The sequence below is a fragment of the Pseudomonas brassicacearum genome (assembly GCF_000585995.1).
GTDB classification, from domain to species: domain Bacteria; phylum Pseudomonadota; class Gammaproteobacteria; order Pseudomonadales; family Pseudomonadaceae; genus Aquipseudomonas; species Aquipseudomonas brassicacearum_A.
Window position 1 is genome coordinate 6,610,890 of the sequence record NZ_CP007410.1, and the last position, 41,507, is coordinate 6,652,396.

Consider the following 41,507-nt stretch of genomic DNA (forward strand, 5'->3'; position numbering starts at 1 on the left):
CACCCTGGACCTGCCACGCCACGTACGCCTGGACGATGATTCGCAGGCCATCGCGGGTACCGACGTCCTGCAAACCGCTGGACGTAGTGCGCAACCGCAAGTCCACCGGAATGGCCGCTTCGAACGGTGCCGGCCAGCGCCAGCCCAGGCCCGGTTGCAGCAGTACCCGGGCCGGGTTGCCGAAACGCGTGATCACCGTGGCCTCCCCCGAACGCACCTGCACGAGGCTGGCAGCCGCGACAGCGAACCCCACCAGCAGCACGGCCCAGCCCATCCGCCGCCAAGGAAACGGACCGGCTTGCAGCGAATCGCCGTGATGGTGGTGATGATGATGCCCATGGTGATGACCGGCATGACCGTGATCGTGACCGACGTGGTCGTGGTGATCGTGTGAAGAAGACTGGCTCAATGGGCAGCTCCTGGCTGGACAGGGTTACGCGGCGAGGCGGGATCCGCCGGCAGCGTGAAGGTACGAAGGTCAATGGTCGGCGCGTTGCCACTGCCGCCCAGGCGATGATCGAGAATCAGCAGCCTGGCATTGCCAAGGCCCTGGCTCAGTTGGCTGAGGTATTGCTCCAACACAAACGCGTGGCCGGCCGTTGCGTAGGCTTTGCGTTCAGCGTTGAAGCGCAAGTCGGCGGCCTGGGCAGTCGCGTTTATTTCCCGGGCGGTGGCTTGAGCCTGGTCATGGGCGATGCTGGCTTGCAGTTGCGCCTGGTTGCTTTGCTCCGCCGCTGCGCCGCGCTCCCGGGCGATGAGTGCCTGCGCACCAATCTGCGCCGCTTGCACGCCGTGATAGGCATTGGCCGCGCCGGCCGGTGGGTGAATCGCTTCGACCACCGTCGCCAGAATTTCCACGCCGCTGTCGAGCGACTGCAAGTCAGCTTGTACGGCACGACCGATTTCATCGGCCAGGCTGACACGGTCCACGCCCAGCAAACCATCCAGCGTACGCGAGGCGAACTCATGCACCAGGATGCGGCTCGCGGTGCTGCGGATCAGCGTCGGTACATCGGCGCTGTTGTAGGTCGCCGCCAACGCTGCGGCGTCCGTAAGGCCGATGCGATAGACGAAGCGCACGTCCATATTGACGATCTGGAAGCTCTGTTGGTCTGCGCGACGACTGGCAATCACTTGGGACTTGTCGTTCACGTGGCTGGCGTCCCATAACCGATTGGCTATCGCAGGGGCCGGCCCCTCGGCTGGATCGGCGTCCGTGGACGGCCGTTTATCGCCGACGCTGGTGGCCAACTCATGGACAACACCATTTTCAACGCTCAGCACCCTGCCCAGCGGCCAGGGCAACCCAACCTGCAAACCGGGGCCGAACACCTCCACCGGCTTACCAAATCGCTCATAAATGCCGCGCCCTTGCAGCGGCACTTCATGCACGCCCGTCAACAACCACCCCACCAGCGCAACCAGAGTCAGCACCGGCAAAAAGGCTCGACGCATGTAACTGAAGGCCCAGATCTGCCGCAGATCGATGCCGAAGCGGTTGTGCAGTTCGTGTTGCAAGGCCATGAGCGGTCGAGGCGGCCAGCGCAGCAGATCGGCGATAACACTGCGACCTAACAGTGTCGGCTCCAAGGAATCCCGGCGGGGGCTGAACAACGACAGCACTGCACGCAACAGCAACTCCGCGGCCACCAGCCCTGGCAACACCCCCATCAGCACCGCCAGCCGCACCGGCCAGATGGACGCTTCTGCGGCAAACAACAAGCACAAGGCCCCGAGCACCAGCACAATGATCGCCACCCGCGTCAATTGCGCCAGCGACGCTGCTTCCGGCCACTCCACCGCCGGCTGCTGGGCCAATTGACGTTCGAACACCAGCAACCCAAACGCTAACAACAATGAAAGCACCGCCCCCACGCTGGCCGAAACGCCGAGCGCGGCAGCAGGCAATTGCAGATTCCAGGTTTGCTCCAGGCTCAGCAATACCAACACGGAGCCACCGGCCAGCCACAAGGTGGGGGCACCGATTTGCCTCAGCAAGCCGATCCAGCGGGCACTGATTCGCTCAAGCAAACGTTCATACCAGCCCAAGTTATCAACAGGCTCTTCTTCGGCAGCCGAGATATCCACAGCCGGCATCAGCGCCCTGCCCCGCCACTGCGTCACCCACCAGGCCGATTGCAAACCCATCGCCAGCACCAGCAAGCCGGCACTCTGGGCGACCAGCAGCGCCGGCCACAGCGATTGCGGCGAAAACAGTCCGACAAAAAACGCCAACACCCATCCCGCAGCAGCCAGGCCACCCAGTCCAAAAGCGATCCGTTTCAAACGGCGCCCATGAAACGGCGCCTGCTGAAAGCGCGGCCATTCGGCAACCTGTGCCCCCTCGACATCAAGATCGACTTGCATACCACTCCAGCGCCGCTGATGGATCTAAATCCGGGACCGTGGACAGACGCCACCGCCGCTCCGTTATATGCCGTTACCTTATAACGATTGCTGTGAAATTTCCGTTTTGAATTTTTCATCACACGGCCCATGACGGGCCCTTGACTTAAGCCTTGACCGAAATCTCTGGAAACGCTCATATTACGAGCATAATTTTCTATCAGACCAAGCGAGAGAACAGCGATGAGCAACTACGACGTGGTCATTCTGGGCGGCGGACCCGGTGGGTACAACGCGGCGATTCGTGCCGGACAATTGGGGTTGAAGGCCGCCTGTGTCGAAGGTCGCGCCACCTTGGGCGGCACCTGCCTGAACGTCGGCTGCATGCCCTCCAAAGCCCTGCTCCATGCCTCGGAACTGTACGAAGCGGCCATGGGGGCGGAGTTCGCCAACCTCGGCATCGACGTCAAACCCACGCTTAACCTTGCGCAAATGATGAAACAGAAAGAGGAAAGCGTGACGGGCCTGACCAAGGGCATCGAGTTTCTATTTCGCAAGAACAAGGTCGACTGGATCAAGGGCTGGGGCCACATCGACGGGCCCGGCAAGGTGACCGTCACCGACGAACAGGGTGGCAAGACCGAGCTGAGCGCCAAGGACATCGTCATCGCCACGGGCTCCGAGCCCACGCCGTTGCCGGGGGTGGACATCGATCACCAGCGCATCCTGGACTCCACCGGTGCGTTGTCCCTGAGTGAAGTGCCCCGGCACCTCGTGGTGATCGGCGCCGGTGTCATCGGCCTTGAGCTGGGTTCGGTCTGGCGGCGCCTGGGTGCCCAGGTGACGGTGGTGGAATACCTTGATCGCATTTGCCCCGGCGTCGATGGCGAGGCGGGCAAAGCGCTGCAACGGGCCCTGGGCAAACAGGGCATCGCGTTCAAGCTGAGTTCCAAAGTCACTGGCGCCGTTTCCTCGGCGAGTGGCGTGCAGCTGCAGGTTGAACCTGCGGCGGGCGGCGAAGCGCAGACCCTCGACGCCGATTACGTGTTGGTCGCCATCGGCCGTCGGCCTTATACCCAAGGGCTGGGCCTGGAGAACGTCGGGCTGAGCACCGACAAACGCGGCATGCTCGCCAACCAGCACCACCGCACCGAAGCGCCCGGTGTTTGGGTAATCGGCGACGTGACCTCCGGCCCCATGCTCGCCCACAAGGCCGAAGACGAAGCCATGGCCTGCATCGAACAGATCGTCGGCAAGGCCGCCGAGGTCAACTACGGGCTGATCCCCAGCGTCATCTACACCCGCCCGGAACTGGCCAGCGTCGGCATGACCGAAGAACAACTCAAGGCTGAAGGCCGCGCCTACAAGGTCGGCAAGTTTCCGTTCACGGCCAATAGCCGGGCGAAGATCAACCACGAGACCGAGGGTTTCGCCAAAGTCCTGGCCGATGAACGTACCGACGAAATCCTTGGCGTACACCTGGTCGGCCCGAGTGTCAGCGAAATGATTGGCGAATACTGCGTGGCCATGGAATTCAGCGCCTCGGCCGAAGACATCGCCCTCACCTGCCATCCACACCCGACGCGTTCGGAAGCGTTGCGCCAGGCGGCCATGGATGTCGAGGGGATGGCGACGCAGATGTAGGGACAACGCAAAGCTTTAGTGAACGCGGTTGTGTGGCGAGGGAGCTTGCTCCCGCTCGGCTGCGAAGCAGTCGTCATTTTGCGGGCGGCCTACCTGACCTGGGAGCCCATGGGGACCGCTTCGCGGTCCAGCGGGAGCAAGCTCCCTCGCCACAATCCGGGTCCGGCCGCTGACCATTCAACTGGCTGCGATCCGGGCCTTGCGCCGCCGCCGACTGATCAATCCCAACGCCACTGCCACCACCAGCACCAAACCACCCACTTCCAGCAAGCCCTTATAAGGTCGCAGTGACGAGCGAATCGGATCGAGGGCCTGGGTGACGTAGCGTTTGTCAGCCTTGAGGAAATCAGGCTCCTGGCATTGATGACCGAAATCCCCGGCCCAATCCACATAAGGGCCTTCCTTGACGTAACGCTGATACAACGCGCTTTGCTCCTCCAGGCTGGAGTTGTAACCCACCGCTTTGCACAACACCGCCGCAAACGCCTGGCTGGTATGGGGCAGCTGATCCGCCGCCTGGCTTGCCAGCGCCGTGGCGACAAACCGATAGTGGTAACGCATGTCCGGTTGTGCGGCGCTGGCCTGTTGGCGTTGTACCTCACCCTCGGCCACCAGCGGCCCGACCTTCAGCTCAACGGGCTCCAGGCTGTAGTTGCCGCCCAGGCTGGCGTAATCGGGTGCCATCTCGTAGCCAAGCAGCTCCATACCCCATTTACGCGCCATCCAAGACGCACGGAAATACGCCTCGGCCCGCCGGGTGGGCCACCACTTGGACTCTGCATCCTGTCGCAACTGCCCATAGAGCCGGGCCTTGCCTTGCAGCTCGGCATTGTCGAAATAAGCCGGCGCTTCGTCATAGCGCCCTTCGCGCAACAGACGACGACCCAGCAGATTGCGCAAGCTCGCAGCCACCGGCAACGGCACATAGTTATCGCGATCTTGTTGGCTCAACGCCGGTGGCGCCGGGACTTGGGCGTCGACGTATTGCTTGAGCTCATCCACCGTCAGCACCCGTTCTGCAACCAAGGCAGCGTCGTACCAATAGTTGCCCTGGCCGCGATAGAGCTGATCGAAGGCTTGCAGGTAATCACCCCGTTGCAAGGCCAGGATCGCGCTTTCGCCTTCGACCCGGCACTTGGGCTGCACTGACTCAAAGTCCCAATCCGGTGTACGCCGGCTGCCCCAGGACTCATCGCTCGGAAAGGCCTGGGCCGCTTTCGCGTAAGCCGCAGCCGCGGCGGCCTTGTCACCGTCGCGCAACGCCAGCTTGGCGCGCACCCACCAGGCCAGGCCCGTGTCGGAGGCCTTTTGCACAAAGGCCTTGGCACTGGCGTAATCGCCGTGCTGATAACTCACCGCCGCCAGGCGATCGGCATCGTCCAGGCTGTCCCGGGTATTGGCCTGCAACAGTGTGAAGAGTCGTTTCTCGCCCGACGGTTCCTCACCGTCCCACCAACCGACGCGGCTGAGCAAATACGCGGTGATCAAACGCTGCACCGCTTTGGCCTTGAGCAATTCGCCCAGGCGTTCATCCGACTGGGCGCTCAGGTCACCGGCCAATTGCAGCAACGAGCTGTAGCCGACCTGGGAACCTTGCAGGGACTGGGTCGCATAGAGTCCGACGGCGCTGTCCCAGTCGTCAGCCGTGTACGCCACTCGGGCTTCCTCGCCGAGGCTGGCAACGCCCAGTTCCAGTGGATCGCTGAAGCCGGCAATACTCAGCTCACGGGCCTGACGGAACGCTGCCCGAGCCTGATCCTGCAACGCCGCAGGCTCGCCGCCGCCGGCCTCGGTACTCAGGGCAAACAAGGCCCGGCCCAGGGAGTACGCCGCCCAAGTACTGCGCAGTTGGCGCTGCTCGGCCGGCAACGCCAGCAACTGTTGGAACGATTCGGCGGCCCGTTGATGCTCACCGGCACCAAAAGCAGCCGCCCCCATGGCGTACAAGCGCAATTCGGCCGGCAGGTTTGCCGCTTCGGTGGCGATCTGTTCGACATCGGTCAGCGCCCGCAAACGCTCGACCACCGCTTGTTGCGGCGGGGTCAAGCCAAGCTGTTCGGCCTTGCTGCGTTGTTCGACATAGGCGGACATATCGTCATAGCTGTAATCCGGGTTGCGAGTCGCATCGGTGACAGGCTTGAGCCCGGCGATTGCCTGACCGAGACGGCTGACCTCGAAACGAAAACTGCCTTCGGGCAATTCGGCCAGTGATTGCGCACGGTTATCCAGCAGGCGCATCGGGAATTCCGGCCCACAGGCCAGCACCTGGCCCAACGGCAAGCAGAGGCTCAAACACAGCAGGTGACGAGGCCACTTACGGGTAAACATTGAAACCTCCTTGGTCGATTTTTGTACAACGCGCCCAACCGATCGCCCGTTGAGCGCCGGCGGCCAGGCGGCCTTCCTGAATGCGGGTGAAGGTAAGCAGTCCGGGGGTTTGTTGCAACGTGTAACCGGCCAAGGCATCGACACCGTCACACCCGCCGACGGCAAGCGTCAGCCGCTGGGGCCAGGGGCTGTCGAGATTGCCCCGGTTGACCAGCCGGATGTCGTACAAACCGTCCTGCTCCTGCAGATGCACACCAAGGCGACTGTCCAGGCTATCCCCCCGCGCGACTGCGCCGAGGGTGGTCAGGCTCCAGGCCCGCCGGTCGCCCGCCAGCGGCAGGCGAAACCAGATCAGCCCAGCCAGGTGTTTCGGCGGTTCAGCGCGCAAGGCTGCCGTAAGCCCGGCCACTTGCTGCGGGTCGGCCAGCAGCTCCCGACGCTCGCCGCCCCGATCGATCGGCACTTCGCTTTCAACCACCGGCCCGCCGCTCTCCGGCGTCAGCAGCGCCACGCCGTAGGCCGGCAGGGCCAGGTAGAACGGTCGTGTGGTGATGTCGCTCCAGCGTTCAGCCCAGCGCTGGGCCTGTTTCGGATCGAACAGCCCCTGTCGCGGATCGCTTACCGCGTGAACCTGCAGCACGCTGCTGTCCACCGTCTCCAGCAGCCCAGGCAACGCGGGGCTGTCGAGCCAGGCCGGCAGTGCAGTAATGCTTAACCCCAGCGTGGCTGGCAAGGTCTGCCGCAGCCGGGTCAGGAATGTCCCGTAGGCCGGCAACCGGGCGTTACCGGCGTCATGGTCGATCTCCACCCCTACCGGGGTCAGGCCCTGGGCTTGCCACTCACTCAATACCTGCTGGACCTGCGCGAGCACCTCGTCCTGGTCCAGGGATTTGAGCTGACCATCAAGGCGAATCACAGCAATCAGCGGACGGCCATCCGCCTTGAGCATCGCCGGATCGATCCGCGCACGGCTCCAGCCAGCCCCGGGGAAAGCCTGCAACGCCAACACCCGCAGACTGGAAAAGTCGCCATGGCTCTGGCGCAACGCCGCTTCATGGGCCGGCGTCCATTGGCGTTGCCAGATATAGAGCTGTTGATCGAGGGACGGGGCTGGAGGCTGTTCGCAGCCGCTCAACAGCAAGCCAGCGAGGGCCAGCGATAGCCGGAAAAGAAACGTCATGAAACCTCACCACCCCATGGAAGCCTCGCAGATTAACGCTTTGCACATGACAGTGGGAGCAGGCTTGTTCGCGATAGCTTTGTGTCGGCAACCTAAACGCTGCTGATCCAAAGCTATCGCGAGCAAGCTCGCTCCCACAGGTTTGAGAACAACATCAGGTTATTCGGCTTCTCAGGCGGTTTTTTGCAAACCGACCGCGGTACGCGGCATGCCCACGAATCCGCGCAAGGCTTCGATTCGCGCCAGCCAGGCCCGCACATGGGCATAGTCCTGCAACGACACATTGCCTTCCGGTGCGTGGGCGATGTAGCTGTAGCCGGCGATATCAGCAATGGTCGGCGTATCACCGACCAGGTAAGGACGGTCGCTCAATTCCTGATCGATGACTTTCAACACGTTGTGGGAACGGGCAATCACATCCTCGGCGTTGTAAGGCGCGCCAAACACCGTGATCAACCGCGCCGTGGCCGGGCCCGCATGGATCGGCCCAGCCGCCGCCGACAACCAGCGCTGCACCCGGGCGGCGCCAATCGGGTCGGTGGGCAACCAGCGACCCTGGCCATATTTTTGCGCCAGGTACACCAGGATGGCATTGGAGTCCGCCAGCACCACGCCGCTATCGTCAATGACCGGCACTTGGCCAAATGCATTGATGGCGAGGAAATCCGCCTGTTTGTGCGCCCCCTTGGCCAGGTCGACGAAGACCTCCTCGACGGGCAGCTCGAGCAACGACAACATCAATTGAACGCGATGGGAATGGCCGGAAAGTGGGAAGTGGTAGTGCTTGATGGGGTTCATGGTCGACTCCGCTGGAAGTGACGCCATCAGCACAACGGCGTCGATGGGCCCATCTTCCACTCAAGATAAAAACAAGAGAATCACCCAGAAATGCAATCCATTGTTTCAGCCCAAGAAACAATGCTTCAGTCGTTCAAGGCAGGGTGTTCGCGCAAGGTGCTGACAGTGAAATCGACAAAACTGCGGACTCGCGCCGGCGCATTACGCCCGCCTTGATACACCACATGGATCGGTAGGGGCGGCAGTTCGAATTCGGCCAGGACAATTTCCAACTCACCGGCGGCCACATTGCTCGCCACTTGATAAGACAGGATCCGCGTCATCCCCAATCCCAGGCAGGCGGCGGTGATCGCCGCCTGGTTGGCCGTCACCACCAGCCGCGGTACAGGCCGGACGGCCAACGGCTCACCTGCCTCGGCGAAGGTCCAGCTTTTGATCTGGCCAATGGCCGATGACGCCACGACGGGCATCCGTTCCAGGTCTGCCGGATGTCGGGGCCGCCCATGACTCGCGAAGAAATCAGGGGAGCCGCACACCACCCGCCGCACTTCACCGACACGGACGGCGTGCAGGTTGCTGTCCGGCAACTCGCCAATGCGCACAGCCACGTCGATCCCCTCCTCGACCAGGCTGACCGTACGATCCAACAACAACGCATTGATGCAGACCTCGGGATACCGGTGCAGGTAATCAACCAGCGCCGGCGTGACGAACAACTGGCCAAACAGCACCGGCGCCGTGATCGTCAGTTGTCCACGGGGCTGGACGTGACTGCCGGCTGCCGAATCCTCGGCTTCCTGCAAATCGCTGAGGATCCGGCGACAGTCCTCGAGAAAACGCTGGCCCGCTTCGCTCAGGTACACGTTACGGGTGGTGCGCACCAGCAGGGGCGTGCCGATGCGCTGCTCCAGCGCCGCCACCGCCCGCGTGACGCTGGCCGCCGACAAACCCAGGCGCCGCGCCGCCGCCGAAAATCCTGAGTCCTGGGCCACGGCGAGAAAAACCTGCATTTCCTGGAACCTGTCCATCCATCCCCCGATGAGAAATCCTGATACAAGTTTTCTGCGCCCCCAAAGCAGCGCTACGCGGCCATTGTAGAGGCCCCGGTCAGTGAACCACAGCGTAGCGCAGCCAGACACCGGGATATTGAGCCGGCCATGGATGGCGACCCTTGGTACCATCCCGTCCTATGACAATTTTATGACTAGAAAACGACGAGGCCCTTGTGGGAGCGGGCTTGCTCGCGAAAGCGGTGTGTCAGTCAACATCATCGGCGGCTGATACAACGCTTTCGCGAGCAAGCCCGCTCCCACAGAGTTGCCTGGCATGCATCCATCGAAAGGCCCGTTTTTTGTGAAAGCTCTCTACCGCTGCTCAACCCACCCCCTCGCCTCGCTCATCGCCCTGATGGGCTGCGTACTGCTCGTCCCAATAGGCCTGCGCCTGGCGTTGGACTGGTCCGACCCACTGGGCTATCTCTCGGACCTGGGCATCGGCGGGTTGCTGATCGCGTTGCTTTACCGCCGTCCCTGGTGGCTGGCACTCCCGGTATTGCTAGCCTGGAGTGCGTTGACGCTGGCCAGCATCGAGTTGGTCAGCGCCGTGGGACGGATGCCCACCCCTTCGGACGTGCTTTACCTGATCGACCCGCAATTCGTCGAAAACTCCACCAGCGGCGGCTTCGCCCATCCCTGGCTGGCCGCGTTCCAATTGGCAGCGCTGGCGTCCTGGCTGATGATCCAATGGACCAGCCGACGCCAGCTGACGCCACGCTTGCCGCGCCACACCTGGGCAGTGCCGGTATTGCTGTTGCTGGCCCACGGCGCGCTGCAATCCTGGCGCCCCAGTGAGGCGGACCAATGGAATGTGTTCAACCTGCCCCACCAACTCGTCACGGCGGGTATCGTCGCTGGACAGGAACGGGCCCAGCAATGGCTCGAAGGCGATACTGTGGACCCGCTCCCGCCGATGGAAGGGCTTACCCGACTGGACCTCAATGGCGCGAAACTGTTGGCCGAACCGGGACAAGCGCGCAACGTCCTGGTCATCGCCTTGGAAGGCATTCCCGGCGCGTACGTAAGCGCCAACCGCCAAGCGTTGAACAGTCGCTATCAAGAGAACCTGATGCCGCACCTGAGTCGCTGGGCCGAGCGCGGCATGAACACGCCCGATTACGTCCTGCACAGCCACCAGACCATTCGTGGCCTGTACGCGATGCTGTGTGGCGACTACGACAAACTCAACGACGGCACGCCCAAGGGTGTCGAGATGCTCAACCAGGCCCAGCGCAACCAGGCCTGCCTGCCGGCCCAGTTGCGCCAGAATGGCTTTTCCACGCATTTCCTCCAGGGCGCGGGCCTGCGCTTCATGGCCAAGGATCGGATCATGCCGCACATCGGCTTCGACACGACCCTGGGCATGGACTGGTTCACCCGCCCCGCCTACCTGGAATTCCCCTGGGGCAAGGACGACAAGACCTTCTTCGAAGGCGCGCTGGACTACGTCGGGCAGCTGCAACAGACAGACAAGCCCTGGATGCTCACCCTGCTGACCGTAGGCACCCACCAGCCGTACTCCGCGCCGGAGGACTATCTGCAACGCTACGACTCTGCCAAGCAGGCCGCCGTGGGTTACCTGGACGATGCGCTGGACAGTTTCCTGGCGGGCCTGGAGCGTCAAGGCATCCTGGAAAACACCCTGGTGGTCATCACCTCGGACGAATCCCATGGCATTGATGATGTGCGTCTGGCGTCGTCCTGGGGGTTCAACCTGACGTTGGCTCCGGAGCCGTTGCCCAGGCTCAAGTCAGGGACCTACGGCCATGTGGACCTGACCGCGTCGATTCTCGATTACTTCGGTTTCACGGTGCCCACGTCGCTGTCCGGTCGCTCGCTGTTCAGGGATTACGCAACGGGCCGGGAAATCATGTCGTTCACCAATGGCAAGCTGCGTTATCACGACGGCAAGGGCACGTTCACCGAGTGTGATTTCCTGCAGCATTGCCGTTACTACACCAGCGCAGGCTTCATCGCCGACCGCGCCATCTATGGCGGGCAATACAGCGGCCAGCGCGCCAGGCTGATCAGCGCCCGGGCCACGGCCTTGGACCAGACCCTGCTACCCACGCCCCTTAACCAGCATTATCAGTTTGGCAGCGCGGATAAAATCCCGCTGCCGGCCCAGGTCACCAACGATTGGACCGACAACCTGATCGGAGCCCAATACCTGGAAATGCCCAAGGGTTCACAGACCCGCGTCAGCCTGACCATCCGTGCCGTAGAGGCAGACCACGCCGCCTACATTTCCCTCAAGGCCAAGGAGTTCGAACAGGATGTGCCGATGGACCTGCCGACAGACGTGGCGGTGACCGCCGACCAGCCGCTGGTGATGAACATCCGTTTCGATAACCCGCAACAGCGCAAGGCGTTTTCCTTCCATTTACTCGGTCATGGCATGGGTGCCATCGAGATCAGCGACTTCAGCGTCGTGACCGAACTGCAGGAGCAGACGGACCAGCCGGAGTACCTGGACGACATGCAGGACGACAGCGAGGCCCAATCCAGCTAAGCGGCATCAGCGTCGAGCCACAGGCTAATCCAGCAACCGATGCAGCTTGGCGTACTGCAACAACATGATGGTCTTGCCGTCGCAAATGTCCCCGCTCTCGATCATGCCCAAGGCTTGATCGAGAGACATTTCCAGCACTTCGATCTCTTCGCCCTCTTCTTCCAATCCGCCGCCTTCGTGCTGTTTGTCTTCATCGAAATACTCACCGACGAAAAAATGCACCCGTTCCGTCACCGAGCCCGGGCTCATGAAGGCTTCGAACACCTTGCGCACGTCCTGGATGATATAGCCGGTTTCTTCCTGGGTTTCCTTGCGGATACAGGTGTGCGGCTCGTCGTTGTCCAGCAGGCCGGCACAGGTTTCGATCAACAGGTCATCGTGCCCGTTGACGAAGGCCGGGAAGCGGAATTGCCGGGTCAACACCACGGTCTGCTTGGCCTTGCTGTACAGCAGGATGGTGGCGCCGTTGCCACGGTCGTAGGTCTCGCGCGTCAACTCGCGCCATTGGCCATCGCGGCCTTGGTAGTCATAGGTGGTCTTGCGCAGCACGTACCAGTTGTCCGAGAGGACTTCGACGTTCTTGATGCGTACGCGATCCTTGATGCTGGTTGCCTGTGTCATTTACCACTCCGTTCGGGACCAGGGGTCCCCCTTAAAAACTCGATTCACGCTTCTTTGATGCTCACAAAAAAAATCACGATGGCCCATCGTCTTTTCTAGTTCGACAAAGCCTGGCCGCTCGTTAAATCTTCGACCAGCCCTGAGCCTGCGGGGATTGCATCAATAAAAAAGCGACCAGACGAGAACTCCTCATGGGCATCAATCTGAAATTCGGTCACAAGATTCTTCTGGGTGCCTGCGTCATCGTGATGGCGGTCTTCCTGTCGTTCTCGTTGTTCAACGACCATCGCCAGGAAGCAAGCACCCGTGAAGCACTGCACAGCAACTTACAGACCACGGGCCAGTTGCTCGGTGCGAACCTCGACAGCTGGCTGGCCGGTCGAATCCTGTTGATCGAAGGTGCCGCCGAAAGCGTCGCCGCCAATCCCACGCCGGATACCATCGGCAGAATTCTCTCCCAGGACATCATTACAAAGACCTTCATAGCCAGCTATGTCGGCCTTGAAGACCGTCGTTTTTTTATTCATCCCGAGCGGGTGATGCCGGATGGGTATGATGTTCGTCAACGCGCCTGGTACAAAGATGCAGCTCGCACTCTTGAACCCGTGTTGACCGAACCCTACATCGGTGCGGGTATCGATTATCTGATAATGACCCAAGCGGCTCCGATCAAGGTCAATGGCAAAGCTGTTGGTGTACTGGGTGCGAGCCTGAGCCTGGAACAACTCGCGAAAATCATCAATGCCGTGGACCTCAACGGCATAGGCTATGCCTTCCTGGTCAGCGACGACGGCAAGATCCTGGTGCACCCGGACAACTCACTGGTGACCAAGACACTCGCGCAAGCGTTCCCCGAAGGCCCGCCGAGTATCAACAGCACCTTGAGTGAGGTGCAGGAAAACGGCCAGACGCGGATCGTCACTTTTACGCCGATCGACGGCCTGCCGTCGCTGCACTGGTCCATCGGACTTTCAGTGGATAAAGACAAAGCCTACGCCGCACTCCATGAGTTTCGTACCTCGGCGCTGATCGCCACACTGATCGCCATGCTGGTCACGGTCGGTTTGCTCGGCCTGCTGATCAACGCCCTGATGCGGCCGTTACGCAGCATGGGCTCGGCCATGCAGTCCATCGCCGATGGCGAAGGTGACCTGACCCAGCGCCTGCATAGCCTGTCTCGGGACGAGTTCGGCATGATGGCAGGAGGGTTCAACCGTTTCGTCGAACGTATTCAGCAGTCGATTCGAGAAGTCCTGGCGTCCAGCGTCCAACTCACCCAATTGGCGGCTCAGGTCAGCCAGGCATCGCATTCCTCCCTGAAAAGCTCTGACACTCAAGCGGCGTTGACCCATAACGTCGCCACGGCGATCAATGAACTTGGGGCCGCTGCCCAGGAAATCGCCCGCAGCGCCGCTCATGCGTCAAGCCGCGCCTCTGATACCCGGGATCAGACCCGGGAAGGTCAATCTGTGGTCCAGCGTAGTATCAGCGCCATGTCGCAGCTCTCGTCGCAAGTGGTCAATACCCGCCAGGACATCGAAAGCCTGAATGAAAAAACGCTGAAGATCGGACGTATTCTCGACGTCATCAAAGGCATTTCCGACCAAACCAACTTGTTGGCCCTGAACGCTGCCATCGAGGCCGCCCGCGCCGGAGACGCCGGACGCGGTTTTGCGGTGGTCTCGGATGAAGTACGCACCCTCGCCCATCGCACCCAACAATCCGCCCAGGAAATCCACGGCATGATCGAGGAGCTGCAAGCAGGCGCCGGCCACGCCGTGAGCGCCATGCTCGAAAGCCAGCTTCATAGCGACGACAACGTCAATACCGCCAAGCTCGCGGGCGAGCGACTCAATCGCGTGCTGCTGGGTATCGGCGAGATCGACGAGATCAACCTGTCGGTGGCCACCGCCACCGAAGAGCAAACCTCAGTGGTGGACAACCTGGATCGCGACATCAGCCACATCAATGACCTGAATCAGGAAATGGTCGGCAATCTGCAATCCACCTTGCAGGCCTGCACTGAACTGGAAAACCAGTCTCGCTGCCTGCAACAAATGGTCAACACCTTCAAGATCTGAACGTCATTCCGGACCGGGTTGACGGGGCGTATGGCAATGCTCGTTTGTGCGCAGTTTTAATGTAGGCGCGTTCGATGATCTGTCGCGCCTGCGGCGACACCTCGTCGCCCATCAGGTACGCATCGATCTCCTCGTAGCTGCAGCCATACGCCACTTCATCCAACTTACCGGGCGCCAGGTCTTCCAAATCAGCGGTCGGCGCCTTGCGTACCAGGTGCCCAGGAGCACCCATCGCGTCAGCCAACAATCTCACCTGGGTCTTCGTCAGGCCGGACAACGGTGCCAGGTCGCACGCGCCGTCACCGAACTTGGTGAAAAAACCCATCACCGCCTCTGCCCCATGATCGGTGCCCACCACCAACCCGTAGCTCAAATTGGCAATGGCGTATTGCGCCAGCATCCGTGCCCGGGCCTTGGCATTGCCTTTGACGAAATCGGTGAGTTCGGCCGAAGGTTGCAAGCCATCAATAGCGATACTGCCCATCAGCCCTTCGACACACGGGGCGATGTTACTGGTGGTGATCAAGTCCGGCCGGATGAAGTCCAGGGAAGCCTGGGCGTCTTGCTCATCGGCCTGGGCCTTGTACGGCAGCCGGACTGCGATAAACCGCGCCGCGTAGCCTTCACCCCGCAGTTGCTCCACCGCCAACTGGCAGAGGCGGCCGGCGGTGAGGGAGTCGACGCCGCCACTGATCCCCAGGACCAGGGACTGGCAACCCGACTCGCGCAAGATCTGCTTTATAAACTCGACACGGCGAGCAATCTCGGTTGCTTCGCCGCCTTGCTTGAGTTCACGGTCGATGCCCAGTTCCCGGGCAATACTCTCTTGCTGAAGCGAAGTCATATCAAGCTCCCAACTGTGGATTGATCAGGGCGACGTTGAACACTTGGGCGGCGTACCGCAGAAACGAGGCATCCTCGCAGACGTTCTTGATCGGGTCGTCGGAGAACTTCACCACCGGTTCGCCGTGGACCCGCACCAGTTTCATGACGATGCTCAGCGGTTCGACACCGTCGACATCGCAGGCCAGGCTGGTGCCCATGCCGAAACCGAATCTGGCCTTGCCACGAACATGGCGCAGGATCGGCAGGCATTTTTCGAAATTGAGGCCGTCGGAAAACATCAGGTCCTTGGTGCGCGGATCGACCCCCAGTTCCTTGTAACGATTGAGCACTTTGTCTGCCCAGATGATCGGGTCACCGGAATCCTGGCGCAGGCCGTCATAGAGCTTGGCAAAGTACAGGTCGAAGTCCTTGAGGAAGAAGTCAGTGCTGATGCAGTCCGTGAGCGCGATACCGAGCCGGCCACGATACTCGTGCACCCAGTTTTCCAACGCCGCGTTCTGGCTCTCGCGCAAGCGCCCGAGTTGCTGATGCACCATCAGCCATTGGTGGGCCATTGTGCCGATCAGGGGGAGATCGAACTCGTAGGCCAAGTGAGCGTTACTGGTGCCGACAAAGACGCCAGGAAAATCACTGCGCATGACATTCACTACTTCACGCTGGGCCCTGAACGACAGCCGCCGACGGGTGGAGAAATCCGAAACGCGAAACTCGGCGAGTTCTTCACGACTGGCGTTTTTCTCCAGCCATTCAAACTTCTGATACAGCTTGCGGGTGACGTCGGCCAACTCGACTTCGGGGTACTTCTCACGGTTGCGCAGTTCGCTGACCATCGCCAATACCGGTTGCTCGAACATGATGCAGTGCAACATCGGACCACGGACGCGGATGTGCAGTTGGCCGTCGACCTCGGCAACGTGTATGTAACGCAGGTTGAAGCGAAACAAACCGAGAAACTGTTCGAAGTCCGGGGTCAAGTATTCACGAAAGCGCTTGTTGAACAGAAAGCGCTGCTCCCCTTCGCGCAGCTGCAATCCAGCGAGCTTCTCCAGTTCGACACGAATGTCCGGGATCAGGTGACCGAGCCGCTCTTTGGAGCGAACGATGAATTGGTATTCCACCTCAACGTTTGGGTGCTGGTGCAAGACCGCCTGCATCATGGTGAAGGTGTAGTAGTCGGTATCCAGAAGGCTCTGGATGGTGCCGCTGCTTGGATCGAATGCACTGTCCATGTCGGTTCCTTATGCGTTTGCCAGGCGGATCGTTTCTTCGCGGGTCGCGGCAATCGCGACCCCCGCTTGCTGCATGTCTTGAATGGCTTGAACGGCCCCCTCCTCGCTGATCGCACGGCAGGCTGGAAGGTGAATGATCACCTTGAAGCCGGCGGCGGCCAGTTGCAGGGCGGTGGTCTTGACGCAGAAATCCAGCGCCAGCCCGCCGACAATGACCTGCTCCACACCCATGCCCTTGAGGTATTCGATCACCCCGGTGGACAGCTTGCCGTGCAGGTCGTGATAGCAGGCGCCGTACGGGTGCAGATCTGGCTCGACGCCCTTCCAGACGAAATAGTCGTAGTCGTACGGGGTCGGCAATTGATCCAGCAAGGTAAAACCTTCGGTGCCGGGGACGCAGTGGCTGACCCAGGTGATGTCGGCGTGTTCGAGCCCGGTCGGCAAGAGCATCTGTGAGTGATCGGCGACCACCCAAGGAGCCTGGGGCGAGTGGGCGTCCTTGCTGCCGATTCGAAGGCTGGCCAGGGACGCCATGAAGTTCAGCTCACCGCCAATCTGGTCACCGCCAGGCACTGGCAGCTCATCCGGGCAAAGCGGTGTAAAGCTCTTTTGCGCATCGACATCGAAGGAAGCCGTTTTTCGGGTCAGGCTGTTCATGCTGGGTTTCTCCTCTACATGGCCAAAGAGTACATAACGTGTACTTTCATGACAAGCCAGTTTGAAAGATATTTTTTGGCGCCCCCACCTATTCAATCCATATGCTAAGGCGTAGACACATTTTCAACAGGAGGATTTTGCTGATAGAGTACATGTCATGTACCTAAAGAGGATGAGCCATGTTTGAAATTGCCCTTTATGGCGGCGCCTTCAATCCCCCACACGCCGGTCACGCCCAAGTGATGATCGAGGCCTCATGCCAGGCCAGACGCGTGTTGGTGGCCCCCAGCTTCAGGCACCCCTACGGCAAGCGAATGGTCGACTATGAGGTTCGCCTGAGCTGGCTGGAATCGATCGTAGATAGGGTTCAACCGCTGTGCCGCGCCGAAGTGCGTGCAAGCCGGGTGGAACAGGTCGTGGCCCGTGGCGTCGAAGGCGCCATCTACAGCTACACCCTGCTCGCCCACCTTGCCGACAGCCTGGCCCTGGACGGCAAGCGGATCGCGTTGGTGGTGGGCCAGGATGTCGCGGATCTGCTGCCGACCTTCTATCGCGGTCAAGAATTGCTGGAGCGTTTCTCCATCCTTCGCGTGGAGGAAAAGATCCATGTGCGCAGCACGGTGGTTCGCGAAAGACTGGCGTTGGGTGAGCCGCTTCCCACCCACTGGATGGCTCCCGGCATGAACCCGTTAAACTATGACCTTTATGCGACCCACGGAAATCGACATGCCAACTAGCACAGCCCCCGCGCGCGACTATCTGCACACCATCGACCTCTGTGTGCTGCGCTTCTGCCGGGAGACCCAGGCGCTTGAAATCCTCCTGAACCGACGGGAAGCCGAGCCGTTCGCCGGTCATTGGGCGCTGCCTGGGATCGTGGTCAATGGTGGCGTCGAAGACCTCACGCTGAACGACGCCGTGGAGCGCCTGCGTAGCTCAAGCAAAGTGGGTATGCCGTTGGCCTGGATCGAACAAGTCGGCACCGTCGGTGACGCGTTCCGCGATCCGCGCTGCTGGTCATCGTCGACGTTCTATCTTGCGATTGTCAGCGAGGCGATCCAACTCGGCGAACACCAGGGGTTTTTCCCTCTCAAGGACGTCGCTGACGCCTCGATCAAACTCCCTTTCGACCACAACAGCCTGGTGGCGGCGGTCCAGGAGCGGTTGTTGTCCAAGGCCCTCTACAGCAGCCTGCCGCTGATGTTCCTGGGCCCGGAATTCAGCGCGCCGGAAGCGGTGAGCATTTTCTCCGTGGTGCTCGATCGTCCGGTGCTCAAGACCAGCATGCGCCAGCGTTTACTGAAAATGACCGAGGCGGGTTATTTGCAGGAAACCGGCCGCAAGAAAAGCGGCGACGGCGGCCGCCCGCAACGCACGGTGGAAAATCTCAAGCCGGGCAGCGTTTATCTTTTTGATCGTTGTTTTCTGGAGTAGGGCTTAGCGGGCCAGCGCAAATGCTGGCGCCATCCGCTGCTGCTCATTGCTTGAGATGCCCAGATAGCGTGCGACCCTGGGCCATTTTCTGACGACGCCCTGGAACCTCTCGATGGTTTGTCTGGCATCGTCAGCAGAAACGCGAAAGTAGCCGGCCACGCTCATCGCCAAATCAAGGTCTATGGCGTTATCGGCCTCTGAAACGTTGAGCCTCAAGCCAGTGTCACCAGGAACAGGGTTCATGTCATACGCAGGCGAAAGACGCCAACCACGCCCTGGCTCCAATAGGAAACCATGGTTTCGTAGATGATCGTCAGTATTCGAAACCAGCATGTTGAAGACAATTCTTCGCCAAAGCTCGGGAAGATCCACGTCGGCAGCGGCCCCCTCCCTGACCAATACCTCTGCAATCTCCAGGTAACTGGCCCCTGTCTCATGCCCATCACCATCCTGATGGTCCGTCAGGGTCATCGCTGAAGCAAAGTGAAGTCGACCACCCTTTGCTGTTCTGTCAAAGCGCTTAACCATGAAACAGTGGTACTCACTCGCGTACCGTTGCGCTTTTCCTTCAGCCACATAGAGCCCACAGCCTTGGGCCAATGTGTTGACGACCATCTCCCAGCCGCCCACGTCGTGGGTGTCTCTATTACTGGGAAATTTTCCTATCCAGAGCGCGTGATTGTCATCTACTACACTTGCCTTGGGCCTCGCTCCACCCAGAGAGCCACCTGGAGCAATGAGCATTCGAATCCAGTCCTGACCCTGAGCCCCCCGATCCTCTCCAGCTTCAAATCGACGCGAAGCCTCTTCAAGCTCACGCATGCGGGCCATCGGGGGAGCGGCATGCTCCACATGGTCGTCAAGGAACGCTTCTTCTTCCTCGACTTTGAAACGCAGTCCCCCTACCCGGTAGGCGTCGTGAACCCCGATGAGATAGTCCGAGTCAAACAGCCGCGCGTCCTGCGGTACGACTCCCGCTCTTTTATCCCGCTCCAAGCGACGATCCATCAGCAGTCGCCCCCATCGATCAGGCGAGGAGTCCGATACGCACCCAAAGCAATTTCTCGTTGGATATTGCCGCCCCTCGTAAGGCTGAATCCGAGGGTCGATCGCAATCTGAGTGTGAATGGTTTGAAGAACAGCCCGCGCGTACTCGAACTCCATACGCTCGGATCCTGCCAATCGACGGGAATGAAGGGTTCCAAGCAGTACGGGTGCTGTTTCATTCCAGTCTGCGTAGACGAAAATCCTTTCAGGCATCGTCTTCCCCTAAAAGCTTCTTAGCCAGTTCAGAGCTTGTCTGGCTTCGGCTGTCAGCGGCTGGTGAGGTAGAACTGTCCTCTTTTGCTGAGATGCTGACCAGGTTGTCCCAATGAAACTGAGGCTGCCGTACTTTTGGCTTGATGTGCTCGACTGCGAAACGCCCTTTCAATTCAGCATCTTGCAGATCACGGCCTAATTCATCCGTGCGAGCGAGCAATTCAAGGTCCTTCTCCAACCCCAAGGCTACCAATACCGAAACGTAAGCTCCGATGGTCACAGCAGGACTGCCACTTTCCAGCGCCCTCAACGTGGGAGCGCTCATGCCCGCCCGCGCAGCCATTTGCGCCGCAGTGATCTTACGGCGCTTACGAGCCAGCTCGATCCGTTCGCCAAGCTGGCGCAGGAGCCGCTCAGCGGATGGCATGAGGGGTGCTGTTTTTTTCGGCATGGCAGTATTTTTTCAATTTCTTTTAGGATTTGAAAAAATACTAGCACATGGATGGTCTGAATCTGCCCATAACGAGAAAAATGAAAGTATTTTTTCATATTCATAAAAAAAATCGAAAAAATACCTTCCAAGCCAAATTTTGGTTTCTCAAAGATCAGCGCAGATGTCAGGTCGGTTTTCTCTTCAGCTGTTCGGTGAAGGGTCGGGATAGACCCTCAAGGTGTCATCCATTTGTATGGGACCGATGCGGCTGAACGAATGACCGGGTTTAGCAGTGCTAAACCCGGACCAGATTCATTACGTAGGATCACCAAGAAGCCTCGCTCTTGGTAGACGACTCACTCCACCGTCACAGACTTCGCCAAGTTCCGCGGCTGATCCACATCAGTCCCCTTGAGCACGGCAACGTAGTACGACAGCAGTTGCAGCGGGATGGTATAGAGGATCGGCGACAGGATGTCGTGGATGTGCGGCATGTGCACCACGTGGGTGCCTTCGCCATTGGTCATGCCAGCCTTTTCGTCAGCGAAGACGATCAACTGGCCGCCACGGGCGCGCACTTCCTGCAGGTTGGATTTGAGCTTCTCCAGCAGCTCGTTGTTCGGCGCCACGGTGACCACCGGCATGTCGTTGTCCACCAGGGCCAACGGACCGTGCTTGAGCTCACCGGCCGGGTAGGCCTCGGCGTGGATGTAGGAGATCTCCTTGAGCTTCAAGGCCCCTTCCATCGCCACCGGGAATTGCGCGCCACGGCCCAGGAACAGGGTGTGGTTCTTCTCGGCGAACAGTTCGGCGATTTTCTCCACCGTGCTGTCCATCGCCAAGGCTTCGCCCAGGCGGGTCGGCAGGCGACGCAGTTCCTCCACCAGGGTTGCCTCGACGCCCTCACCCAGCGTGCCGCGCACTTGGCCCAGGGACAGGGTCAGCAACAGCAGCCCCACCAATTGCGTGGTGAACGCCTTGGTCGAAGCCACGCCGATTTCACGGCCAGCCTGGGTCAGCAGGGTCAGGTCGGATTCGCGCACCAACGAGCTGATGCCGACGTTGCAGATGGCCAGGCTGGCGAGGAAGCCCAACTCCTTGGCGTTGCGCAGGGCGGCCAGGGTGTCGGCGGTTTCACCGGACTGGGAAATGGTGACGAACAGGGTGTCCGGCTGCACCACCACCTTGCGGTAGCGGAACTCACTGGCGACTTCGACCTGGCAGGGAATACCGGCCAGTTCTTCGAGCCAGTAACGGGCGACCATGCCGGCATGATAGCTGGTGCCGCAGGCAACGATTTGCACGTTGCGCACCTTGGCAAACAACTCGGCCGCCTGTGGACCGAACGCCTGGACCAGCACCTGGTTCTGGCTGATGCGCCCTTCCAGGGTACGTTGCACCACCGCTGGTTGCTCGTGGATTTCCTTGAGCATGAAGTGACGGAACTCGCCCTTGTCGGCGGCTTCGGCACCGTCGCGGTACTGGACGGTCTCGCGCTCTACAGGGTTACCATCAATGTCCCAGATCTGCACGCTGTCGCGGCGGATTTCGGCGATGTCACCCTCTTCCAGATACATGAAGCGGTCAGTGACCTGACGCAGCGCCAACTGATCGGAAGCCAGGAAGTTCTCACCCAGGCCCAGGCCGATCACCAACGGGCTACCGCTGCGCGCCGCCACCAGGCGATCCGGTTGCTTCGCACTGATCACCGCCAGGCCATAAGCACCGTGCAGTTCCTTGACGGTCGCCTTGAGGGCCACGGTCAGGTCCGCCAGATCCTTGAGCTTGTGATTGAGCAAATGCGCGATGACTTCAGTGTCGGTGTCCGAAGTGAACACATAGCCCAACGCCTTGAGCTGTTCACGCAGAGCTTCGTGGTTCTCGATGATGCCGTTGTGCACCACCGCCAGGTCACCGGAGAAATGCGGGTGGGCGTTGCGCTCGCACGGCGCGCCATGGGTCGCCCAGCGAGTGTGGGCAATGCCCAGGCGACCGATCAGCGGTTCGGCGTCCAGCGCCTGTTCCAACTCACTGACCTTGCCCGGACGACGCATACGCTCGAGCTTCTCGTCATGGGTAACCACCGCGATACCGGCGCTGTCATAGCCGCGGTATTCCAGGCGCTTGAGGCCTTCGAGCAAGATTGCAGTGATGTTGCGTTCAGCAACGGCGCCGACAATTCCACACATGCTATTTCTCCTGGCTGACAGGCGCGCAGATCACGGTGATGCCGCGGGCCTGAATCTGATCGCGGGCCTCTACGGGCAGGCGATCATCGGTAATGAGGGTATGGACGCTGCTCCACGGCAGTTCCAGGTTGGGGATTTTTCGGCCGATCTTGTCGGCCTCCACCATCACGATCACTTCACGGGCAACCTCAGCCATCACGCGGCTCAGGCCCAGCAGTTCGTTGAAGGTGGTGGTACCACGAACCAGATCGATGCCGTCGGCACCGATAAATAACTGGTCGAAGTCGTAGGAACGCAGGACCTGCTCGGCGACCTGACCCTGGAATGATTCGGAATGAGGGTCCCAGGTACCACCGGTCATCAACAGTACCGGCTCGTGCTCCAGTTCGCTCAAGGCGCTGGCCACGTGCAGGGAATTGGTCATCACCACCAGGCCGGGCTGCTGGCCAAGCTCGGGAATCATGGCCGCGGTGGTGCTGCCGCTGTCGATGATGATGCGCGCATGTTCGCGGATCCGCTTCACAGCGGCCCGGGCAATGGCTTGTTTGTATTTGGAGACGGTTTGGCCGTTATCAGCCACCAATTCCTGCGGCATGGGGACCGCGCCACCGTAACGACGCAACAACAAGCCGTTGCTCTCCAGGGCGGCGAGATCCTTGCGAATCGTAACTTCCGAGGTTTCGAAGCGCTTGGCCAATTCATCCACGCTAACCTCGCCCTGGGCTTGGAGCAAAGCGAGAATATTGTGGCGTCGTTGTGGCGTATTGCGCTTTGACATGGCGATATAAGTTTCGATTCGAAAGATAGCGTAACTAATCAAAACCTATTGCAGCGAAATCGTCAAGGCGAGGGGAGAAAAATTCAGAAATCATGCGATTCCTGTGGGAGCGAGCTTGCTCGCGATTAGCGGTGGCTCAGCTGCATTAATGCAGGATTTACCGTCGCTATCGCGAGCAAGCTCGCTCCCACAGAGTGATCTGTGGATAACTTAGCTTTTCTTGATTTTTACCGGGCGCTTCCAGCCGTCGATATTGCGTTGCCGGGCGCGCGCCACAGCAAGTTGAGACTTATCCACATCCTGATTGATGGTTGAACCTGCGGCCGTGTTCGAGCCATCACCAATTGTCACAGGCGCCACCAGTGAGTTATTGGAACCGATAAACACATCCTCGCCAATGGTCGTCCGGTACTTATTGGCGCCGTCGTAATTACAGGTGATGGTACCGGCGCCAATGTTGGTGCGAGCGCCGATTTCAGCATCCCCCAGGTAGGTCAGGTGACCGGCCTTGGCGCCTTCGCCCATGTGGGCGTTCTTCAGCTCGACAAAGTTACCCACATGGGCGCGGGCTTCCAGCACGGTACCGGGACGCAGACGGGCAAACGGGCCGGCATCGCTGCCTTCGCCCATGACCGCGCCGTCGAGGTGACTGTTCGCCTTGATCACCACGCCTTTGCGCAGGGTGCTGTCCTTGATCACACAGTTCGGGCCGATCACCACATCGTCTTCGATAACCACCTTGCCTTCGAGGATGACGTTGATGTCGATGAGCACGTCGCGTCCCACGCTGACGTCACCGCGCACGTCAAAACGGGCTGGGTCGCGCAGGGTCACGCCTTGCGCCATCAGGCGGCGGGCGGCGCGCAACTGATAGTGGCGCTCCAGCTCGGCCAGTTGCCGACGGTCGTTGGCGCCCTGCACTTCCATGGCGTCCAACGGTTGCTCGGTGGCAACCGCCAGGCCGTCGCTGACTGCCATGGCGATCACATCGGTCAGGTAGTACTCGCCCTGGGCGTTGTTGTTCGACAAGCGGCCCATCCACTCACCCAGGCGCTCAGCCGGTACCGCAAGAATCCCGGTGTTGCCCTCGGTGATAGCGCGCTGGACCTCGTTAGCGTCCTTCTGCTCGACGATGGCAGTCACCTGGCCATCAGCGTTGCGCACAATGCGGCCATACCCGGTAGGGTCGTCCAGCACGACGGTCAACAAACCCAACTGCTGTGGAGCGACATGCTTGAGCAGGCGCTGCAAGGTCTCGACTTCGATCAGCGGCACGTCGCCATAAAGAATCAGCACCGTATCGGCGGTAATGAACGGCACGGCCTGGGCCACGGCATGGCCGGTCCCCAGTTGCTTGTCCTGCAGGACGAAATTCAGGTCATCCGCCGCCAGGCGCTCACGTACCGCATCGGCGCCGTGGCCGATCACTACGTGAATGCGCTGTGGATCAAGTTGCCGGGCGCTGTGGATAACATGCCCGAGCATGGAGTTGCCGGCCACCGGGTGCAAGACCTTCGGCAGCGCCGAACGCATGCGGGTGCCTTGACCGGCCGCGAGGATAACGATTTCGAGAGACATGACTGCTACCAATCCTGGGTGGTCAGCGGCTGCGACCAGAAGGTGAATGTCGGAAAAAGAAAAAAGGGTAGCCGAGGCTACCCTTTTTAATCAATCGCACAGAAAGCAGACGGCTTAGCCGCCGAACTTCTTGCGGATCTGCTGGACGGTGCGCAGCTGCGCTGCGGCCTCGGCCAGACGTGCGGCAGCAGAACCGTAGTCGAACTCCGCGCCCCGCTCGTGCAAAGCCTTCTCGGCAGCCTTGACGGCTTCCTGAGCGGAGGCTTCGTCCAGGTCGGCAGCACGTTGCACGGTGTCGGCAAGGACCTTGACCATGTTCGGCTGAACCTCGAGGAAACCACCGGAGATGTAATACACCTCGGCTTCCCCGCCCTGCTTGATCAAGCGGATCGGGCCTGGTTTTAGATTAGTGATCAACGGTGCGTGACCCAGGGCGATACCAAGATCACCCAGCTCACCGTGCGCAATCACCATCTCGACCAGACCGGAGAAGATTTCCCCTTCCGCACTGACGATATCGCAATGGACTGTCATAGCCATCTGATTGCCTCAACCTAAATTAGCGCCCGTTGCCGGGCGCCGGGATTACAGTTTCTTGGCTTTCTCGATCGCTTCTTCGATGCCGCCGACCATGTAGAACGCTTGTTCTGGCAGGTGGTCGTAGTCACCGTTGAGGATGCCTTTGAAGCCAGCAATGGTGTCTTTCAGGGAAACGTATTTACCCGAGGCACCGGTGAAGACTTCAGCCACGAAGAACGGCTGCGACAAGAAGCGCTGGATCTTACGAGCGCGGGATACCAACTGCTTGTCGGTTTCCGACAGTTCGTCCATACCCAGGATCGCGATGATGTCCTTCAGCTCTTTGTAGCGCTGCAGCACGTACTGGACGCCGCGAGCGGTGTCGTAGTGCTCCTGGCCGATCACGTTCGGGTCCAGCTGGCGCGAAGTCGAGTCCAGTGGGTCTACCGCCGGGTAGATACCCAGGGAAGCGATGTCACGGGACAGAACGACGGTGGCGTCCAAGTGGGCGAAGGTGGTCGCTGGCGACGGGTCGGTCAAGTCATCCGCAGGTACGTATACCGCTTGGATCGAAGTGATCGAACCTTCCTTGGTCGAAGTGATACGTTCTTGCAGAACGCCCATCTCTTCAGCCAGGGTCGGCTGGTAACCTACTGCCGAAGGCATACGGCCCAGCAGTGCGGATACTTCAGTACCGGCCAGGGTGTAACGGTAGATGTTGTCGACGAACAGCAGAACGTCGTTACCTTCGTCACGGAACTTCTCGGCCATGGTCAGGCCGGTCAGGGCTACGCGCAGACGGTTTCCCGGTGGCTCGTTCATCTGACCGTAAACCAGCGCCACTTTGTCCAGAACGTTGGAATCCTTCATCTCGTGGTAGAAGTCGTTACCCTCACGAGTACGCTCACCCACACCGGCGAACACGGAATAACCGCTGTGCTCGATGGCGATGTTACGGATCAGTTCCATCATGTTTACGGTCTTGCCCACACCGGCACCACCGAACAGACCGACTTTACCGCCCTTGGCGAACGGGCAAACCAGGTCGATAACCTTGATGCCGGTTTCCAGCAGGTCGTTACCGCCTGCCTGTTCAGCGAAGGATGGCGCAGGACGGTGAATGCCCCAGCGCTCTTCGGTGTCGATCGGGCCAGCTTCGTCGATCGGGTTGCCCAGGACGTCCATGATCCGGCCCAGGGTCGCTTTACCGACCGGTACGGAGATGGCAGCGCCAGAGTCGATAACGTCCAGACCGCGCTTCAAGCCTTCGGTGGAACCCATCGCAATGGTACGAACCACGCCGTCGCCCAGCTGCTGCTGAACTTCCAGAGTGGTTTCCGCGCCTTGTACTTTCAGCGCGTTGTAGATGCTCGGTACGCTGTCGCGTGGAAATTCCACGTCGATAACGGCGCCGATGATTTGAACGATACGTCCGCTACTCATAGCTGGATCCTCTGAATATTTGAACCGTTAAACCGCGGCAGCGCCGCCGACGATTTCCGAGATCTCTTGGGTGATCGCAGCCTGACGCGCCTTGTTGTAGATCAGCTGCAAATCGCTGATCAAATCACCGGCGTTGTCGGTAGCGTTCTTCATCGCGATCATCCGCGCCGCTTGTTCAGCTGCGTTGTTCTCGACCACCGCCTGGTACACCTGCGACTCCACGTAGCGGACCATCAAGCCGTCAAGCAGCTCCTTGGCATCCGGTTCGTAGAGGTAGTCCCAGTGGTGCTTGAGTTCCTGTTCCGGGGTCGCCACCAGTGGGATCAATTGCTCCACGGTTGGCTGTTGCGTCATGGTGTTGATGAACTTGTTGGACACCACGGAAAGACGGTCAATCCGGCCTTCCAGGTAAGCATCCAGCATCACCTTGACGCTGCCGATCAGGTCATTGATCGACGGCTCTTCACCCAGGTGGCTGATAGCGGCGACGACGTTACCGCCGAAGTTGCGGAAGAATGCCGCACCCTTGCTACCAATCACGCACAGATCGATCTCGACGCCTTGTTCACGGTTTGCAGCCATGTCCTTGACCAGGGCCTTGAACAGGTTGGTGTTCAAGCCACCGCACAGACCACGGTCACTGCTCACCACGACGTAACCGACACGCTTGATGGCGCGTTCGATCATGAACGGGTGGCGATATTCCGGGTTGGCGTTGGCCAGATGACCAATAACCTGGCGGATGCGCTCCGCGTAAGGACGGCTAGCAGCCATGCGCATTTGTGCCTTGCGCATTTTGCTGACCGCCACTTTTTCCATGGCGCTGGTAATCTTTTGCGTGCTTTTGATGCTCGCAATCTTACTGCGAATCTCTTTTGCGCCTGCCATGTAACACCTATCAGGTTAGCAAGCGGGAGCCTTGCGACTCCCGCTGCGGCTTACCAGGTTTGGGTGGCCTTGAACTTCTCGATACCGGCTTTCATGCCAGCGTCGATTTCGTCATTGAAGTCACCCTTCACGTTGATCTTCGCCATCAAATCGGCGTGATCGCGGTTGAAGTAAGCAATCAGCGCTTGTTCAAAGCTGCCGACCTTGGCGATTTCGACGTCAGTCAGGAACCCACGTTCAGCGGCATACAGCGACAACGCCATGTCAGCGATCGACATAGGAGCGTATTGCTTCTGCTTCATCAGCTCGGTAACGCGCTGACCATGCTCAAGTTGCTTACGGGTCGCTTCGTCCAGGTCAGAAGCGAACTGGGCGAATGCCGCCAGTTCACGGTACTGAGCCAGAGCGGTACGGATACCACCGGAGAGCTTCTTGATGATCTTGGTCTGAGCGGCACCACCCACACGGGATACCGAAACACCGGCGTTCACAGCAGGACGGATGCCCGAGTTGAACATAGCCGATTCCAGGAAGATCTGACCGTCAGTGATGGAAATCACGTTGGTCGGAACGAACGCGGAAACGTCGCCAGCCTGGGTTTCGATGATCGGCAGTGCGGTCAGGGAACCGGTCTTGCCAGTCACTGCGCCGTTGGTGAACTTCTCTACGTACTCTTCGGAAACGCGGGAAGCGCGCTCCAACAGACGGGAGTGGAGATAGAACACGTCGCCTGGGTAGGCTTCACGGCCCGGTGGACGGCGCAGCAGCAGGGAGATCTGGCGGTAAGCCACTGCCTGCTTGGACAGATCGTCATAAACGATCAGCGCGTCTTCACCGCGGTCGCGGAAGTATTCGCCCATGGTGCAACCGGAGTACGGTGCCAGGAATTGCAGCGCAGGAGATTCCGAAGCACTGGCAGCCACGATGATCGTGTTGGCCAGGGCGCCGTTTTCTTCCAGCTTGCGAACCACGTTGGCGATGGTCGATTGCTTCTGACCGATCGCTACGTAGACGCAGAAAATGCCGCTGTTCTTCTGGTTGATGATCGCGTCGATCGCCAGAGCGGTTTTACCGATCTGACGGTCACCGATGATCAGCTCACGCTGGCCACGGCCGACAGGGATCATGGCATCGACAGCCTTGTAGCCAGTCTGTACAGGCTGGTCTACCGACTTACGCCAGATCACGCCTGGAGCAACTTTCTCGACCGCATCGGTCTCGGTGTTGTTCAGCGGACCTTTGCCGTCAACAGGGTTACCCAGTGCGTCGACTACGCGACCCAGCAGTTCCTTACCTACCGGAACCTCGAGGATGCGGCCAGTGCACTTGGCGCTCATGCCTTCAGCAAGAGAGGTGTACGCGCCCAATACCACGGCACCTACAGAGTCTTGCTCCAGGTTGAGGGCCATACCGTAGACGCCGCCCGGAAACTCGATCATCTCGCCGTACATGACGTCGGCCAGACCGTGAATCCGCACGATGCCGTCAGATACGCTGACGACAGTGCCTTCGTTACGGGCTTGGGAGGTCACATCGAGCTTGTCGATGCGGCCCTTGATAATTTCACTTATTTCGGAAGGATTGAGTTGCTGCATTGCTCTGCTGCCCCTTCAAACTCAAGATTTCAATGCTTCGGCAAGTTTCGCGAGTTTGCCGCGAATCGAGCCATCGATAACCAGGTCGCCGGCGCGGATTACAACGCCCCCTATCAGGGACTTGTCTTCCTCGACTTGCAGGCGCACTTCCCGGTTGAGTCGTGCACTGAGAACCTTGGCGAGTTTGTCTTGCTGTTCTTGGTTCAATGCAAAAGCACTGGTCACTTCCACGTCTACCGACTTCTCTTGCTCGGCCTTGTACAGGTCGAACAGGACGGCGATCTCCGGCAGAAGCGGGAGACGGTCGTTTTCGGCAACGACGTGAATGAAATTCTGTGCCTTGGCATCGAACTTGTCGCCGCACACGTCAATGAACGTGGCGGCCTTTTCTGCGCTCGTCAGTCGCGGGGCCTTGAGCACGCGCTGCATGGTGTCGTCTTGCGACACCGCTGCTGCCAGGCCGAGCATGGCTGACCAATTGGCCAGTTGCTGGTGGGCCTGAGCGTGCTCGAAGGCCGCCTTAGCGTAAGGTCGGGCCAACGTGGTCAGTTCTGCCATGATCGCCCTCGCTTAGATTTCAGCAGCCAGTCGGTTAACCAGCTCTGCGTGCGCGTTTTGATCGATTGTGGCACCCAGGATCTTCGAAGCACCGCCAACGGCCAGGCTACCCACTTGGGCACGCAGCGCGTCTTTGACACTGTTGATTTCCTGTTCGATCTCGGCTTGAGCCTGAGCCTTCACACGGTCAGCTTCGACGCGAGCCTGTTCACGGGCTTCGTCGACAATCTGGGTACCGCGTTTCTTGGCTTGCTCGATGATTTCAGCTGCCTGAGCTTTCGCTTCGCGCAGTTGCTGACCCACTTTCTCATGGGCCAACTCCAGGTCGCGAGCTGCACGGCTGGCAGCGTCCAGACCATCAGCGATCTTCTTTTGACGTTCGTGCAATGCCGCAATGACCGGAGGCCATACGAACTTCATGCAGAACAGTACAAAAATCAGGAACGCAACGGACTGGCCAATCAGGGTCGCATTAATGTTCACGCCAACACCTCGCAGTTACGTTGTCCATCACACCAATTCACTCGAAACATCCGAGCAATTAGCCAGCGATTTGACCAACGAACGGGTTCGCAAAGGTGAAGAACAGAGCGATACCAACACCGATCATGGTTACGGCGTCGAGCAGACCGGCAACGATGAACATTTTGACTTGCAGCATCGGAACCATTTCTGGTTGACGCGCAGCGCCTTCCAGGAACTTACCGCCCAGCAGGCCGAAACCAATTGCGGTACCCAGTGCGCCCAGGCCGATCAACAGTGCAACAGCGATAGCGGTTAGACCAACTACAGTTTCCATCTTTCCTCCCGACTTTTACGTCGTATGGTTTAGGTTTTTTAGATTAAAGCGGTAAAACAAATCGTTTCCGTGCCCTGGTCGGGGCCCCTCCCCGTTTGACCGGGAAGGACATCAGACTAGTCGAGACTGGCCTTAATGGTTTTCTTCGTGCGCCATCGACAGGTAGACGATGGTCAGCATCATGAAGATGAACGCCTGCAAGGTGATGATCAGGATGTGGAACACAGCCCACGCCCACTGCAGGACCACGCCCAGGCCGCTGAGCCAGAGCAGGCCGCTGCCGAACATCACAGCGATCAGGATGAACACCAGCTCGCCGGCATACATGTTGCCGAACAGACGCAGGGCCAGAGAAATTGGCTTGGCGATCAGGGTCACGAATTCCAGCAGGAAGTTCACCGGGATCAGCAGGGCTTGAACCAGGATGTTCTTGCTGCCGAACGGGTGCAGGGTCAGTTCGCCGATGAAGCCGCCGATGCCCTTGACCTTGATGCTATAGAAAATGATCAGTGCGAAGACCGAGAACGCCATGCCCAAGGTCGCGTTCGGGTCGGTGGTCGACACGGCGCGGAATGGGATGTGGTGGTCACCGGAGATGAGGATGGCCAGCTGAGGAATCCAGTCGACCGGTACCAGGTCGACAGCGTTCATCAGGAACACCCAGACGAAGATGGTCAGTGCCAGCGGTGCGATCACCGGGCTACGGCCGTGGAAGCTGTCTTTCACGCTGCCATCGACGAATTCGACCAGTACTTCAACGAAGTTCTGCAGTGCACCAGGTTGACCGGAAGTCGCCTTCTTGGCCGCCATGCGGAAAAGAAGAACGAAGATCAGGCCCAATGCGACCGACCAGCCGAGGGTATCGACGTGGAAAGCCCAGAAACCCATTTCCTTGGCTTCTGCTGCGGAGTGGGCGAAGCCCCAGCCGCCGTTGGGTAGCTGACCGAAGGTCAGGTTCTGCAAGTGGTGCTGGATATAGCCCGAAGCGGTTGTCTCTGCCATGGTTGCCTCAAACGCCCTAAGGTCTCGAAAGTCTTGTTCTCATTAGCAGGGGAGCGAACCAGCTAACCAGTTGGGTCAGCAAGAAGACACCGAATACAGCCAGTGGTGCCAATGGCTTCACACCTGCGAACGTCAATGCAAACAGCACTGCCGTCAAAATCAGTTTCCCCGCCTCGCCGGCATAAAAAGACCGGACGATGGCTTGGGCTGCTCGGGCGCCGGAAAACCGAAAGGCCCTGTGAGCAAAGTAAATATTGGGAAGCAAGGCTATCAGGCCTCCGCAAAGCCCTGAGTATCCGGCGACGACTCCTTTCCATTGCCAGAGCGCCAATGCGGCGATCAGTACAACGACGAACTGGGTCATCAAAACCGGGAAAACTGCCAGACGATGGAACGGCAAGCGGTTTAGCGTGCGGGTTTCCATCGCTTTTGCTCTCCAATGGTCGGCCGCCATAATTCAATAACTTGGCATAATTTGTGCCGACAAAATGCGCGCAGAGTATAGGGGCGGTTCTGCCCCTATTCAACTGCCAGGTAGTGATTTCCGACTGCGCGCTACATGAGCAATTGTTTCAGCGAATGTGTGCAAGGACACCCTGCAACTCATCCAGGGAGTTATAACCAATCACCAACTGCCCTTTGCCCTTCTTCCCGTGGCGAATCTGCACCGCAGAGCCCAGGCGCTCGGCCAGGCGCTGTTCCAGTCGAGCGATATCCGGATCGGTTTTAGGCGCTTCGACAGGGGCCGGTTTGCCACTGAGCCACTGACGAACCAGTGCCTCGGTTTGGCGCACGGTGAGACCTCGTGCGACAACATGTCGCGCCCCTTCAACCTGTTGATTTTCCGGCAAACCGAGCAATGCACGGGCATGACCCATTTCCAGATCGCCATGGGACAGCATGGTCTTGATGACTTCCGGCAACGCAATCAGCCGCAACAGGTTGGCCACGGTCACGCGGGACTTGCCCACCGCCTCGGCGACCTGTTGCTGGGTCAGCTGGAACTCCTGCTGCAAACGTTGCAGGGCCACGGCTTCTTCAATCGGGTTGAGGTCTTCGCGCTGGATGTTCTCGATCAGTGCCATGGCGATGGCGGTTTCATCCGGCACATCGCGGACCATCGCCGGGATGGTTTCCTGGCCGGCCTGCTGGCTGGCGCGCCAGCGACGTTCGCCGGCGATGATTTCGAAGCGCCCGTTGGCGATCGGACGCACCACAATCGGCTGCATCACGCCCTGGCTCTTGATCGACTGGGCCAGTTCTTCCAGCGCCTGGGGATCCATGTCCCGGCGTGGCTGGTATTTGCCGCGCTGGATCAGATCCAGCGGCAGGTGTTGCAACTCGCGCTGATCGACCTGTACGGCCTGCTCTTCCAGCGAACTGACAGTAGGACCACTGAGCAGTGCATCCAGTCCACGTCCGAGACCTCGTTTCTTGACGGCCATGGGGTTTCCTTAAGTTGGCTGGGCTGCAGCGGTGCGTGGGTTACGGCGCTGACGGCGAACCATCTCGCCCGCCAGGGCCAGATAGGCCAGCGCACCACGGGATTGTTTGTCGTAGGCCAGGGCCGGCATGCCGTAGCTGGGCGCTTCGGCCAGGCGAATGTTCCGCGGGATGACCGTATCGTAGAGCTGCTCGCCGAAGTGCTCCTTGAGCTGGGCCGATACGTCGTTCATGAGGCTCAGGCGCGGGTCGTACATGGTCCGCAGCAGGCCTTCGACTTTCAGTTCCGGGTTCAGCAGTTCGGCGATGCGCTTGATGTTATCCACAAGGTCGCTCAAGCCTTCGAGGGCGAAGTACTCGCACTGCATGGGGATAATCACCCCATCGGCGGCCACCAGGGCGTTGAGGGTCAGCATCGACAGTGATGGCGGGCAGTCGATCAGGATGTAGTCGTAGTTTTCCCGGATCGGCGCCAAGGCGCTGCGCAGGCGGCTTTCCTTCATCTGCATTTCAAGGAGGACCACTTCGGCCGCCGTCAGGTCACGGTTGGCCGGCAGCAGTTGATAACCGCCGTGTTCGGAGAAATGCATGGCCTGACCCAGATCGCATTCACCGATCAGAACGTCGTAGATGGAGTTTTCCAGGCCATGTTTATCCACACCGCTACCCATGGTGGCGTTGCCCTGTGGATCGAGATCGATCAACAGCACCCGACGCTTGGTCGCGACCAGGGATGCTGCGAGGTTGATACAGGTGGTGGTCTTGCCCACACCACCCTTCTGGTTCGCTATCGCGAATACCTTAGCCATTCTTGCTTGTGTTCCCAATCATGCCGTGCGGCGCAGTATCAGCAGATGGCGTTGGCCTTGGCAACCGGGTACGGCCAGGGCGTGTTCGCTATCGAGGTGGAAGTCTGCCGGCAATGCTACCAGCTCATCGGCCGGATGAACGCCCTTCATTGCCAGCCAGCGCGTGTCGGCATCGCCCAGGTGGCGAGTCCAGTTGCTGAAATTCTCCATGCTGCTGAACGCCCGGGAGATGATCCCGTTGAAGGGCTGCGCAGGCTGGAACGCTTCGACACGGCTGTGGATAACTTGCAGGTTATCCAGTTTGAGTTCGAGTTTGACCTGGGTGAGGAAACGGGTTTTCTTGCCGTTGCTGTCCAGGCAGGTCACTTGCGAGTCCGGAAACAGGATCGCCAGCGGGATGCCCGGCATGCCACCGCCACTGCCGACATCGAGCCAGCGACCGTTTTCGATGAAGGACATCACGCTCAGGCTGTCGAGCAGATGCCGGGAGACCATTTCATCCGGATCGCGCACCGCGGTCAGGTTGTAAGCCTTGTTCCATTTGATCAACAACGCCAGATAACCCAGCAATTGCGCGTGCTGTGCTTCGCTCAGGCTGACGCCGAGCTGACGGGCACCTGTGGATAACTCTTCGGCGTGTTGCGAGGTGACCATCGAACTCAAGCGCTTTGCTCCAACTGACGGCCCGCGCCGCGTTTTTTCAAATGAATCATCAACAGGGAAATCGCCGCCGGGGTCACGCCGGGGATGCGTGAAGCCTGGCCCAGGGTTTCTGGACGCGTCGCACCGAGCTTGCTCTGGATTTCTTTCGACAACCCGGAAATGCCTGTGTAATCGATATCCACAGGCAGCTTCGTGTCTTCGCTGGCGCGCAGACGGGCGATTTCGTCCTGCTGACGGTCGATGTAACCGGCGTATTTGGTCTTGATCTCGACCTGTTCGGCCACCTGCGGATCGTCCGCGCCTTGGCCAGTGACTTCCACCAGCCCGACGTAATCGATTTCCGGGCGGCTCAAGAGGTTGAGCAGGTTGTATTCGTGGGTCAGCGGCGTACCGAATTTCGCCGCAATGGCATCACCCTGCTCGGTACCGGGACGAACCCAGGTGCTTTTCAGACGTTGCTCTTCCAGTTCGATGCTTTCACGTTTCGTGCAGAACGCAGCCCAACGGGCATCGTCCACCAACCCCAGCTCACGGCCTTTCTCGGTCAGGCGCAGGTCGGCGTTATCTTCGCGAAGGATCAGGCGATATTCCGCCCGGGAAGTGAACATCCGATACGGTTCCTGGGTCCCCAAGGTAATCAGGTCATCCACCAGCACACCGATGTACGCCTCATCGCGACGCGGGCACCAACTGTCTTTGCCCTGGGCGCGCAGTGCAGCGTTGGCCCCGGCCAGCAGGCCTTGGGCGCCGGCCTCTTCGTAACCGGTGGTGCCGTTGATTTGCCCGGCGAAGAACAGGCCGCCAATAACCTTGGTTTCCAGGCTGTACTTCAGGTCACGAGGATCGAAGTAATCGTATTCGATGGCATAGCCCGGGCGAACAATGTGGGCGTTTTCCATGCCGCGAATCGACTGCACGATCTGCAGTTGCACATCGAACGGCAGGGATGTGGAGATCCCGTTCGGGTACAGCTCGTGTGTCGTCAGGCCCTCGGGCTCGATGAAGACCTGGTGGCTTTCCTTGTCGGCAAACCGATGGATCTTGTCTTCGATCGACGGGCAATAACGCGGGCCAATCCCTTCGATTTCACCGGCAGCGGAATACATCGGCGAACGATCAAGGTTCGCCGCAATGATTTCATGGGTGCGGGCATTGGTGTGGGTGATCCAGCAACTGACTTGCCGTGGATGCTGTTCCTTGTTGCCCATGAACGACATTACCGGGATCGGCGTATCGCCAGGCTGCTCGGTCATCACCGAGAAATCCACGGACCGACCGTCGATACGCGGTGGCGTACCGGTTTTCAAGCGCCCGACACGCAATGGCAGCTCACGCAGACGGTGAGCCAGAGCAATCGACGGCGGATCACCAGCGCGACCGCCGGAAAAGTTCTGCAAACCAATGTGGATAAGTCCACCGAGGAATGTCCCGGTGGTCAGCACTACGGAATCGGCGAGGAACCGCAGGCCCATTTGCGTGACGACACCGCGTACCTGGTCCTGCTCGACAATCAGGTCATCCGCTGCTTGTTGAAATATCCACAGGTTCGGCTGGTTTTCCAGGATTTCACGGACAGCAGCTTTGTACAGGACTCGGTCGGCCTGGGCACGAGTAGCGCGCACGGCTGGGCCTTTGCGGCTGTTCAACACGCGAAACTGGATTCCGCCCTTATCGGTGGCCATGGCCATCGCACCACCCAAGGCATCGATTTCCTTGACCAGGTGGCTTTTGCCGATCCCGCCAATGGCAGGGTTGCAGCTCATGGCGCCAAGGGTTTCCACGTTATGCGTCAACAGCAGGGTTTTGACCCCCATGCGTGCTGATGCAAGTGCTGCCTCGGTACCGGCATGACCGCCGCCGATGACGATCACTTCAAAACGGGAAGGGAAATCCACCACGCACCTCGTGCCTGCTTAATTCAGGTAATTCGAAAATAGGTATTGAGCCTCTGGCCAGAGCGTTTTTCGAGCCAGGTCGGCAAGTATAGGGACTTCGCCTTTCCTAAAGAACCCTTTGCACAAAATTTAACCAGCTGTGGAAAACTCGCGGTTAAAGAAATTAAAAAGAAAGAAATTTATAAAACCTTTGTTTTTATGTTTATTCTTAGTGAGGCCATTATCTGTGGATAAAACTCTACAGACCTTTATTTTCAATATGTACAGGAATCTAAAACCCTGTGGTCAGGTGGCAATGAGGGGCTTGGATAACCGGTGTAAGCCTGTGGATGAATGGCATGGTTATCCACAGAGGCGGTTATCTTCAGTTTTCAAGGGGGTTTATCAACCTACCTCAAGGGCAGTTATTCACAGGGCTTAATCCACCGAAATGTCCTCCGCCGGGCAGACTGATGCCCAGAGACAAGCCGCCATGAAGGGCAATCGTTCTGGATAGGAAGGAAACCGGACTTGATTCGCCTCGAAGTGCGCTCGAGAGCAAGCCCGGTTTTTAGAGAAGCGAGGTTATTTGCCGATGCAGAAGCTGGAAAAGATCCGCCCCAGCAAGTCATCGGAGCTGAAGGCTCCGGTGATTTCCCCAAGGGACTGTTGAGCCTGGCGCAAATCTTCGGCCAACAACTCACCGGCACCCGCCAGGGTCAGTTGTGCTCGCCCGTGCTCCAGCGCCGCGCTAGCGTGGCGCAGGGCTTCAAGGTGCCGACGGCGGGCGCTGAAGCTGCTTTCCGAGGTCTGCTCGTAGCCCATGCAGGCCTTGAGGTGTTCGCGCAGCAATTCCAAGCCTTCTCCCGCGGATTTCGCGCTCAGGCTGATGGTCACGTGGCCATCGCCGCTGACTTCGAGAACAATCGCTTCCCCAGTCAGGTCGGCCTTGTTGCGAATCAAGGTGACTTTGGCCGGATCCGGGCGGATCTCAAGGAATTCAGGCCACAAGGCAAATGGATCATCCGCTTCAGGCGCGGTGGCATCCACTACCAGCAACACCCGATCAGCCTCGCCAATGGCCTTTAACGCCCGTTCGACACCGATCTTCTCCACCTGGTCGTCGGTATCCCGCAAACCCGCCGTGTCCACCACATGGAGCGGCATGCCATCGATGTGGATATGTTCACGCAGGATGTCCCGGGTGGTGCCGGCAATCTCCGTGACAATAGCAGCCTCGCGGCCGGCCAGAGCGTTCAGGAGGCTGGATTTGCCCGCATTGGGCCGTCCGGCGATTACCACGGTCATACCGTCGCGCAACAAAGCTCCCTGACCCGCTTCCCGCAGTACTGTGGATAACTCATCGCGCACTTTATCGAGCATGCTCAGCACATGGCCATCGGCGAGGAAGTCTATTTCCTCTTCCGGAAAGTCGATTGCCGCCTCGACGTAAATCCGCAAGCCGATCAATTGCTCGGTGAGGTTATGCACCCGCTGGGAAAACGCGCCCTGCAAGGAGCGCAGCGCATTTCGTGCCGCCTGCGCCGAACTGGCTTCGATCAAGTCGGCAATGGCTTCGGCCTGGGCCAGATCGAGCTTGTCGTTGAGGAATGCTCGTTCACTGAACTCCCCCGGCCTGGCCAGGCGACAACCCAGTTCCAGGCAACGCTTGAGCAGCATGTCCAGCACGATCGGACCGCCGTGTCCCTGCAGTTCCAGCACGTCTTCACCGGTGAACGAGTTGGGGCCCGGGAAATACAAGGCCAGGCCCTCGTCGAGCACCTGCTGGTCATCATTGAAGAAGGGGCCGTAGTGGGCAAACCGCGGTTTGAGTTCGCGGCCGCTGATAGCCTTGGCCGCGACACTGGCCAAAGGTCCAGAAATACGGACGATACCGACTCCACCGCGACCTTGGGCGGTAGCGACGGCAGCAATGGTTTCACGCGGTGTACTCATAAACCGGTACCCAGACAAAAGTGGCAGATAGCAAAACGCCCCACTAGGGGGCGTTTTGTGTGGTTATCCACAGAGCAAGTTACGCCTCGGCTTTTTTCGTAGCCGCTTCGATCTTACGCGTGATGTACCACTGTTGAGTAATGGACAACACGTTGTTCACAACCCAGTACAGCACCAAGCCAGCCGGGAACCAGAGGAAGAAGAAGGTGAAGATAATCGGCATCATCTTCATGACCTTCGCTTGCATCGGGTCCGGAGGTGTCGGGTTCAGCTGCTGCTGGATGAACATGGTCGCGCCCATGATGATCGGCAGGATGAAGAACGGATCCTTGATCGACAGGTCGGTAATCCACAGCATGAACGGTGCCTGACGCATCTCCACGCTTTCCAGGAGTACCCAGTACAGCGACAGGAACACCGGCATCTGTACAAGAATCGGTAAGCAACCACCCAGCGGGTTGATCTTCTCTTTCTTGTACAGCTCCATCATGGCCTGGGACATTTTCTGCCGGTCGTCGCCATGTTGCTCTTTCAGAGCAGCCAGTTTCGGTGCGACGGCGCGCATACGAGCCATCGATTTATAGCTGGCGGCCGACAACGGGAAGAAGAGCCCCTTGATCAGCATGGTCAGGAAGATGATCGACCAGCCCCAGTTACCGACGAGGCTGTGGATATGTTGCAGCAGCCAGAAGATCGGCTGGGCAATGAACCACAGGAAACCGTAGTCCACGGTCAGTTCCAGGCCTGGGGACAACTCTTTCAATACGGCTTGGCTTTTAGGGCCGGCATACAGAATGGCGCTGGTTTCGGCTTTGGCACCTGGCGCAGCGGTCAACGCCGGGCCGGTGTAACCGATGATGTAGTTGCCTTTGCTGTCTTTACGCGTCTGGACGATGTTGCTTTCGCCCTTCTGCGGGATCCAGGCAGTTACAAAATAGTGCTGCAACCAGGCAACCCAACCACCTTGAACGGTTTCCTTGAGCTGCGCCTTGTCCATGTCTTTCATGGACACTTTCTTGTACGGCTCTGAACTTGTCCACAGGGCAGCGCCCAGGTAAGTCGCGGTACCGGTGGCAGTGCTCGACGACGGATCGGAACTCGCGTCGCGCTTCAGCTGCGCAAACATCGCACCGGACCAGGGCTGTGCGCTCTGGTTGTCAATCAAATAGGAAACAGTCACGTCATACAGGCCACGTTTCAAGGCGAAACGCTTGATGTAGTTGACGCCATCCTTGCTGAACTTCAGGTCCACGACCAATTGGTCCTGACCGTCAGCCAGTTGAAAAGTCTTCTTCTCGGCGGAGTAAACCGGGCGACCGGTTGCGCTTGCATCCGGGCCGTTGGTACCGATCAAGCCACTTTGGGCCAGATAGGTCAGCTCGTTACCGTTATCGAACAGCTGGAACGGAATGTCCGGATGGTCCTGGCGACGTGGATACAACGGCAGCTTCAGCTGGGCGATGTCACCACCTTGTGGATCGATTGCCAGTTCGAGCACGTCGGTCTTGACCTGAATCAGATCCTTGCTTGCGGCCACAGGGGCTTCGGCTGGGGCACTGGTATCGTTTGCCGCGCGCGGAATGTCGTCATTGCTGGCAGCGCTGGTACCCGTAGGGGTGTCCGGCAGGCTCGGTGCGGTATTGCTGGCTGCAACATTCTGAGTCGGCAGGGCAGCCTGGCCATAGTCCTGGTTCCATTTAAGGACCATGACGTAGGACACGATTGCCAGGGCGACGATCAGGATCGTGCGTTTGATATCCATGATTACTCGGCCATCGAAGAAGAACGGGAGGTAGGGATAGGCGGAACCGGGTCATAACCGCCGGGATTCCACGGATGACAGCGACCTAAACGACGAAAGGTCAGCCAGCCACCGCGCAGAAGGCCATGATTTTCTATGGCTTCATACGCGTAGCAGGAACAACTGGGGTAGAAACGACAGTGACTGGCCATCAGGGGACTAATGGCATAGCGATAAAACTGGATCGGAACGAGTGCCAGTTTACGCATCGGGACTGTCTACCCCTACAGTTTCGGTGTTGACTGCTGGTACTGGCTTGTTGCGTGCCAGACGCTTCCAGAGCTTGCCGAAATGCTGAATCAATTCGGGGTTTTCTACATCACCCAAACCTTTGCGCGCGACGATAACGATGTCCCAGCCGACCAGTGAATCCTGGTTCAGGCGAAACGATTCGCGCATCAGACGTTTGAGGCGATTGCGCTGAACGGAGAGCTTGACGCTCTTTTTCCCGATAACCAGCCCTAGACGGGGGTGATCGAGATCGTTGTTGCGCGCAAGGAGCAGGAGATTTTTCCCCGGAACCTTGCCGGTAGGGGAGTCAAAGACTGCCTTGAAATGCCGGGGGGTAAGCAGACGCTTTTCCCGACTGAAGTCCTGACTCACCTCCAGTGCCGGATTATCAAACTGCCAGACGCGCACGACCTTTGGCGCGACGACGCGACAGGACGGCACGACCGTTCTTGGTAGCCATGCGAGCACGGAAACCGTGGGTACGAGCGCGTTTGATAGTGCTTGGTTGGAAAGTACGTTTCATGTCGTGTTACCTGGTTCGTCCACAACGGGCCGGAATGGCCCCCGTTTTAAGAGACCGGGGATTCTAGAGAAAGCAAGCCTCTAGGTCAATTTCCAACCAGCGTTTCCTTTAAATAGATATCCGGCGCTTTGGCGGATTCACCACACAGCGCTAGATATAGAAATAAAGAAGGGAATTATTTAAAGCTTTTCTGTAAAGCTTATAAAAGCAAGGCCCGACCCTGTCTGTGGATAACCACTCTCAGCCCTTGTAATTCAGCATGTACAGAGAATGACAACTACAGGGGAAAGCAGTGGCCAGCCTGTGCTGCGCTGTCGGATAAGCTGTGTGTGGAATGGCCAGTTATCCACAGGACGGTTACCCACAGACTTTCGCCCCCACTTGTGCAATGACCTCAGGGGCGGTTATCCACAGAGCTTATCCACTGACCGCTT

The 41,507-nt window shown here is 59.2% G+C and carries 38 protein-coding genes (1 of these 38 only partly in view); 5 read left to right on the forward strand and 33 right to left on the reverse strand.

Annotated features, from left to right (window positions below; all coding sequences use genetic code 11):
- Together hflC and CD58_RS28550 are read right to left on the reverse strand one after the other, a co-directional pair.
- Positions 1-409, reverse strand: the 5' end (the start) of a protein-coding gene (gene hflC / locus CD58_RS28545; protein WP_025216258.1) for a protease modulator HflC. 635 nt of this gene lie to the left of the window's left edge; 409 of the gene's 1,044 nt are visible here — the first part of the coding sequence; the start codon lies at positions 407-409; its stop codon lies beyond the left edge, outside the window.
- Positions 406-2,367 (reverse strand): protease modulator HflK, encoded by a 1,962-nt coding sequence (locus CD58_RS28550; protein ID WP_025216259.1) that lies wholly within the window; start codon positions 2,365-2,367, stop codon positions 406-408. The genes hflC and CD58_RS28550 overlap by 4 nt, the downstream gene beginning before the upstream one ends.
- A gap of 222 nt (positions 2,368-2,589) precedes the next feature.
- Here CD58_RS28550 and lpdA point away from each other — a divergent pair, with 222 nt between their 5' ends.
- The gene (gene lpdA, locus CD58_RS28555; protein ID WP_025216260.1) at positions 2,590-3,990 is read left to right on the forward strand and encodes a dihydrolipoyl dehydrogenase; all 1,401 of its coding nucleotides are present in this window, start codon (positions 2,590-2,592) and stop codon (positions 3,988-3,990) included.
- Positions 3,991-4,167: 177 nt separating this feature from the next.
- Here lpdA and CD58_RS28560 read toward each other — a convergent pair whose 3' ends face one another.
- The 4 genes from CD58_RS28560 to CD58_RS28575 form a co-directional block, all read right to left on the reverse strand.
- Complete coding sequence (locus CD58_RS28560) at positions 4,168-6,318, reverse strand: hypothetical protein (protein WP_025216261.1); 2,151 nt, start codon at positions 6,316-6,318, stop codon at positions 4,168-4,170.
- A complete protein-coding gene (locus tag CD58_RS28565; protein WP_025216262.1) occupies positions 6,305-7,498 on the reverse strand; it encodes a DUF3142 domain-containing protein in 1,194 nt (397 codons plus the stop codon). Before CD58_RS28565 ends, CD58_RS28560 begins: the two co-directional genes overlap by 14 nt.
- 171 nt (positions 7,499-7,669) lie before the next feature.
- Entirely contained in the window at positions 7,670-8,296 is a 627-nt protein-coding gene (locus tag CD58_RS28570) for a glutathione S-transferase family protein (protein WP_025216263.1), read from the reverse strand.
- A 125-nt stretch (positions 8,297-8,421) separates the two neighbouring features.
- Positions 8,422-9,324, reverse strand: a complete 903-nt coding sequence (locus tag CD58_RS28575) for a LysR substrate-binding domain-containing protein (RefSeq protein ID WP_025216264.1) — start codon at positions 9,322-9,324, stop codon at positions 8,422-8,424.
- A 325-nt stretch (positions 9,325-9,649) separates the two neighbouring features.
- Between CD58_RS28575 and CD58_RS28580 the strand changes: the two genes are divergently transcribed.
- On the forward strand, positions 9,650-11,863 hold the full coding sequence (locus tag CD58_RS28580) for an LTA synthase family protein (protein ID WP_235195284.1): 2,214 nt from the start codon (positions 9,650-9,652) through the stop codon (positions 11,861-11,863).
- Between the two features lie 24 nt (positions 11,864-11,887).
- Here the strand turns inward: CD58_RS28580 and nudK are convergent, their stop codons facing one another.
- A complete protein-coding gene (gene nudK, locus CD58_RS28585; protein ID WP_025216266.1) occupies positions 11,888-12,484 on the reverse strand; it encodes a GDP-mannose pyrophosphatase NudK in 597 nt (198 codons plus the stop codon).
- Positions 12,485-12,675: 191 nt separating this feature from the next.
- Here nudK and CD58_RS28590 point away from each other — a divergent pair, with 191 nt between their 5' ends.
- A complete protein-coding gene (locus CD58_RS28590) occupies positions 12,676-14,565 on the forward strand; it encodes a methyl-accepting chemotaxis protein (protein WP_025216267.1) in 1,890 nt (629 codons plus the stop codon).
- Here CD58_RS28590 and nadE read toward each other — a convergent pair.
- The 3 genes from nadE to CD58_RS28605 are packed head-to-tail and all read right to left on the reverse strand — an operon-like array spanning position 14,555 to position 17,297.
- Positions 14,555-15,409, reverse strand: coding sequence for an ammonia-dependent NAD(+) synthetase (nadE, locus tag CD58_RS28595; protein ID WP_025216268.1), 855 nt, complete (start codon positions 15,407-15,409; stop codon positions 14,555-14,557). The two genes, CD58_RS28590 and nadE, sit on opposite strands and share 11 nt — an antisense overlap.
- A gap of 1 nt (position 15,410) precedes the next feature.
- Positions 15,411-16,640, reverse strand: coding sequence for a nicotinate phosphoribosyltransferase (gene pncB, locus CD58_RS28600; RefSeq protein ID WP_025216269.1), 1,230 nt, complete (start codon positions 16,638-16,640; stop codon positions 15,411-15,413).
- 9 nt (positions 16,641-16,649) lie between these two features.
- Positions 16,650-17,297 carry a nicotinamidase gene (locus CD58_RS28605; protein ID WP_025216270.1) on the reverse strand — a complete coding sequence of 216 codons (648 nt, stop codon included), beginning with the start codon at positions 17,295-17,297 and terminating at the stop codon, positions 16,650-16,652.
- A gap of 179 nt (positions 17,298-17,476) precedes the next feature.
- Between CD58_RS28605 and CD58_RS28610 the strand changes: the two genes are divergently transcribed.
- On the forward strand, positions 17,477-18,034 hold the full coding sequence (locus CD58_RS28610) for an adenylyltransferase/cytidyltransferase family protein (RefSeq protein WP_025216271.1): 558 nt from the start codon (positions 17,477-17,479) through the stop codon (positions 18,032-18,034).
- On the forward strand, positions 18,024-18,731 hold the full coding sequence (locus tag CD58_RS28615) for an NUDIX hydrolase (RefSeq protein ID WP_025216272.1): 708 nt from the start codon (positions 18,024-18,026) through the stop codon (positions 18,729-18,731). Before CD58_RS28610 ends, CD58_RS28615 begins: the two co-directional genes overlap by 11 nt.
- Positions 18,732-18,734: 3 nt before the next feature.
- Here CD58_RS28615 and CD58_RS28620 read toward each other — a convergent pair whose 3' ends face one another.
- The 23 genes from CD58_RS28620 to rpmH all read right to left on the reverse strand — a co-directional run bounded on the left by CD58_RS28620 (position 18,735) and on the right by rpmH (position 41,073).
- The gene (locus tag CD58_RS28620) at positions 18,735-19,991 is read right to left on the reverse strand and encodes a type II toxin-antitoxin system HipA family toxin (protein ID WP_025216273.1); all 1,257 of its coding nucleotides are present in this window, start codon (positions 19,989-19,991) and stop codon (positions 18,735-18,737) included.
- A complete protein-coding gene (locus CD58_RS28625; RefSeq protein WP_025216274.1) occupies positions 19,984-20,442 on the reverse strand; it encodes a helix-turn-helix domain-containing protein in 459 nt (152 codons plus the stop codon). The genes CD58_RS28620 and CD58_RS28625 overlap by 8 nt, the downstream gene beginning before the upstream one ends.
- 338 nt (positions 20,443-20,780) lie before the next feature.
- Positions 20,781-22,613, reverse strand: coding sequence for a glutamine--fructose-6-phosphate transaminase (isomerizing) (gene glmS, locus CD58_RS28630; protein ID WP_025216275.1), 1,833 nt, complete (start codon positions 22,611-22,613; stop codon positions 20,781-20,783).
- A gap of 1 nt (position 22,614) precedes the next feature.
- The gene (locus tag CD58_RS28635; RefSeq protein WP_025216276.1) at positions 22,615-23,391 is read right to left on the reverse strand and encodes a DeoR/GlpR family DNA-binding transcription regulator; all 777 of its coding nucleotides are present in this window, start codon (positions 23,389-23,391) and stop codon (positions 22,615-22,617) included.
- A 210-nt stretch (positions 23,392-23,601) separates the two neighbouring features.
- Positions 23,602-24,969, reverse strand: coding sequence for a bifunctional UDP-N-acetylglucosamine diphosphorylase/glucosamine-1-phosphate N-acetyltransferase GlmU (gene glmU, locus CD58_RS28640; RefSeq protein ID WP_025216277.1), 1,368 nt, complete (start codon positions 24,967-24,969; stop codon positions 23,602-23,604).
- A gap of 114 nt (positions 24,970-25,083) precedes the next feature.
- Positions 25,084-25,509 (reverse strand): F0F1 ATP synthase subunit epsilon, encoded by a 426-nt coding sequence (locus CD58_RS28645; protein ID WP_003207087.1) that lies wholly within the window; start codon positions 25,507-25,509, stop codon positions 25,084-25,086.
- 45 nt (positions 25,510-25,554) lie between these two features.
- Positions 25,555-26,931 carry a F0F1 ATP synthase subunit beta gene (atpD, locus tag CD58_RS28650; protein WP_020294925.1) on the reverse strand — a complete coding sequence of 459 codons (1,377 nt, stop codon included), beginning with the start codon at positions 26,929-26,931 and terminating at the stop codon, positions 25,555-25,557.
- 27 nt (positions 26,932-26,958) lie between these two features.
- A complete protein-coding gene (atpG, locus tag CD58_RS28655; protein ID WP_025216278.1) occupies positions 26,959-27,819 on the reverse strand; it encodes a F0F1 ATP synthase subunit gamma in 861 nt (286 codons plus the stop codon).
- 50 nt (positions 27,820-27,869) lie between these two features.
- A complete protein-coding gene (gene atpA, locus CD58_RS28660) occupies positions 27,870-29,414 on the reverse strand; it encodes a F0F1 ATP synthase subunit alpha (protein WP_025216279.1) in 1,545 nt (514 codons plus the stop codon).
- A 21-nt stretch (positions 29,415-29,435) separates the two neighbouring features.
- On the reverse strand, positions 29,436-29,972 hold the full coding sequence (locus tag CD58_RS28665) for a F0F1 ATP synthase subunit delta (protein ID WP_025216280.1): 537 nt from the start codon (positions 29,970-29,972) through the stop codon (positions 29,436-29,438).
- Between the two features lie 12 nt (positions 29,973-29,984).
- Positions 29,985-30,455, reverse strand: a complete 471-nt coding sequence (locus CD58_RS28670) for a F0F1 ATP synthase subunit B (RefSeq protein WP_025216281.1) — start codon at positions 30,453-30,455, stop codon at positions 29,985-29,987.
- 58 nt (positions 30,456-30,513) lie between these two features.
- Positions 30,514-30,771, reverse strand: a complete 258-nt coding sequence (gene atpE, locus CD58_RS28675; protein WP_003097235.1) for a F0F1 ATP synthase subunit C — start codon at positions 30,769-30,771, stop codon at positions 30,514-30,516.
- A gap of 132 nt (positions 30,772-30,903) precedes the next feature.
- A complete protein-coding gene (gene atpB / locus CD58_RS28680; protein WP_003187195.1) occupies positions 30,904-31,773 on the reverse strand; it encodes a F0F1 ATP synthase subunit A in 870 nt (289 codons plus the stop codon).
- Positions 31,774-31,789: 16 nt separating this feature from the next.
- The gene (locus tag CD58_RS28685) at positions 31,790-32,197 is read right to left on the reverse strand and encodes a F0F1 ATP synthase subunit I (RefSeq protein ID WP_025216282.1); all 408 of its coding nucleotides are present in this window, start codon (positions 32,195-32,197) and stop codon (positions 31,790-31,792) included.
- 148 nt (positions 32,198-32,345) lie between these two features.
- A complete protein-coding gene (locus CD58_RS28690) occupies positions 32,346-33,218 on the reverse strand; it encodes a ParB/RepB/Spo0J family partition protein (protein ID WP_003207098.1) in 873 nt (290 codons plus the stop codon).
- Positions 33,219-33,227: 9 nt separating this feature from the next.
- A complete protein-coding gene (locus CD58_RS28695; RefSeq protein WP_003187199.1) occupies positions 33,228-34,025 on the reverse strand; it encodes a ParA family protein in 798 nt (265 codons plus the stop codon).
- 18 nt (positions 34,026-34,043) lie between these two features.
- Positions 34,044-34,679, reverse strand: coding sequence for a 16S rRNA (guanine(527)-N(7))-methyltransferase RsmG (rsmG, locus tag CD58_RS28700; RefSeq protein ID WP_200868940.1), 636 nt, complete (start codon positions 34,677-34,679; stop codon positions 34,044-34,046).
- 5 nt (positions 34,680-34,684) lie between these two features.
- The gene (gene mnmG / locus CD58_RS28705; protein WP_025216284.1) at positions 34,685-36,583 is read right to left on the reverse strand and encodes a tRNA uridine-5-carboxymethylaminomethyl(34) synthesis enzyme MnmG; all 1,899 of its coding nucleotides are present in this window, start codon (positions 36,581-36,583) and stop codon (positions 34,685-34,687) included.
- Positions 36,584-37,147: 564 nt separating this feature from the next.
- Entirely contained in the window at positions 37,148-38,518 is a 1,371-nt protein-coding gene (gene mnmE, locus CD58_RS28710; protein WP_025216285.1) for a tRNA uridine-5-carboxymethylaminomethyl(34) synthesis GTPase MnmE, read from the reverse strand.
- A 79-nt stretch (positions 38,519-38,597) separates the two neighbouring features.
- Entirely contained in the window at positions 38,598-40,280 is a 1,683-nt protein-coding gene (yidC, locus tag CD58_RS28715; protein ID WP_025216286.1) for a membrane protein insertase YidC, read from the reverse strand.
- Between the two features lie 2 nt (positions 40,281-40,282).
- Positions 40,283-40,528: a membrane protein insertion efficiency factor YidD gene (gene yidD, locus CD58_RS29715; RefSeq protein WP_010465488.1), complete on the reverse strand. Its 246-nt coding sequence runs from the start codon at positions 40,526-40,528 to the stop codon at positions 40,283-40,285.
- A complete protein-coding gene (gene rnpA, locus CD58_RS28720; protein WP_025216287.1) occupies positions 40,521-40,922 on the reverse strand; it encodes a ribonuclease P protein component in 402 nt (133 codons plus the stop codon). The genes yidD and rnpA overlap by 8 nt, the downstream gene beginning before the upstream one ends.
- Positions 40,923-40,938: 16 nt before the next feature.
- The gene (rpmH, locus tag CD58_RS29720; RefSeq protein ID WP_003213577.1) at positions 40,939-41,073 is read right to left on the reverse strand and encodes a 50S ribosomal protein L34; all 135 of its coding nucleotides are present in this window, start codon (positions 41,071-41,073) and stop codon (positions 40,939-40,941) included.
- Positions 41,074-41,507 lie beyond the last annotated feature (434 nt).

Excerpts from the sequence above, each read along its gene's own strand:
- atpG (WP_025216278.1), bottom strand. The coding sequence starts at position 27,819 with ATGGCAGGCGCAAAAGAGATTCGCAGTAAGATTGCGAGCATCAAAAGC.
- CD58_RS28695 (WP_003187199.1), bottom strand. The coding sequence starts at position 34,025 with ATGGCTAAGGTATTCGCGATAGCGAACCAGAAGGGTGGTGTGGGCAAG.
- mnmE (WP_025216285.1), bottom strand. The coding sequence starts at position 38,518 with ATGAGTACACCGCGTGAAACCATTGCTGCCGTCGCTACCGCCCAAGGT.
- CD58_RS28570 (WP_025216263.1), bottom strand. The coding sequence starts at position 8,296 with ATGAACCCCATCAAGCACTACCACTTCCCACTTTCCGGCCATTCCCAT.
- CD58_RS28635 (WP_025216276.1), bottom strand. The coding sequence starts at position 23,391 with ATGTCAAAGCGCAATACGCCACAACGACGCCACAATATTCTCGCTTTG.
- CD58_RS28590 (WP_025216267.1), top strand. The coding sequence starts at position 12,676 with ATGGGCATCAATCTGAAATTCGGTCACAAGATTCTTCTGGGTGCCTGC.
- lpdA (WP_025216260.1), top strand. The coding sequence starts at position 2,590 with ATGAGCAACTACGACGTGGTCATTCTGGGCGGCGGACCCGGTGGGTAC.
- CD58_RS28625 (WP_025216274.1), bottom strand. The coding sequence starts at position 20,442 with ATGCCGAAAAAAACAGCACCCCTCATGCCATCCGCTGAGCGGCTCCTG.
- CD58_RS28605 (WP_025216270.1), bottom strand. The coding sequence starts at position 17,297 with ATGAACAGCCTGACCCGAAAAACGGCTTCCTTCGATGTCGATGCGCAA.
- nadE (WP_025216268.1), bottom strand. The coding sequence starts at position 15,409 with ATGACTTCGCTTCAGCAAGAGAGTATTGCCCGGGAACTGGGCATCGAC.
- CD58_RS28685 (WP_025216282.1), bottom strand. The coding sequence starts at position 32,197 with ATGGAAACCCGCACGCTAAACCGCTTGCCGTTCCATCGTCTGGCAGTT.
- CD58_RS28690 (WP_003207098.1), bottom strand. The coding sequence starts at position 33,218 with ATGGCCGTCAAGAAACGAGGTCTCGGACGTGGACTGGATGCACTGCTC.
- CD58_RS28575 (WP_025216264.1), bottom strand. The coding sequence starts at position 9,324 with ATGGACAGGTTCCAGGAAATGCAGGTTTTTCTCGCCGTGGCCCAGGAC.
- yidC (WP_025216286.1), bottom strand. The coding sequence starts at position 40,280 with ATGGATATCAAACGCACGATCCTGATCGTCGCCCTGGCAATCGTGTCC.
- CD58_RS28550 (WP_025216259.1), bottom strand. The coding sequence starts at position 2,367 with ATGCAAGTCGATCTTGATGTCGAGGGGGCACAGGTTGCCGAATGGCCG.
- CD58_RS28560 (WP_025216261.1), bottom strand. The coding sequence starts at position 6,318 with ATGTTTACCCGTAAGTGGCCTCGTCACCTGCTGTGTTTGAGCCTCTGC.
- pncB (WP_025216269.1), bottom strand. The coding sequence starts at position 16,640 with ATGGACAGTGCATTCGATCCAAGCAGCGGCACCATCCAGAGCCTTCTG.
- atpB (WP_003187195.1), bottom strand. The coding sequence starts at position 31,773 with ATGGCAGAGACAACCGCTTCGGGCTATATCCAGCACCACTTGCAGAAC.
- CD58_RS28610 (WP_025216271.1), top strand. The coding sequence starts at position 17,477 with ATGTTTGAAATTGCCCTTTATGGCGGCGCCTTCAATCCCCCACACGCC.
- glmU (WP_025216277.1), bottom strand. The coding sequence starts at position 24,969 with ATGTCTCTCGAAATCGTTATCCTCGCGGCCGGTCAAGGCACCCGCATG.
- atpA (WP_025216279.1), bottom strand. The coding sequence starts at position 29,414 with ATGCAGCAACTCAATCCTTCCGAAATAAGTGAAATTATCAAGGGCCGC.
- CD58_RS28645 (WP_003207087.1), bottom strand. The coding sequence starts at position 25,509 with ATGGCTATGACAGTCCATTGCGATATCGTCAGTGCGGAAGGGGAAATC.
- yidD (WP_010465488.1), bottom strand. The coding sequence starts at position 40,528 with ATGCGTAAACTGGCACTCGTTCCGATCCAGTTTTATCGCTATGCCATT.
- atpE (WP_003097235.1), bottom strand. The coding sequence starts at position 30,771 with ATGGAAACTGTAGTTGGTCTAACCGCTATCGCTGTTGCACTGTTGATC.
- rpmH (WP_003213577.1), bottom strand. The coding sequence starts at position 41,073 with ATGAAACGTACTTTCCAACCAAGCACTATCAAACGCGCTCGTACCCAC.
- CD58_RS28620 (WP_025216273.1), bottom strand. The coding sequence starts at position 19,991 with ATGCCTGAAAGGATTTTCGTCTACGCAGACTGGAATGAAACAGCACCC.
- CD58_RS28665 (WP_025216280.1), bottom strand. The coding sequence starts at position 29,972 with ATGGCAGAACTGACCACGTTGGCCCGACCTTACGCTAAGGCGGCCTTC.
- atpD (WP_020294925.1), bottom strand. The coding sequence starts at position 26,931 with ATGAGTAGCGGACGTATCGTTCAAATCATCGGCGCCGTTATCGACGTG.
- CD58_RS28615 (WP_025216272.1), top strand. The coding sequence starts at position 18,024 with ATGCCAACTAGCACAGCCCCCGCGCGCGACTATCTGCACACCATCGAC.
- glmS (WP_025216275.1), bottom strand. The coding sequence starts at position 22,613 with ATGTGTGGAATTGTCGGCGCCGTTGCTGAACGCAACATCACTGCAATC.
- CD58_RS28565 (WP_025216262.1), bottom strand. The coding sequence starts at position 7,498 with ATGACGTTTCTTTTCCGGCTATCGCTGGCCCTCGCTGGCTTGCTGTTG.
- rsmG (WP_200868940.1), bottom strand. The coding sequence starts at position 34,679 with ATGGTCACCTCGCAACACGCCGAAGAGTTATCCACAGGTGCCCGTCAG.
- nudK (WP_025216266.1), bottom strand. The coding sequence starts at position 12,484 with ATGACACAGGCAACCAGCATCAAGGATCGCGTACGCATCAAGAACGTC.